General features: G+C 70.4%; 48 protein-coding genes (1 of these 48 running past the window's edge). 35 read left to right on the forward strand and 13 right to left on the reverse strand.

Features of this window, described 5'->3' with window-relative positions; all coding sequences use genetic code 11:
- Positions 1–1425, reverse strand: the 5' portion of a protein-coding gene (locus C3486_RS03200; RefSeq protein WP_103830982.1) for a long-chain fatty acid--CoA ligase. The gene continues 138 nt to the left of window position 1, outside the view; the window shows 1425 of its 1563 coding nt (coding positions 1–1425); the start codon lies at positions 1423–1425; its stop codon lies off the left edge, out of view.
- Between the two features lie 159 nt (positions 1426–1584).
- On the opposite strand from C3486_RS03200, the gene C3486_RS37125 reads away from it, so the two are divergent.
- Positions 1585–1728, forward strand: a complete 144-nt coding sequence (locus C3486_RS37125; protein WP_181138423.1) for a hypothetical protein — start codon at positions 1585–1587, stop codon at positions 1726–1728.
- On the opposite strand, the gene C3486_RS03210 is transcribed toward C3486_RS37125, so the two are convergent.
- From C3486_RS03210 to C3486_RS03230, 5 genes are all read right to left on the reverse strand, one after another.
- Complete coding sequence (locus C3486_RS03210; protein ID WP_103830984.1) at positions 1718–2950, reverse strand: acyl-CoA dehydrogenase family protein; 1233 nt, start codon at positions 2948–2950, stop codon at positions 1718–1720. The genes C3486_RS37125 and C3486_RS03210 overlap by 11 nt on opposite strands.
- A gap of 165 nt (positions 2951–3115) precedes the next feature.
- Positions 3116–4483: an NAD(P)/FAD-dependent oxidoreductase gene (locus tag C3486_RS03215; protein ID WP_103830985.1), complete on the reverse strand. Its 1368-nt coding sequence runs from the start codon at positions 4481–4483 to the stop codon at positions 3116–3118.
- Between the two features lie 7 nt (positions 4484–4490).
- Positions 4491–4871: a hotdog domain-containing protein gene (locus tag C3486_RS03220; protein ID WP_103830986.1), complete on the reverse strand. Its 381-nt coding sequence runs from the start codon at positions 4869–4871 to the stop codon at positions 4491–4493.
- Entirely contained in the window at positions 4868–6529 is a 1662-nt protein-coding gene (locus C3486_RS03225; RefSeq protein WP_103830987.1) for an NAD(P)/FAD-dependent oxidoreductase, read from the reverse strand. Before C3486_RS03225 ends, C3486_RS03220 begins: the two co-directional genes overlap by 4 nt.
- Positions 6530–6646: 117 nt before the next feature.
- Positions 6647–7642: an alpha/beta hydrolase gene (locus C3486_RS03230; RefSeq protein ID WP_103830988.1), complete on the reverse strand. Its 996-nt coding sequence runs from the start codon at positions 7640–7642 to the stop codon at positions 6647–6649.
- A 169-nt stretch (positions 7643–7811) separates the two neighbouring features.
- On the opposite strand from C3486_RS03230, the gene C3486_RS03235 reads away from it, so the two are divergent.
- From C3486_RS03235 to C3486_RS03260, 6 genes are all read left to right on the forward strand, one after another.
- Complete coding sequence (locus C3486_RS03235) at positions 7812–8474, forward strand: hypothetical protein (protein ID WP_103830989.1); 663 nt, start codon at positions 7812–7814, stop codon at positions 8472–8474.
- Positions 8467–9840, forward strand: coding sequence for a glutamine synthetase family protein (locus C3486_RS03240; protein WP_103830990.1), 1374 nt, complete (start codon positions 8467–8469; stop codon positions 9838–9840). The genes C3486_RS03235 and C3486_RS03240 overlap by 8 nt, the downstream gene beginning before the upstream one ends.
- The gene (locus C3486_RS03245) at positions 9837–10646 is read left to right on the forward strand and encodes a gamma-glutamyl-gamma-aminobutyrate hydrolase family protein (RefSeq protein WP_258052562.1); all 810 of its coding nucleotides are present in this window, start codon (positions 9837–9839) and stop codon (positions 10644–10646) included. Before C3486_RS03240 ends, C3486_RS03245 begins: the two co-directional genes overlap by 4 nt.
- Positions 10643–13129 (forward strand): AMP-binding protein, encoded by a 2487-nt coding sequence (locus C3486_RS03250; protein ID WP_103830992.1) that lies wholly within the window; start codon positions 10643–10645, stop codon positions 13127–13129. The genes C3486_RS03245 and C3486_RS03250 overlap by 4 nt, the downstream gene beginning before the upstream one ends.
- Before the next feature lie 69 nt (positions 13130–13198).
- Positions 13199–14296 (forward strand): Zn-dependent alcohol dehydrogenase, encoded by a 1098-nt coding sequence (locus C3486_RS03255; protein ID WP_103830993.1) that lies wholly within the window; start codon positions 13199–13201, stop codon positions 14294–14296.
- A gap of 28 nt (positions 14297–14324) precedes the next feature.
- A complete protein-coding gene (locus C3486_RS03260; RefSeq protein ID WP_103831036.1) occupies positions 14325–15788 on the forward strand; it encodes an aldehyde dehydrogenase in 1464 nt (487 codons plus the stop codon).
- Between the two features lie 102 nt (positions 15789–15890).
- On the opposite strand, the gene C3486_RS03265 is transcribed toward C3486_RS03260, so the two are convergent.
- Complete coding sequence (locus tag C3486_RS03265) at positions 15891–16499, reverse strand: TetR/AcrR family transcriptional regulator (protein ID WP_258052563.1); 609 nt, start codon at positions 16497–16499, stop codon at positions 15891–15893.
- 408 nt (positions 16500–16907) lie between these two features.
- Here C3486_RS03265 and C3486_RS03270 point away from each other — a divergent pair, with 408 nt between their 5' ends.
- The 3 genes from C3486_RS03270 to C3486_RS03280 all read left to right on the forward strand — a co-directional run bounded on the left by C3486_RS03270 (position 16908) and on the right by C3486_RS03280 (position 20588).
- Entirely contained in the window at positions 16908–18377 is a 1470-nt protein-coding gene (locus C3486_RS03270) for an MFS transporter (protein ID WP_103830994.1), read from the forward strand.
- Between the two features lie 128 nt (positions 18378–18505).
- Positions 18506–19198, forward strand: a complete 693-nt coding sequence (locus C3486_RS03275; protein WP_103830995.1) for a transporter — start codon at positions 18506–18508, stop codon at positions 19196–19198.
- Between the two features lie 43 nt (positions 19199–19241).
- Complete coding sequence (locus C3486_RS03280) at positions 19242–20588, forward strand: FAD-binding oxidoreductase (protein WP_103830996.1); 1347 nt, start codon at positions 19242–19244, stop codon at positions 20586–20588.
- A gap of 417 nt (positions 20589–21005) precedes the next feature.
- On the opposite strand, the gene C3486_RS03285 is transcribed toward C3486_RS03280, so the two are convergent.
- A complete protein-coding gene (locus C3486_RS03285) occupies positions 21006–21809 on the reverse strand; it encodes an IclR family transcriptional regulator (RefSeq protein ID WP_103830997.1) in 804 nt (267 codons plus the stop codon).
- A gap of 298 nt (positions 21810–22107) precedes the next feature.
- Here C3486_RS03285 and C3486_RS03290 point away from each other — a divergent pair, with 298 nt between their 5' ends.
- The 7 genes from C3486_RS03290 to C3486_RS03320 all read left to right on the forward strand — a co-directional run bounded on the left by C3486_RS03290 (position 22108) and on the right by C3486_RS03320 (position 30452).
- A complete protein-coding gene (locus C3486_RS03290; protein WP_258052564.1) occupies positions 22108–24486 on the forward strand; it encodes a CoA transferase in 2379 nt (792 codons plus the stop codon).
- Positions 24487–24639: 153 nt separating this feature from the next.
- A complete protein-coding gene (locus C3486_RS03295; protein ID WP_103830999.1) occupies positions 24640–25413 on the forward strand; it encodes an enoyl-CoA hydratase/isomerase family protein in 774 nt (257 codons plus the stop codon).
- A 148-nt stretch (positions 25414–25561) separates the two neighbouring features.
- A complete protein-coding gene (locus C3486_RS03300; RefSeq protein ID WP_219822175.1) occupies positions 25562–26860 on the forward strand; it encodes an MFS transporter in 1299 nt (432 codons plus the stop codon).
- The gene (locus C3486_RS03305) at positions 26857–27609 is read left to right on the forward strand and encodes an SDR family NAD(P)-dependent oxidoreductase (protein WP_103831001.1); all 753 of its coding nucleotides are present in this window, start codon (positions 26857–26859) and stop codon (positions 27607–27609) included. Before C3486_RS03300 ends, C3486_RS03305 begins: the two co-directional genes overlap by 4 nt.
- 130 nt (positions 27610–27739) lie before the next feature.
- On the forward strand, positions 27740–28597 hold the full coding sequence (locus C3486_RS03310) for an alpha/beta fold hydrolase (protein WP_103831002.1): 858 nt from the start codon (positions 27740–27742) through the stop codon (positions 28595–28597).
- A gap of 53 nt (positions 28598–28650) precedes the next feature.
- Positions 28651–29505 carry an alpha/beta fold hydrolase gene (locus tag C3486_RS03315; protein WP_103831003.1) on the forward strand — a complete coding sequence of 285 codons (855 nt, stop codon included), beginning with the start codon at positions 28651–28653 and terminating at the stop codon, positions 29503–29505.
- Positions 29505–30452: a zinc-binding dehydrogenase gene (locus tag C3486_RS03320; protein ID WP_103831004.1), complete on the forward strand. Its 948-nt coding sequence runs from the start codon at positions 29505–29507 to the stop codon at positions 30450–30452. The genes C3486_RS03315 and C3486_RS03320 overlap by 1 nt, the downstream gene beginning before the upstream one ends.
- 152 nt (positions 30453–30604) lie before the next feature.
- On the opposite strand, the gene C3486_RS03325 is transcribed toward C3486_RS03320, so the two are convergent.
- A complete protein-coding gene (locus C3486_RS03325; RefSeq protein ID WP_103831005.1) occupies positions 30605–32110 on the reverse strand; it encodes an AMP-binding protein in 1506 nt (501 codons plus the stop codon).
- 268 nt (positions 32111–32378) lie between these two features.
- Between C3486_RS03325 and C3486_RS03330 the strand changes: the two genes are divergently transcribed.
- From C3486_RS03330 to C3486_RS03360, 8 genes are all read left to right on the forward strand, one after another.
- Positions 32379–33644: a Rieske 2Fe-2S domain-containing protein gene (locus tag C3486_RS03330; RefSeq protein WP_103831006.1), complete on the forward strand. Its 1266-nt coding sequence runs from the start codon at positions 32379–32381 to the stop codon at positions 33642–33644.
- Entirely contained in the window at positions 33641–33763 is a 123-nt protein-coding gene (locus tag C3486_RS37855) for a hypothetical protein (RefSeq protein ID WP_258052565.1), read from the forward strand. Before C3486_RS03330 ends, C3486_RS37855 begins: the two co-directional genes overlap by 4 nt.
- Positions 33760–35106, forward strand: coding sequence for a M20 family metallopeptidase (locus C3486_RS03335; RefSeq protein ID WP_103831007.1), 1347 nt, complete (start codon positions 33760–33762; stop codon positions 35104–35106). The genes C3486_RS37855 and C3486_RS03335 overlap by 4 nt, the downstream gene beginning before the upstream one ends.
- Positions 35103–36053, forward strand: coding sequence for a catechol 1,2-dioxygenase (locus C3486_RS03340; RefSeq protein WP_103831008.1), 951 nt, complete (start codon positions 35103–35105; stop codon positions 36051–36053). Before C3486_RS03335 ends, C3486_RS03340 begins: the two co-directional genes overlap by 4 nt.
- A 132-nt stretch (positions 36054–36185) precedes the next feature.
- The gene (locus C3486_RS03345) at positions 36186–36911 is read left to right on the forward strand and encodes an IclR family transcriptional regulator (protein ID WP_181138424.1); all 726 of its coding nucleotides are present in this window, start codon (positions 36186–36188) and stop codon (positions 36909–36911) included.
- A gap of 169 nt (positions 36912–37080) precedes the next feature.
- Positions 37081–38106 (forward strand): NAD(P)/FAD-dependent oxidoreductase, encoded by a 1026-nt coding sequence (locus tag C3486_RS03350; RefSeq protein WP_103831009.1) that lies wholly within the window; start codon positions 37081–37083, stop codon positions 38104–38106.
- Between the two features lie 3 nt (positions 38107–38109).
- Positions 38110–38439 carry a ferredoxin gene (fdxA, locus tag C3486_RS03355; RefSeq protein WP_103831010.1) on the forward strand — a complete coding sequence of 110 codons (330 nt, stop codon included), beginning with the start codon at positions 38110–38112 and terminating at the stop codon, positions 38437–38439.
- On the forward strand, positions 38436–39239 hold the full coding sequence (locus tag C3486_RS03360; protein ID WP_103831011.1) for an alpha/beta fold hydrolase: 804 nt from the start codon (positions 38436–38438) through the stop codon (positions 39237–39239). The genes fdxA and C3486_RS03360 overlap by 4 nt, the downstream gene beginning before the upstream one ends.
- 57 nt (positions 39240–39296) lie before the next feature.
- On the opposite strand, the gene C3486_RS03365 is transcribed toward C3486_RS03360, so the two are convergent.
- The gene (locus tag C3486_RS03365; protein ID WP_258052566.1) at positions 39297–40382 is read right to left on the reverse strand and encodes an Lrp/AsnC family transcriptional regulator; all 1086 of its coding nucleotides are present in this window, start codon (positions 40380–40382) and stop codon (positions 39297–39299) included.
- An 86-nt stretch (positions 40383–40468) separates the two neighbouring features.
- Between C3486_RS03365 and C3486_RS03370 the strand changes: the two genes are divergently transcribed.
- Complete coding sequence (locus C3486_RS03370; RefSeq protein WP_103831013.1) at positions 40469–41767, forward strand: amidohydrolase family protein; 1299 nt, start codon at positions 40469–40471, stop codon at positions 41765–41767.
- Positions 41764–43347, forward strand: coding sequence for an AbgT family transporter (locus C3486_RS03375; protein WP_103831014.1), 1584 nt, complete (start codon positions 41764–41766; stop codon positions 43345–43347). Before C3486_RS03370 ends, C3486_RS03375 begins: the two co-directional genes overlap by 4 nt.
- A 9-nt stretch (positions 43348–43356) precedes the next feature.
- Here C3486_RS03375 and C3486_RS03380 read toward each other — a convergent pair whose 3' ends face one another.
- The 3 genes from C3486_RS03380 to C3486_RS03390 form a co-directional block, all read right to left on the reverse strand.
- Entirely contained in the window at positions 43357–44961 is a 1605-nt protein-coding gene (locus C3486_RS03380) for a carboxylesterase/lipase family protein (protein ID WP_181138425.1), read from the reverse strand.
- Positions 44962–45693: 732 nt separating this feature from the next.
- Complete coding sequence (locus C3486_RS03385) at positions 45694–46527, reverse strand: MurR/RpiR family transcriptional regulator (RefSeq protein ID WP_103831016.1); 834 nt, start codon at positions 46525–46527, stop codon at positions 45694–45696.
- Positions 46528–46556: 29 nt separating this feature from the next.
- Positions 46557–46862, reverse strand: a complete 306-nt coding sequence (locus C3486_RS03390) for an antibiotic biosynthesis monooxygenase family protein (protein WP_103831017.1) — start codon at positions 46860–46862, stop codon at positions 46557–46559.
- Positions 46863–46978: 116 nt separating this feature from the next.
- Here C3486_RS03390 and C3486_RS03395 point away from each other — a divergent pair, with 116 nt between their 5' ends.
- The 8 genes from C3486_RS03395 (at position 46979) to C3486_RS03430 (ending at position 55786) form a co-directional block, all read left to right on the forward strand.
- On the forward strand, positions 46979–48400 hold the full coding sequence (locus C3486_RS03395; RefSeq protein WP_103831018.1) for an MFS transporter: 1422 nt from the start codon (positions 46979–46981) through the stop codon (positions 48398–48400).
- A complete protein-coding gene (locus tag C3486_RS03400; RefSeq protein ID WP_103831019.1) occupies positions 48397–49632 on the forward strand; it encodes an amidohydrolase family protein in 1236 nt (411 codons plus the stop codon). Before C3486_RS03395 ends, C3486_RS03400 begins: the two co-directional genes overlap by 4 nt.
- A gap of 918 nt (positions 49633–50550) precedes the next feature.
- Positions 50551–50940: a hypothetical protein gene (locus C3486_RS03405; RefSeq protein ID WP_103831020.1), complete on the forward strand. Its 390-nt coding sequence runs from the start codon at positions 50551–50553 to the stop codon at positions 50938–50940.
- Between the two features lie 201 nt (positions 50941–51141).
- Positions 51142–51966 carry a HipA family kinase gene (locus tag C3486_RS03410; protein ID WP_103831021.1) on the forward strand — a complete coding sequence of 275 codons (825 nt, stop codon included), beginning with the start codon at positions 51142–51144 and terminating at the stop codon, positions 51964–51966.
- Positions 51963–52358: a DUF3037 domain-containing protein gene (locus C3486_RS03415; RefSeq protein WP_103831022.1), complete on the forward strand. Its 396-nt coding sequence runs from the start codon at positions 51963–51965 to the stop codon at positions 52356–52358. The genes C3486_RS03410 and C3486_RS03415 overlap by 4 nt, the downstream gene beginning before the upstream one ends.
- Before the next feature lie 540 nt (positions 52359–52898).
- Positions 52899–53660: a 3-oxoacyl-ACP reductase FabG gene (gene fabG / locus C3486_RS03420; RefSeq protein WP_103831023.1), complete on the forward strand. Its 762-nt coding sequence runs from the start codon at positions 52899–52901 to the stop codon at positions 53658–53660.
- Positions 53661–53986: 326 nt separating this feature from the next.
- Complete coding sequence (locus C3486_RS03425) at positions 53987–54739, forward strand: SDR family oxidoreductase (protein ID WP_103831024.1); 753 nt, start codon at positions 53987–53989, stop codon at positions 54737–54739.
- A gap of 369 nt (positions 54740–55108) precedes the next feature.
- Positions 55109–55786 (forward strand): uracil-DNA glycosylase, encoded by a 678-nt coding sequence (locus C3486_RS03430; RefSeq protein ID WP_103831039.1) that lies wholly within the window; start codon positions 55109–55111, stop codon positions 55784–55786.
- Positions 55787–55828: the final 42 nt, after the last annotated feature.

A 55828-nucleotide genomic window follows, 5' to 3' on the forward strand; every position in this document is an offset into this window, starting at 1 on the left:
GGAGGTGAGGGAGGAACCGGGCTGGAGGATGACGAAGGCCTTGACCTCTTCGCCGTGGCTGGCGTGAGGCACCCCGATGACGGCGGCCAGGCTGACGTCCGGGTGCCGCATCAGGACTTCTTCGACCTCGCGCGGATAGACGTTGAAGCCTCCTCTGATGATGAGGTCCTTTGACCGGTCGACGATGTAGTAGAAACCGTCCTCGTCGCGCCGTGCGAGATCGCCGGTGCGGAGCCAGCCATCGCGGATGACCTCGGCGGTGGCCTCCGGCCTGCCGTAGTAGCCCTTCATCACGTTGTGGCCCTTGACCGCGATTTCGCCGACCTGGCCGCTGCCGGTCACCTCGGTCCAGTCGTCGTCGATGAGCTTCAGTTCGACGCCCCAGACGGGAACTCCGATCGATCCCGGGCGCGGGTCGAGATCAGGGTCGCTGAATGTCGCGACGGGAGAAGTCTCCGACAGACCGTATCCCTCGAGCACCGTGATCCCCAGGCGCCGTCTGACCTGGTGTGCGGTCTCCATGGGGAGTGCGGCACCGCCGGAGATGCCGATCCGGAGGTTGCTCGCGATGCGCTTGACGTCGACGTCGTCGGTGAGCGCGTTCAGGAGCCCCCACCACATGGTGGGCACGCCGGCGAAGAACGTGATGGGCTCGCGGCCCATCAGGTCGACGACCTCGCGCGCATCGAAGCGCGGAACGAGGTGGAGAGTGGCGGCCATCGAAAAGCCCGCGTGCAGCTGGACCGTGGCACCGAAGGTGTGGAAGAGCGGAAGGCAGACCAGGTGGCTGTCGGAGGCTGGTGTACTGCGGAACAGCCGGTTGCATGCCAGCACGTTCATCACCGTGTTGGCGTGCGACAGCTCGGCGCCCTTGGCCTGTCCGGTGGTCCCGGAGGTGTAGAGGACGGCCGCCGTGTCCGTGGGCTCGGTCGTTACCGAGTCGAACGTTGTGCCATGGCCGGCCAGGGCGCTGCCGAGCGTCTCGGCGCCGTCGAGGGGGCTGGGAGCGGCGGGGCCATCGGTGATCAGGAAGAAGTGCTCGACCGCCTCGACCTGCTGGAAGCCGGCGAAGCCTTCGGCGCCCATGGGCAACTCGGGGGTGCCTTCGAAGCAGAAGTACGCCCTTACGCCGGCGTCGTCCAGGTGGTAGGCGATCTCGCGGCTTTTCAGCAGCACGTTGAGCGGGACGACAGCTGCGCCGGCCTTGAGGATGCCGTAGTAGACGATCGGGAAGTGCGGCAGGTTCGGACAGCTGAGGGCCACTCTGTCGCCGGGGCGGATCCCGCGCGCCACGAGCAGGTTCGCGACTTGGTTGGCCGCGGCGTTCACCTGGCGGTACGTCAGGCGGGCCGGGCCCAGTACGACAGCTTCGCGGTCGGGGTACTTGCGGGCGGAGTCTTCGAGCAGGATCGACAGGTTCAACATGGTGATTCCTCGTCAGCCTCGCGGCGGGCTTGCTCGCCCGCGGGTGGGATCGTGCGGTCCGCGCTTCATCCCCGGCGCGCACGTGTATGCCGTCATTGCGGGAAACCGGCGAAGACGCCGTACCGGGGTTCCCCTGTGCCGCCGTACGGCCAGAGACCGGTGGCCGCCGAACCCGTCCACGGTTTGTTCGGCAGCCTCGACCGCCGCGGCGAGCGGCGGGCGGCGACGACGGCGATCGCCGGGCCGATGCCGCGGCTGCCGCCCGACATGAGCAAGGTGCGGCCCGCGAGGCTCAGCCGGTGATCTCCTTGCCGAAGATCCCGCGAGCGATGACCCACTTCAGGACCTCGTTCGTGCCCTCGTAGATCTCCCCGATCTTGCTGTCGCGGTAGATCGCCTCGACCGGCCCCGGAGTGGCGTCGGCGCTGAGCTCACGGGCGAAGCCGAGACCACCGAACGCCTGGACCGCGTCGCGCGCCATGTCGACCGCCAGCCGGCTTCCGTACTGCTTCGCCATCGCGGCTTCCGGCTCGGGAAACACCTCGCCGGCATCACGGCGCAGCGCGGCCTTCAGGTAGAGGTTGCGGGCGTTCTCGATCTCCGTGGCGCGGTCGGCCAGGAGGAACTGCCAGTGCTGGTTGGCGGCCAGCTTCCGTCCGAAGGCCTCCCGGGTCGACAGGTGCGCGACAGCGTGGTCGAAGGCGGCCTGCGCCATGCCGACACCGGCGGCGGCGATGCCGATGCGGCCCAGCGTGAGCGTGGCGAGCGCGTGACGGAGTCCGTGTCCCGGCTCGCGGCCGAGCAGAGAGTCGCTTGTCAGCTCGACGTCCTCGAACCACACGTCGGCGGTGAGCTGGCCGCGGTTGCCCATCTTCCGGTCGGGCTCGCCGACTCGCACTCCGGGCAGGGAGGTGTCGACGATGAACATCGAGAGCCGGTCGCCGGTGCGCGCGAGCGTGACGATGAATCCGGCGACCGGTGAGTTGGAGATCCACCGCTTGCGGCCGTTGAGGATCCAGCCGTCACCCTGCTGGACGGCGACGGTCCGCACCGCCTGCGGGCTCAGGTCGGACGATGCCTCGGGCTCGGTGGTCGCGAAGGCACCGACGACCGAGCCGTCCGCGACCCGGGGCAGCCACTGCTGCTGCTGTGCGGGGGTGCCGTGGGTCAGGGCATTGCCGGCCAGGATGCAGTGCACGTCGAACACCGCCGCGATGCTGCTGGAGTAGTAGGCCAGCTCCTCGATGGCGACGGCGGTCGCCGTGACCGGGTGGGCCAAGCCGTCCCCGTTCACCTCGGCGGCGAAGGGCACCCGGAACAGGCCGGCGGAGGCAAGGCCGTCGAAGACGTCCTGCGGGAAGCCGTCGACGCGCTCGTCCCCGTTCGCGATCCGGCGGGCGGCGGGGGCGACGACGTCGGAGGCGATCTTCCGCACTCGGCCGCGGAGCTCCTGGGTCTCCGCGGGGGAGAGGAGGTCGTGGTAGAGCCGGTCCGCCTGACGGGCGGGGGGCTGTGTGGCAGGCATGGTTACCGTCCTTGCATGGGCAGCAGCGAATGGCGGGGCGAAGGTGACGGACGAGTGGCCGCCGGAGCGGGCGGCCGGAGAACGCGGTGAGCGTCGGATCGTCAGCGCACCGGGTCGGATCGTCAGCACACCGGGGTTGGATCATCAGCGCAACGGGGCGGATCGTCAGCGCGCCGGGCGGGACAGGCTCGCCAGAACCTGCTTCGCGGCTCGCTCGCCCGACGAGGCCGCGTCGGCGAGTGAGGGCATGTCGAGCTGGTAGTCGCCGGCCAGATGGACGGGGCCGAGGTGCCGGCGCAGGGTCGGCAGTGAGGCACGTCCGCCCGGCTGCCAGAAGGGCACGACCCGGTGGTGACGTCGGACGATCCCCTCGTCGAGCTTCCCCTCCAGCTCGGGGTAGAGCGAGAGGAGGTCTGCGGTGAACCGAGTGACGATCTCCTCATCGGTGAGCTGGAACAGACTGTCGGCCACCGCACCGCCCGCGAAACACGCCAGCGCGCCGCCCGGCTGACGTGGGCCGGTACCGCGCAGGGCCGCGGCATGGTTGAACATCGCCTGGAACGACAGCTGCGGTGTCGACACGGCCATGTAGTCGTCCCACCGTTGTGGGCCCTCTTCGCGGGTGAAGTAGCCCACCACCACGTACCGGCCGTAGTGAATGTCCTCGAACGCCGCCCGGTACTCAGGTGGGAGACCGGGCATGAGCTTCACCGCCACGTCGCTGGGGACGGCCACGATCGCACGGCGGGCGCGCAGCCGCGCCGGTCCGTTCCCGTCCTCGTAGTCCACGACGACGCCGTCCTCGGTCCACTCCACCGACCGCACCGGCGAGTTCACCCGCAGCCGGTCGCCGAGATCGGCGGCCAGGATGTCGGTGAGGGTCTGGTTTCCGCCCGCCGGGAGGGAGAAGTTCGGAACCTTCGCCGGGTCCGTCAGGAGAATCCCCATCGAGATCGCGAACTGGGTCGCCGCTGTCTCCTCCGGCTCGCAGCCCATCCACTGCCCGGACCAGGACCGGACCATGGCCCGCGCGACGTCGGAGTGAATGCCGCGCAGCACGTCCGACGCGGGGCGGGCGTCGAGTGCCGCCCGGACCCGCTTCGCCAGAGAATTGTCGGGGTTCATCGTCAGGAACGGGACGGCCGCGAGGATGCGGGCGCCGACGGCTGCCAGCCCGACCCGGTCCATGAGGGTCATCCTGGAGCGGAGCATCAGGCCGAACGGATTCGAGGTGTCGACCTGCTTTCCGTTGAGCGCGAGGGCCACCTTCTTGCCCGCCAGTGACCCCATGGGGATCCGGTGGCGTTCGAGGGCGTCGATCAGGGTGCCGGTTCCCTCGGTGAACTGGGTTCCGAGGTTGATCCAGTAGTCGCCCCGGCGAACCGACTCCACGCGGCCCCCGGCCCGGCCGGAGGCTTCGAGCACGACGACGTCCCGGTCCGACAGGGTGGTCGCCGCCATCAGCCCCGCCATGCCGGCACCGACCACGACGATCTCGCACGCCTCTTCACGTACGTCTCTCGATGTGTCCATAGCTGTATCAACTTCCGTTCTCGACTGCGCCGGCAGGGACGACGCCCGTCCCTCGGGCGCGAGTGGCGACGATGGGTTCGGCGAGTACCTCGGCGCGGCCGGTCTCGTCCAACGAGCGGCAGATGATGCGCAGTTCGAACTCGACCGTGCGGCTCCGGTGGCCCTTGGACGCGAGGCGCGCCTCTGCCTCGATGACGTCTCCGCCGCGGACCGGCGCGAGGAATTCCACCGAGGAGTACCCGGCGAAGAGGCTCTCGTGGCCGTCGAGGGTGATCGCCAGGTGTGTTCCGGCGTCACCGAACAGCTTCAGGCTGTATGCACCGTCGACGAGGTTGCCGGCGTAGTGGGCGTCGGAGTGGGCGACGTACCGCTGGTGGACGACCTTCACGCGATCTCCTCGTCGATGCGGCCTATCCCGGGGGCAACGGCCTGGCCGTCGATCCGGACGCCGGGGTAGCCGCGCTTGGCGATCTCGTTGCACATGCGGCGGTACTTGCCGACGCCGCCGACGTAGCCGAGGAAGGTGGCCGGCTTGCCGGACACGTTGGAGCCGCGGTACCAGGAGTCGGTGCTCGCGTAGAGCGTCTGGTTGACCGTGGCCTCGGTGATGCTCACCCAGTCGTCCTGGGCCTCGGCGGTGGGTTCGATGACATCGCTGCCCGCGGCCTTGGCATGGGTGATCAGGTCGGCGATCCAGTCGACCGCCTGCTCGATCGTCACGATGACGTTGCTCGCGAGTGCGGGGCTCTGAGGGCCACCGATCATGAAGAAGTTGGGGAATCCGGCGGTCATGATGCCCAAGTAGGTGCGTACGCCGTCGCTCCATGCGTCCTGGAGCCTGCCTGCCTCCGGCGTCGTGACGTTGAGTGCGAACAGCGGTCCGGTGAAGGCGTCGAAACCGATCGCGAGAACGACGGCGTCGGCCTCGTAGGAGCCGCCCTCGGTGACGATGCTGTCGGAGGTCATGGTCGTGATCGGCTCATCACGCAGCGAAACGAGCGAGACGTTCGGGCGGTTGAACGTCTCATAGTAGTCGGTTCCGAAGCAGCTGCGCTTTGCGCCCAGCGGGTGGAACTGGGGCTCCAGCAGGGACGCGGTCCGCTGATCGTGGACGATCTGACGGATCTTCTGCCGCATGAAGTCCGACGCCGTCTTGTTGGCCTCGAGGTCGGTGAGGAGGTCGGCGAACTCCGCGCCGACGCCGAGGAATCCGCTGCGCTCGTAGGCCCGCTCGTAGCGCTCCTGGCGCTCCTCGTCGGAGACGTCGAAGGCACGGTCGGTCACCGGGCGGTCCGGGATTCCGCCGGGGGAGTGCCGGCACTCCTCGCGGATGGCGGGGTACTTGCTCTTGATCTCGGCGACCGTCTCCGCCGGCAGTGGGGCGTTGCGGGCGGGGAAGACGTAGTTGGGGGTCCGCTGGAACACGGTCAGGTGGTCGGCCACCTCGGCGATGAGCGGGATGCACTGCACGCCCGACGATCCCGTGCCGATGACGGCGACCCGCTTGCCGGCGAGGTCGTCGAGCGAGATGGTCCAGCGGCTCGTCGACACCGTCAGCCCGGTGAAGTTCTCCAGGCCGGGCACGTCGAAGTCCTTCGGCGTCGACAGACCGCCCGAGCCGGCCAGGAGGTAGCGGCCACGGCGGGTGCCGCCGGAGTCGAGGGTCAGCTCCCAGAGGTGCTCCTCCGCAAGCCAATTCGCCGCGACGACCTTGGTGTTGAACGAAAAGTGCCGACGAAGGTCGAAGCGGTCGGCGACGTGGTTGATGTAGCTCAGGATCTCTGCCTGCGGGGCGAAGCGCTCGCTCCAGGTCCACTCCTGCTGGAGCTCCTCGCTGAACGAGTACGAGTAGTAGACGCTTTCGACGTCGCACCGGGCGCCGGGATAGGTGTTCCAGTACCAGGTGCCGCCGACGTCGGGGGCGGTCTCGTACCCGGCGAACGTCCAGCCCTTCTCGGCCGCCTTGTGGGCGGCGTACAGGCCGGAGAACCCGGCGCCGACGCACAGGACGTCGACGACCGGGGCGGTGGAGGAGGTGTCAGTCATGGTCTCTGCCTTCTCGTGGTCCAGGGGAGCTGAGGGACGGCACGGAGGTAGTCAGTTGTCTAGGTCGAGTGACTAAGAAAGTAGCCATGGGCCGTGACCTTCGTCAATGCCCGGCGGTCAGCAGGGAGCCGAGGGCGTGGCGGCGCGAGCGGCGGCGATGTCTCGCAGGTGCCGGGCCACGTCGTCGATCGCCGCGTCGGTCTTGGCGAAGGCGCCGACCTCGGTGAAGAAGCCGTGGAACACGCCCGAGTGGCGTATGGAGGTGGTGGGTACGTCGTCGTCCTGCAGTCGCGCGGCGTACGCCTCGGCGTCGTCACGCAGCGGGTCGACCTCGGCGGTGAGGACCAGGGCCGGCGGCAGTCCGCGCAGGGATGCCGCCTTCATGGGGGCTGCGTACTCATCCACGTCGCCCTGGCGGCCGGGGCCGATGTACTGCTCCCAGAGCCAACGCGCATCGGCCGCGGTCAGCAGGGGTGCGTCGGCGAACCGAGTCCACGATGGCGTGGCGAACCGGTCGTCGACCGCGGGATAGACGAGGACCTGGGACACGGGGAGCGGGCGTCCGTGGTCCCGGAGGTGGAGGCAGAGCGCAGCGGCGAGGTTGCCGCCGGCGGAGTCACCGCCGACGGCGATCATGCCCGGATCGATGCCCCAGTCGGAGCCTGACTCGCGGAGCCGGGCCAGCGTGTCGAGCGAGTCCTCCAGGGCCGCCGGATACGGGTGCTCCGGGGCCAGCCGGTACTCCGGGGAGAGCACTGCCCACCCGGATCGGGCGGCGATGGCGCGGCAGGTCTCGTCCACTCCGTCGAGGGTTCCGAGAACGAATCCGCCGCCGTGCAGATACAGCAGCACCGGCCGCAGGTCCGCGGCCGGCGGGCCGGGCGGGTGGTAGAGACGCGCACGGAGCGGTCCTGAGCGAGCGCGGACGGTCACCTCGTCGACTCGGTCGAGGGGTGTCAGTGGGGGGTCGGACGGCGTGCTCGCCAAGAGCTCGCGCGCCGCCCGGACGCCGAGCTCGCGGACGGGAGTCGTGAGTACGGCTGCGATGGCCTGGGCCGCGAGCCGGGCGTCGGCGTCGAGACGTTCCCAGTGCGGGGGGAGTGGCCTGTTCATGGCACGGCCTTTCCGAACGAGATGGAAACCGGGTGTTGACAGCGTGTGACCCGTACCTCAGCATCATAGTCATCCGTTTCAGTCAACTGACTAAGAAATCTCGGATTCGTTCGAGCCGGTGCGGCGTCACCACGTGACGCGGGGCTCGTGAAGTCGAAAGGACCGAAGGATGACGGAAACCACGACGGCCCTGACGTCGGCGTCTGCGGGTGGCGCAGACGTCGGCGTCAGGATCGAGGACGATGCGAGCCCCGTCGTGCGGTTGATCGCCCGTACGCTGCGCGACGCTGCTCGCGCCGGGCACGCCGTCGACGCCCTGACCAGGTCGGCCGGCACCGTGGCAGTGCGCTCCCACGACACGCCCCAGGCCGCGACGATCACCTTCGGTGACGACGGGATCGACGTGGCCGGCGGGGTGCCGGCCGAGCCCGACGCCGTCATCACGGTCGACCTCAACGCGCGTTTCGCGCCGACGGCGGAGCCCTCCGGTGACGACGGCCTGGCCGGGGACGTCCTGCGGGCGCTCACGCCGCCGCTGCCCGAGTGGCGCGACGCCGCTCAGCGGTTCTGGGACGCGACACGTTCGCTGCCGGGCATTCCCGATGTGCTGATCGCGGTCACCGAAGGGCCCGAGGGGCTGGAGCAGGTCGTGCTCGGCGACGGCCCCACGCAGTACCTGGTCGCCGGCGCTCCCGAGACGCTCGCCGGCGTGTTCTCCGGCGCGGACGACCTCATGGCCGTCCTGTCCTCGGGTGCCCTGGGGATCCAGGGCACCCTTTCCCAGCTGTCGGTGATGACCGGCGCCTCCTGGAAGGTTCGTTACGATGTCTGAGCTCAGCACCGCCGCCACGAGCGCGCCGCTCCGCGACTCCGGCACGCGAACCGTCCGGCTGGAGGCGACGAACCACGAGGGGTGTCTCCTCGGCAAGAACGTCTCGTCCGAGAAGTTCGCCGCGGGGAAGGACGCCGGTTTTGCCTTCGCGGATCTCCTGTTCGGCCTCGACCTCGGCAACGTTCCCGTCTTCGGTTCCGCCTTCCCCGCCTGGCGTGGCCACCTCGACGACGTCTACCTCCGTCCCGACATGTCGACCCTCGTCGAGTGGAGGCCGGGCCTGGACTCGGTGATTGGCGACTACTGGCTCAAGGACGGCACACCCGTGCCGATCTGCCCGCGCAACCTCGTACGCAAGATGACCGAGCGGCTGGCCGGCAACGGATTCACCGCGACCGTCGCGGTCGAGATCGAGGCGACCGTCTTCGAGGAGTCGATCCACGAGGCGCGTGCCCGCGGGTACCGCGACCTGACTCCCTTGGGCGGCAGCGCGGGTACGGCGTACCACCTCGCCAAGTCGAAGGACTGGACCGACTACATGAACGCCGTGGCCGAGCGCCTCGACGAGGTCGGCATCGAGTGGGAGGCCTGGAGCGACGAGGACGCCGCCGGCCAGATCGAGCTCAACCTCGCACCGGGCGACCCGGTCAAGGTCGGCGACGCCTGGGCACGGACCCGCCAGATCATGCGCGAGGTCGCGTACGAGCGCGGGCACACCGTGACCTTCATGGCCAAGCCCACCGCCGGGTACGGCCAGGCATCCCACCTCAACCTCTCCCTGCAGCACGACGGCCACAACGCGTTCTACGCCGAGGACGGACCGTCGGCCACGATGCTGCACGCCATCGGCGGGCTGCTGGCGACGATGGAGGGCAACACCTCGATCGTGCTGCCGCAGATCACGTCGTACCGGCGGCTGGTCGACCTCAGCGGGCCACCGGTCACGGTCAGTTGGGGCATCAGCAACAAGACCACCGCGGTACGCGCCGTCTGCGGACACCCCGAGTACTCCCGCCTGGAGTACCGCCTCCCGGGCGCGGACGCCAACCTCTATCTCGCCCTCGCGGGCGTGCTGGCCGGCGTCATCGCCGGGATCGAGCGGAAGATCGACCCGCCCGAGCAGGTCACCGACATGGCGTGGTGCCTGCCGCCGGGCCTGGGTGTCGAGCGGATCCCGGACACCATCACGAAGGCCGCGGCGGCCCTGGACGCCGATCCGATCCTGCGCGAGCTCCTCGGCGACGAGTTCGTCGACTGCTGGATCGCGTCGCGCAAGTGGGAATGGATGCAGTTCCACACCGCCGGCGGCGACCCGTTCGCCGAGCTCTCGGAGTGGGAGTCGGTCCGCTACTTCGAGCTGCCGTGAGCACGCGTGAGGAGGCCGCGACGGTGCGGCCGCTGATCGGCATCACCGGGCGGCGGTACCGGCTGGAACTGCTCAAGGGGTCCGACGAGCGGTACGGCGACCGTTGCACCGACAGCTACATGTCGGACTTCGCCAGCCGCATCGCGCAGGCGGGCGGACTCCCGGTGCACCTGTCGTACGACACCGACGCGACGGACGTCTGCCAGTGGCTGTCCGGTGTGGTGATCACCGGCGGACAGGACGTCCATCCGGCGTGCTGGGGCGGCGACACGGCAGTGGCCCGCGACATCGATCCACGGACGGACCCGATGGCCCACGACGTGGCCCGGGACGAGTACGAGATCGAGCTCGTCCGGGCCGCGCTGGAGCGGGGGACACCCGTACTGGGCGTGTGCCGTGGCATGCAGGTGCTCAACGTCGCCCTCGGCGGCACGCTCATCGCCGACCTTCCGCCCGGCCCCGTGAGCCACCTGTCGGCAGCGGCCGCACCGACCGACGGCACCGCTGACCACCTCGTGACCTTCGCGCAGGGCTCGCTCGCCGCCGGCCTGTTCGGCGAGCACGCGCTGACCAACTCCTGGCACCACCAGGCAGTCGACCGCTGCGGCGCCGGACTGGTCGTGACCGGGCGGACGAGTGACGGCGTGGTCGAGTCGGTGGAGCTCCCAGGGGCACCGGTGCTCGGAGTCCAGTGGCACCCGGAGTGGATGAAGAGCGCGGACCCGGCGCTGACGTGGATCGTGCGGGCCGCGGCGGAGCTGCTCACGGCCCACCGCGATGAAGAGAGGCAGGGGAGCTTGCGATGACCGAGAACGTGGCAGCCGGGCAAACCGGTCGCACCCGCTCGCGCCCCCTGCCGGTAGTGCGGCCCGAACAGATGGGCGCCGACCCCGCCACCCCGACCCTGACCGAGCTGCTGTCGCAGCGCGCACAGGATGCACCGGAACGGGAGTTCCTGCGCTTCGGCGAGTGGTCGTGGAGCTTCGCCGAGATCGACGCATGGAGTTCCCGGCTGGCACACCGGCTGATCGAGCTCGACGGAGTACAGCCGGGCGACCGTGTTGCGATCATGCTGCCGAACGTCGTGCACTGGCCGGTCGGCTGGCTCGCCGTCCTGAAGGCCGGCGCGGTCGCCGTTCCGGTCAACTGCTCCTACCAGCGGGGCGACCTCGCCTTCGTCCTCCGGGACTCGGGCGCACGCGTCGCGTTCACCGACTCCGAGCGGTCCGGGCTGATCGCCGATGTCCTGGCGACCGAGGGCGGGCTCGCCGGCTTCCGTGTCATCGACGTCGCCGACGACGGGTCCGAGCCCTTCCCGGACACGGCACCGGCGGTGCAGATCGAGGCCGGGACGCTGGCGAACCTGCAGTACACCTCCGGCACGACCGGTTTCCCCAAGGCGTGCATGCTCACCCACGACTACTGGGTCAGGCTGGGCTGGATCTGTGCGGCGGCGACCGGACTCGGTACCGAGGACGTGCTCCTGACGGCACAGCCGTTCTCCTACATGGATCCGCAGTGGAACACGGCGCTCGCACTCACGGTCGGTGCCCCGTTGGTCGTGTTGCCGCGGTTCTCCGCTTCGACCTTCATGGCGGACGTCCGCCGGCACCGCGCCACCTTCTTCTACGTCCTCGGGTCGATGCCCACGCTGTTGTTCAAGCAGCCGCCGGCGCCCGAGGACCGGGACAACGACGTACGCCAGGTGTTCTGTTCGGGCATTCCCGTCGGTCTGCACGCGCAGCTGGAGGAGCGCTGGGGCGCGCCGTGGCGGGAGATCTACGGGATGACCGAGTCCGGGGTCGATCTGTTCAGCCCGTTCGACGACGCCGGTGCCGTCGGGAGCGGGAGCCTGGGGCGGCCGGTGCCGACCAAGCAGGTCCGCGTCGTCGACTCCGCCGGTGCCGAGGTGCCGGCCGGCGAACCCGGCGAGCTGGTCATCTCGGGCAAGCCCATGATGAACGGCTACTGGAACCGCCCGGAGGACACGGCCAGGGTCCTGCGCAGTGGGGGTCCCCCCGGCAATGAGGGCGTAGCCGACGGGGGAGGGGGTCCTCCCGGCAATGAGGGCGTAGCCGCCGGGGGACGCTGGCTCCACACCGGTGACGTCGTCGTACGCCGGCCCGACCATGGCATCCAGCTGGTCGGGAGGATCAAGGACATGGTGCGCCGCGGCGGCGAGAACGTCGCGAGCGTCGAGGTCGAGGCCGCCCTGGAGCGCGACGATGCGGTGGTCGCGGCCGCGGTCGTCGCCGAACCCGACGAGACCCTCGGTGAGGAGGTCAAGGCATTCGTCCAGCCGGCGGCCGGCGTGCCGTGGAATCGCGCGACGGCCGAGGAGATCGTGGAGCGGGCCGGCAAGGAACTCGCTCGCTTCAAGGTGCCGCGCTACGTCGAGTTCGTCGCCGGCTTCCCCCGGACGCCGTCCGAACGCATCGCCAAGGCGGCGCTCAAGGTACGCGCGGCGGACGAGCCCGGCGTGACCTACGACCTGGGCGCACGGCGGAGCAGGACGGCGGCACCCCACGCATCCGGCGGCGGATTCCTCGACGCCGACGTCGTGCGCGACGTTGCCGTGCTGACGCTCCGGCGGCCCGAAAAGCTCAACGCCATGGACGTGACCACCCGGCTACGGCTGGCCGCGCTCATCCGTGAGTTCGGGACCGGCGAGCGCGTGCGCGGGATCGTGCTCACCGGCGAGGGGCGGGCCTTCTCCGCGGGAGAGGACCTCCAGAGCGCGCCGTCCACGGACGCCGAGTTCCGTGCGGCGTTCGCGAGCTTCCACGACATCACCCGGGCCATTCTGGAGACACGGGTACCCGTGGTCGCGGCGGTCAACGGACTCGCGGTCGGGGGAGCCTCGGAGATCACGCTGTGCTGTGACGCCCGCATCGGAACCCGGGCGACGGAGTACTACCAGCCGGAGAACGGCCGGGGCATCACGATCTCGAACGCGTCCAGCGTGCTGCTGCGGCGCCTCATCGGGAGCCACGCGATGCGCATGGTGCTCGGATCGCCCCGGGTCCGGGCCGACGAGGCGCTGCGGATCGGGCTCCTGGACGAGATCGTCGAGCCCGACGCCCTGATCGGCCGGGCCATCGACACCGTCATCGAGTGGACGCCCGAGGGGAACACCACGGCCCTTCACCTCGCTCTCCTGCGCCCTCAGGCGGAGGAGGTGGAAGCGGCCTTCGCCCGTGAGGACCGCGCCGCGATGACGGCGTGGGAGAGCGGCGTCCTCAGCGCGGGGATCAAGGGCTTCTGGTCCGCCAGGGGCACCGATGCGTGAACCCCGCCCCGGGCTCGCCGGCACCTGCAACAGACCCATGCGACAGGAAACGACAGAGGGGACGTCGACATGATCGACACCCAGGCCGCGGTCCTCACCGCGGTCAATGAGCCGCTCGAACTGACCGACATCCGGGTGGACGACCCGGAGCCGCACGAGGTGCGGGTCGCGGTCACGAACGTGGGACTGTGCCACAGCGACCTGCACTACATGACCGGCACGGTGCCGACCGGCCTGCCGGTCGTGGTCGGGCACGAGGTGGCGGGCGTGGTAGAGGCGGTCGGGGCGCAGGTGTCCGGCCTGCGCCCCGGGGACCGCGTGGTCGGCGCACTGACCCCCTCCTGTGGCCGCTGCGTCAACTGCGAGGCGGGACGGTCGACCCAGTGCCGGCGCATCGAGGAGGTACGCCGCCGCCCGCGGCCCGCGTTCCGGACCGTGGACGGCCGGCCGATCGAGCGGCTCGGCGACATCGGGGCGTTCTCCCGGCACGTCCTCATGCGGGAGAACGCGCTGGTAAGGCTCCCCGACGAGGTGCCGCTGCACGTCGGGTGCCTCCTGGCCTGCTGCGTGATCACCGGCGTGGGCGCCGTCTTCCGCGGCGCCCGGGTACGGCCGGGCAGCACGGTGGCGGTCATCGGCTGCGGCGGCGTCGGATCGGCCGTCATCCAGGGGGCCAGGCTCGCCGGAGCGTCGGCGATCGTCGCGATCGACCTGGACGACGCACGGCTCAAGGCCGCGCGCGGCTACGGCGCCACCCATGTCATCAACGGCGGAGAAGGTGACGTCGTCGCCGAACTCCACCGCCAGTTGCGCGACGGAGTGGACTACTCCTTCGAGGCGGTCGGCTCGGCCCGTACCGCGGCGACGGCCGTGGCCCTCCTGCGCCCGACGGGCACCGCGTGTCTGGTCGGGATCGCGCCCGCAGGTACCGAGCTCAGCATCCCGGCAGCGGACTTCTTCTTCGAGGAGAAGCGGCTCATCGGCTCCTACATGGGCTCGGGACAGGCGCGCCAGGACGTCCTTCAGCTCGCGCGCCTGTACCAGCAAGGACGCCTGCTGCTCGACGAGATGGTGACGCGGGTCATCCCCTTCGAGGAGATCAACGAGGGCTTCGAGGCGATGACGTCCGGTGACGTGACCCGCATCGTCGTCGATCTCCAGTCCTGACCGACGAGTGAATGCAGAGGTGAGCTCCATGGCGAGCAACGAGATCACGATCCCCCGGCCGGTGAACTACATCGCCGACGAGTGGAGCGAGTGCCCGACGGTCGAGGACGCCTGGAACGTCGACCCCAACACGCGCGAGCCCCTTCACCCCCTTGTCACGACGGCACCCGACGATCTCGACCGGGCGCTGCGGCACGCGGAGCGCGGGTACGACATCGGCCACTGGGATGCGGACGCCCGGCGTGCGCGCGCCGACATGCTCGAACGCGTCGCCGGGAACCTCGAGGCCCGTGCCGAGGACATCGCACGGACGGACTCGCTGACCAGCGGTACACCCATCAGCGTCACCCGCAAGGTCGCGGCCTTCCTGCCCGCGAGGATCCGGGCGTCGGCGTCGGACCTGGTGAACATCCCGCGCGTCACCGCGCTGGCGGCCGGCGGCCGCGACGTCCGCCTCCACAAGGTGCCGTGGGGGCCGGCCGCGATCCTCACACCGTGGAACGGCCCGAGCTTCATTCCCGCCGCCAAGACGGCCAGCGCGATCGCGGCCGGCTGCCCCGTCATCCTCAAGCCCTCGGAGCACGCGCCCGGCAGCGCGCAGATCATCGTCGAGTGCTTCGTCGAGGCGGGCCTGCCCAGCGGCGCGCTGCAGCTGGTGCACGGCGGCGGTGACGTCGGCGCCAGGCTGACCGCCGACTCGCGCATCAAGGTCGTCTCGTTCACCGGCGGGCCGGGTGCGGGGCGTGCCATCGCGCGGGCCGGCGCGGAGGACTTCAGGGTCCTGCAGCTGGAGCTCGGCGGCAACAATCCGGTGCTCGTGCTGGACGATGCCGACCTCGATGTCACCGCCGACGGCATCCTCGACGGCATGACCAAACTCAACGGTCAGTGGTGTGAGGGGCCCGGCAAGATCCTCGCGCACCGCAGCCTGGTCGGCCCGCTCCTCGAGGCGCTGACCGAGCGGATCTCCAAGCTCGTCGTCGGTCACTCACTCGACGAGGACGTCGAGGTCGGCCCGATCTCCAACGCACCGCACTTCCAGACCCTGCAGAGCAGGATCGAGGGGCTGCGTGACCTCGGGGCGAGCATCCACCGGCCCGCCGAGCTGCCCGAGCTCGACGGCTTCTTCATGTCGCCGACGATCGCCGCGGGCGCCGACCCCGATCGGGCCACCGCCGAGCTGTTCGGACCGGTCGTCTCCCTGCACGCCGTGGACTCCACCGAGCAGGCGTTGCGTTGTGCCAACGCCCATCCCTCGGGCCTCGACGCGTACGTGTTCGGGGCCGACACCGACCGCGCGATCGACGTCGGCTCCCGTGTCATGTCCGGTGAGGTGCGCGTCAACGGCGCCAAGCTCGCCGACCTCGGTGCGGATTCGGCTCAGAGCTTCTGGGGCCCGGCCGGCATCGGCGGCCACGGGCCGGCGGAGTCGGTACGCGTCTTCTGCGGTGACCGGGTCGTCGGCGTCGACTCGCCCGACCTGCCGTTGTGACCACACCTCACATGGTGTGGGGGAGGCCCGGCGCCGGGCCTCCCGCCGGGCACGCCCACGACGACGGGCGGCAGCCCGGTCGCAGCGGCGTTCAGCAGCCCCTCACAGTGCCGCGGGGGTGGATCCGAGCCGAGCCGTGAGCCAGTTCTCCAGTACGGAGACGGCGACTTCCATCTGCTCCGTCGCGGCGTCCCGATCCCCGTACGTCATCCAGTTCAGGGCGAAACCGTCGGCCAAGGCGGCGATGACGTAGGCGATCTGGTCGATGGTTTCCGCGTCGACCGGGTGCTCCGAGGTGGCGCCGCGAAGCGCGGTGCGCGCCGTCTCCAGGGCCTGGTCGTACACCGCGATACCGCGGTCTCCGTGCTGACGCCGTGCCCAGTTGATGAGTTCCAGCGTTGCCGCGGCGAAGTTGGCCGACTCCAGGTAGCACCCCATGACACCGCGCAGGAGCTGGCGAGCCGTGCCCACGAGGTCGGCGTGCGGATCGCTGTCCTTGAGTACCTCGCGGAACTTGCCGGCTACGTAGTCGTAGACATCGGAGAAGAGGTCCTCCTTGGAGTCATAGCAGTAGTGCAGCATCGCCAGGTTCGCCTGAGCCTGCTCGGCAATCCGCCGAGTCGTCGCGCCTTCGATGCCGTAGACCGCAATGACTTCCACGGCGGCGTTGATGAAGTCGCTACGCCGCTGGGCTACGGAGATCCGTGGCACGAAATCCTCCCGGTGCGACGCGTCCGTGCAGTTGGACGCTTGATTAAGTCAGCACCCAGCTTAGCAGTTGCGCCTGTCATCGACGGCCGCCGCGGCCGGGTGGCGAATTTTTATTAGTCGCACGTCTTGAACAGCTGACTAACTTCGCCCTAGCGTATGAGGCGGATCACAAGGCGGCCCGGCGCCTCTCCCCGCCCCGCGCCACCGAACACGTCGCAATCGACAGGTGATCCGGTCGCTCCCGGACGAGATCCAGCGAGCACTCGACCGGCCCTCGGAGCACTACGCCGGCCGGGGCGAGGCCGGCGAACGCATACCCGCCCCATGGACCCGCTCAGTCGCGAGGACTGCACCACCCCCCCACGCCGGGCTCTCGGGCCATGTCCGATTCAGGAACCGGAGAGAACCATGACAGAGACCCACCCACCCGCCGGACTCGCCGGCAGGACACCTTCTGGCCCTGCGCCGAACAAGGGGCTGCTCATCGGTACGGGCGCGCTGCTGGTCGTCCTGACCAACGCCGTCATCTTCATCCTGCCGCCGCTCCTGCCGGTCATCCAGGCGCAGTACGGCCTCGCCACAGTGGCCGGGACGACGTGGCTCTACACGGCACTGACCCTCGGCGGGGGAGCGGGTTTCCTCCTGTTGCCGCGCCTCGCCGATCTGTACGGCGATCGGAACGCCTCCGTGGCGGCGGCCGCATTCCTCACGGTCGGCGCACTCATCCCGGCCGTCGGTGACTCCTATCCGACCCTCCTGGCCGGCTGCATTCTGATGGGATTCGGCGGCGCGGCGCAGCTGCTCCCGCTCGGCTTCCTGCGCCGCAATCTCGGCGAGGACGGCATCAGGGTGGGCGTCGCGGTCCTGGTCATCGCCACCGGTGTCGGCATCGTCGTGGGCATGATCGGCGGCGGCTTCATCGTCGAGAACCTGTCACTGCGGAGCTTCTTCCTCATCCTCGCTGCAGTGTGCGTGGTCACGACCGTCGCGTCGTACGCCACGATCCCCTGCGCACCGCCGGCCGAGCGCACCGGCCGCATCGGAGTACTGGGCACAGCGTGGATGATCGCTTGGGTCGCGACCGTTCTCCTGACCCTGACGCAGGGCCTGGTGTGGGGCAGCGCGGCACTCATTCCGTTGGTCATCGGCATCGTCGGTGGCATCGCGTGGGTGCGCGTCGAGCGCAGATCCTCCTCGGCGGTGTTCGACGTCGCGATGATGAAGGCTCCTCTGGTCACCGCTTCGTGCTTGTGCATCGCGTTGTTCGCAGCGCTGAACTCGGCCTTCATGCTCCTGCTCAGCACGTACGCACAGACCAGTCCGGCGGCTCTCCGGCCGGCGGACGCCTACGGCCTCGGGCTCAGCGCTCTGGAGACCGGCTTGCTCATGGCGCCCTTCGCGGCGGCGTTCTTGATCCGTGGCGCCGTACTCGACCGTGCCTTGTTCAACGGTCGCGGTGTGCCCGTCTTCGTCATCGGAGCGCTTGTCAGCGCAGCGGGGCTGGCCTGGCTCGCCGTGGCGCACGACCAGCAGTGGCACTACCTCGTAGGCGCTGCCGTCATGGGGCTCGGCTGCCGGATCGGCTACGCGGCCGGCTTCACCCTGGTGCAGATGGCGGTGCCCGAGGAGAAGGCCGGAATGGCAGCCGGTGCCGCCGGCACGTTCATGGCCGTGGGTTTCGCCTTCGGCACGGCACTGGTCAGCGGCGATCTCAGCGCCTCCCTGGTTCCGGTGCCCGGGACCGGCCTCGAGGTCGCCGCAAAGGGCCTCTACGGCATCGGCTACTGGCTGTCGGGAGCGCTCGCCCTGCTCGTCGTCGTGACCGTGCTGATCTCGCGCGCCCGGTCCGGTCGGCGGGCCGCGGCCGCTACGTCCTGAATCAGCTCCCGCACTCCGACGGCAGCCACGTCCGAAGCGACTCGGCGACCACCGCACAGCCTGGCCTTCTGATCACAGCCTGGCCTTCTGATCGGCAACGAAGGCCCGATGCAAAGGAACCGCACACCATGAAAGAACTGCTCTTCATGCTGGCCGATCTCTGGATGATCTTCGCCGGCTTCTGGTACGGCTGGAAGTTCATCCGTCGGTACAACAACTACCTGCTCGGCCTGGAGTGGATCATCGTCGCCACGTCCGGCTCGAACTTCCTCCTCTGGTCCCTCCTCGGCGGCGACCCGGACAGCTTCCTGTACTCCATCGCCTACTTCTTCGACGCCTTCTCGCGATCGGTGGGCATCACCCTGATTCTCGTCATGGGCCTGATGCGCGTCACGCACCGGTACAAGCCGACGCTGGCGGTCGACATCGGCGTCTTCGCGCTGGCCATCGTCGCCGGGCTGTACCTGCAGCAGTTCCGCGGCCATGAGCTGCACGTCGGCCCGGCAACGTACTACGTCGTCGTCAACGCGCTCACGACCCTGTTCCTCGCCTACTTCTCATGGCGGCTCTGGAAGATCCGCGCCAAGGGCCTGGCCATCGGCGCCGCGCTCGCCACCGCTGCGGGGACCGCCATCGCGCTCATCTACGACTTCTTCCCGATCCCTGACGACGAGTACCGCACCACCCACTACATCCTCGCCCTCACCACATGGGGATTCCAGCTCTTCGTGTACTTCGTCTCGTACCGCGCCCTGCACAACCACAACGTGGCGACGGGCGCAGAGCCGGCTCCGAACGAACGAAGCGTTGCCCGGGCCTGAGCAACACACCAAGGACCAGAGCACGTTCGGGAGAGGCGATCAGATGAAGACCAACAACGTGGAATACACCACCTTCAGCGGCTGGGTCGATCCGCCCGCAGACATCGTGCCGGCCCTGACCGACGACCTCACCTGTGACGTCGCGGTGGTCGGCGGCGGCCTCGGAGGCATGTCCACGGCGCTGCGACTGGCCGAACGCGGCCAGGACGTGGTGCTGCTGGAGGCCGAGTTCTGCGGACACGGCGCCAGCTCCCGCAACGCAGGGCAAGTGGCGGGTGCACCGGGCGGAGACCTCCAGCTCCTCAATCTGTTCTTCCGCACGAAGATGCCCGGCATGATCCGCCTTGCCGAGCACGCCGCGCACCATGTGGAAGACCTCATCAGGACGCACGGCATCGACTGCGACTACGAACAGACGGGCAACGTCTTCGCGGCGGTGTCGCGTGGACAGCTGGGCCGAGTGCGCCGAGTGGCCAAGATCCTGCAGCGCGCCGGCGGCCACGTGGAACTGGGCACGAGCGAAGAGCTCGGCATCCCTCGCGGGTTCCTCGGCGGGATGCGCGAGGTGGTCGGGGGAATCATGAATCCCGGCAGGTTCACCTCGGGTGTGCGCCGCGCACTGCTCAGCTCGTCCGCGCGAACCTTCGAGCAGACGAAGGTCACCGACATCACCCGCGACCGCGGTCAGGTCCGTCTCACCACTCCTCACGGGGAGGTGCGGGCGAACAAAGCGGTCCTGGCGACGAACGCGTACGCGGGAGAGTGGGACATCACCCCGCCGCGGCTCTCCGTACCCATCTGGGTCACCGAGGTGGAGACCGAGCCCATCGACCCTGCCCGATTGGCGGCACTGGGGTGGACGAGCCGGTCGGGACTCGTCACCCAGCACAACATCATGGAGAACTACCACCTGACGCCGCGCAACACCATCGTGTTCGGCGTCCGGCGGCTCGAGCGCGGCACGACGTACCCACTCCCGCAGAAGAAACCGGACCCAAGGCTCGTCGAAGAACTCGCACAAGCCTTCGCGACACGCTTTCCGTCTCTGCCGGACGTCGCCATCGACCGGGCGTGGGGAGGCTGGATCGCGATCACCTCGTCCTGGCTTCCGCTCGCCGGACAGATCGACGACGACGTCTTCTACTCGATCGCCTGCAACGGCCACGGCCTGGCTCAAGCGCCCTATGTCGGGTCCCTCATCGCCGACCTGATCGTCGACGGCGAACGGCACGAGGACCTGGCGGCATTGTGGATGAAGAAGCCGGCGTTCCCGCGCCCGATGATGATGGGCCCGCTGGGGCTGCGCACCATCTGGGCGGTCGACCGCTTCAATGATCTGGTCAACGGAAGCCGACGCAACGCCCGGCGGGGCTCGGCGCCCGCGGCCTGACGACTCCCGGCAACGAGAACCCGGGAACCTGAAGACTCCCGGCAACGAGAACCCGGGAAACCTGAAGACTCCCGGCAACAGGGGCAACAGGAAGGAGAAACGGAAAGGCGTCCCACAGGTGCCGGCCGGTGCCGTAGCCGGTCTCCGGGGCCATCGACGGATGGTCCGCTCGGTGGCGACCTGGTGGTTGCCGTTGACCGTTACGGCGACGACGGACGACGGCCCGCCCGGCCTCCATGCCTCGACGAGGTAGTCGGGGCGCGGACGCGCGCCGAGAGTCGGTCGCGCTACCTCGCGCATCGGCGGCAGCCTGCCGCTGACCTGCACCGGAGGGGCAAAGCGCTACTGGCCTTCTCGCCGGCCGAACTGGTCGAGGAGGTGCTCGCGGGCCCCTTGCCCCAGTCTGATAAGTCCGGACTATCCCTCAGTGTCGCAGTGCAGCGGCCGCGTCGCGTGATCAAGTCTTCGGGCAATGTCTGCGGCTGCCGACCACAACTCCGGCAGCAGGCTGCCCGTCCGCATGCGCGCCGTGGTGGCGGTGGCCGACACCGCGGCGTGTACGGTGCCGTCCATGCCCGTCACGGGGACGGCGAGGCTGCTGTGGCCGGACAGAACCTCGTCGTGTTCGAGCGCGTAACCGCGGTCGGCGACGGCTGCCAGCTGCTGCTCCAGCTTCTCCACTGTGGCGACGCTGCGCGGGGTCAGCGACGGCAGTCCGGTACGGGGCAGACGCTTCACGGCCTCCGGTCCGCCGGGGTGCAGGGCGAGGAGGACCTTGCCCGTGGCCGTGCACGATGCGGGCAGCCGGCCGCCCACCTGTGAGTGCGTGTGGATGTTCGCTGCACCTGCGATCTTCTCCAGGAAGAACACGTGGGTGCCGTCGAGCACGGCGAGGTGAAGGGTGGCCCGGGTACGCGCGAACAGGTCGGTCAAGAGCGGGCGTGCCACCGTGCGCAGCATCGCCGAAGCCGGCACCCGTTGGCCCAGTGAGAAGAGCTGCATGCCGAGCTGGTAGCTGTCGCCCTGCCGCTCCAGCAGGCCCCACTGCACCAGCTCCTGCGCGAGCCGGTGCGCGGAAGCCTTGGGTATGCCGGAGCGCTTGCTCAGCTCCGTCAGCGTGAGCTGAGGGGTACCGGACTCGAAGGCTTCGAGCAGTAGCTGCGCTTTGCCCAGGACCGAGTTCGGACGTGTGATGTCGTCCTCGTCGATGTGTGCTGGCACCGGTTCGCTCCTCGCTCGAGTGAAGCCGCAGCACAGCCGCTACGGAACGCTGAGCGATGTGCTTACGGCACTGTTAGTTCAACATCACGGTGTGGGATATGAACAGCCCTGCGGAGAAGGCTGGTGAAGGTGTCACCGCTGCCGCAGAGACGGCAGGGGACGTGCCACCGATGACGGGGCGGCGACCGGCACCGGAATTCCAGGCGGCACCACCGTTCCGTTCACCGGAACAACCCGCTGGCCGCGGCCACCCCACCCCGTGAAGGTGAGCCCTCCGTCCCACACCGGAGGAGGGCACGTGAGAGCACGGCAGCCGATGCCGCTTCGCGTACTGGATCTCACCGACGAGCTGGCGTTCCAAGGGGCCCGGCTACTGGTGGGCCTGGGCGCGGACGTTTTGAGGACCGACCCGGGAGGAGAGCTCGACCCGGCCTCCCGGGCTCACTGGCACGCGGGGAAGCGCTGGACGCGGGTGCGCGACCAGGCGCACCTCGACGAGCTGGCCGAGGCCGCCGACATCGTGCTGGAGAGTGGGGCGGCTGCCGAGCTTCGCGGCGTCCGCGCGGACGGCAGCTCCCGCTGGCCGCACGCCGTGCACGTCGTCGTGACACCGTTCGGGCTCACCGGCCCGCGCCGCGACTGGCGGGGCGGCGACCTCGTCCTCGCGTCCGCCGGCGGGATGGCCTGGCTCGGCGGGCAGCCCGGCGGCCAACCGGAACCGCCGCCGCGGCAGCAGGCCCTCCAAGCGGCGGGTGCCCACGCGGCACTGGGAGCGCTGCTCGGCGCGGTGTCGGGTACGCCCCAGCTCGTCGACATCTCCGCGCAGGAGGCGGTCGCCGCCACTCTGGAAACCGGTGCCATCGGGTGGATACACGCCGGACGCTTCCCGGTCCGCAGCGGAGGCGTGTACGAGCACGTCGCACACCGGATCTTCCGCGCGGCCGACGGCTACGTCGCGGGCGGCTACTCGGGCAGTACACGCATGTGGACCGACCTGCTCGCATGGATGGCGGAGAGCGGCGAGGCGGAGGACCTCACCGACGAGCGCTACGCCGATGCGGCCTTGCGCTGGCGTGCACGCTCCCACGTGGATGCGGTGGTGGAGCGCTTCGCCGCTCGTCGCACCGTCGCCGGACTCGCCGAGCAGGGGAGGGCGCGGGCCCTGCCGTGGGCCGAGGTCGTGCCGCCCGCCCGGCTGCCCGCCAATCCGCAGCTGCGGGACCGCGACTTCTTCGTCCGCATCACCGGCGACGGCCTGCCCGAAGAGGGCGTCGAGGACGTCGGCTTCCCGTGGGCCGCCCGGCCGCGGCCGCTCGCGCTGGAGACGATCCGCGAGGTGCCGAGTGACGCGCCCTGGCAGCACGAGCGGTCGCGCGGCCTGCCCGGGAAGCAGCCGCGTGGCCTGGCCGGCGAGGGGCGGCCGCACGGGCCGGCGGGCGATGCGCGTGTCATGGCGCTCAGTGGCGTCCGTGTCCTCGATCTGTCCTGGGTGCTGGCCGGCCCGTACGTCACGAAGCTGCTCGGCGAACACGGTGCCGACATCATCAAGATCGAATCCAAGCACCGGCAGGACCCCACCCGCTTCGCGCCCTCCATGCACCTGCGGCCCGGGTCCGATCCCGACGACAGCGGCTACTTCCTCAACTTCAACCGCAACAAGCGCAGTGTCGCGCTCAACCTGCGCACCGAGGACGGGCAGCGGCTGCTGCGCGAGCTGGTCCCGCACTGTGACGTCGTCGTGGAGAACTTCAGTCCGGGCGTGCTCGCCCGCTGGGGCATGGACTACGAGTCGCTGCGCGCGCTCAATCCGAACGTGATCCTCGTGTCCATGGCCGGGCTAGGGCATACGGGCCCCTGGCGCAAGGCGGTGACCTTCGCCGACACGCTCGCCGCCATGTCGGGCCTGTCCAGCGAGACCGCGCCCCCGGGCGGCGCCCCACAAGGCCTGACCTTCGGACTCGGCGACATGGTGGCCGCCAACGCCGCGGCCCTCGGCGCCCTCGACCTGCTCGCCCAAGGGCGCGGCGGGCACGTCGACCTCTCCCAGCTCGAAGCGATGGCCGCGACGATGGGCCCCGCCGTGCTGGAACCCGTCCTGACACCGGACCTCGAAGACCCGCGTACCGCTCAGCACCCCAACCGCTCGGCGTACGCCGTCCCGCACGGCGTGTACCCGGCCGCCGGCGAGGACCGCTGGATCGCGATCGCCGTCGACGACGACGCCCAGTGGCGGTCGCTCACCAAGCTCGTCGACCTGCCCGGTGACAGTGACCGTGAGGGTGGTGGCGGTGGCGGTGGCGGTGGCGTGGACGTCCGCCGTGCCCATGAGGACGCCATCGATGCCGCCCTCACCGCCTGGACCCGTGGTCAGGACGCGGGCGAGCTCGCCGCGCAGCTGCAGGCCGCGGGGGTCCCCGCCGCAGTCGTGGCCACCGGCCGGGACCTGGTGGAAGAGGACGAGCACCTTGCGGCCCGCGACTTCTACCCGCAGCTGGAACACCCCCGTACGGGCCGCGTCCGCCACGAGGGCATCGTCGCCCGCTGCTCCGTGACGCCCGGCGCGCTCACCTCCCCGGCGCCCCTGCTCGGCCAGCACACCCAGGACGTACTGGGCGGGCTGCTGGGGCTCTCCGACGAGGACCTCGCGGCGCTGCGGGCCGCGGGCGTCCTCGAATGACACGCGCGGCCCGAAAGCCCGTAGCTCGAAAGCTCGCAGCCCGCCCCCGCCACCCGAAGCACCACCACGCACGACCACGCACACCCACACCTCCCCCTCCGCAGCGCCCTCACCGGGCGCTCAGGACGAAGGAACGAAGGAAGAGGAGACGGTATGACCGCTTCCGTGCTCGACGTCACCCGCGACGGAGCCGTCGCCACGATCCGGATCGACCGCCCCAAGGCCAACGCCGTCGACCCGGCCATGATCGAGGAGTTCCTCGGCGTTCTGCCGCCGCTGGTGGATGACCCGTCCGTACGCTGCCTCGTGATCACCGGCACCGGCCGCTTCTTCGTCGCCGGTGCCGACATCGCCGTGATGCGCGACCTGTCGGACGGCAACCAGGCGAAGATGCGCCGCTGGATCGACGTCCAGCGCCTTCTCGAACGCGCCCCGAAGCCCGTGGTCGCGGCCATGAACGGACATGCGCTCGGCGGGGGAGCGGAACTCTCCCTCGCATGTGACCTGCGCATTCTCTCCGCCGACGCCTCCTTCGGCTTCCCCGAGATCGCGCTGGGCCTGTTCCCCGGGGCCGGCGGCAGTCAGCGGCTGCCCCGCCTCGTCGGGCCGCACCTGGCGAAGCGGCTCATGATCGAGGGCGAGCGTCTGGACGCCGCCCGCGCGAGGGAGTTGGGCTTGGTGGACGTGGTCGCCGAAGCGGCCGACTTCCCCGCGGTCGTCGCCGAGCGGGCCCGGCGCCTCGCCGCGCAGCCCACTGCAGCCATCGGCCTGCTCAAGCGAGTCGTCGACGACGGGTGCGTACTGCCCATCGAGGAGGCGCTGCGCCAGGAGGAGAAGGGGGTCGGCGAACTGACCCGCACCGCTGACGCCGCCGAGGGCCTGCAGGCCTTCCTGGACAAGCGCTCGCCGGTCTTCACGGGCCGCTGACGGCACCGCCCCGCAAGCCGGTGAGGTACGAACCGCCCGGCCTTTCCGTGCAGTGAGGTACGGGCCGCCGGGGCCTCTCCGCCTCCCCTCTCGGGCGCGCGGCCGCCGTGCGCCGGCCTTTCCCTGCTCTCCCCCTCAAGGAGGGACCGTGACCCAACAGGTCGCCTCGCAAGCCCCCACTCCGCCCGCCACCCGGTCATCCATGCGCCGCATCGTGGCCGCTTCGCTCGCCGGCAACACGTTGGAGTGGTACGACTTCTTCCTCTACACGACCGCTGCCGCGATGGTGCTGGGCGATGTCTTCTTCCCGGCCCACGGCAGCCCGCTCCTCGGCACCATCGCCGCCCTGGCCACACACGCCGTCGGGTTCGCCGCGCGGCCGCTCGGCGGCATCCTCTTCGGACACATCGGCGACCGCAGGGGCCGGCGTACCGCACTCATGGCGACGCTGTCGCTCATGGGCGTGGCCACTTTCTGCATGGGGCTGCTGCCCTCCTACGACACGGCCGGCATCGCCTCGCCCATCCTCCTCGTCCTGCTGCGCGTGCTGCAGGGCGTGGCAGCCGGCGGCGAGTGGGGTGGCGGGACGCTGATACTGAGCGAGAACGCGCCGCCCCACCGGCGTGGTTTCTTCTCCTCCTTCAGCTCCTCCGGCCTCGGCCTCGGTTACGTCCTGGCCGCCCTGGCGCTGATCGGCGCCGAACAGCTCGCCGGCGACGCCTTCGCCACCTGGGGATGGCGGCTGCCCTTCCTGGCCAGTGCGGTCATCTTCGTGGTGGGCCTCTACATCCGCCGCCACGTGGCCGAGACGGCGAGTTTTGAAGAGACCAGCCAGGAGGAAGGCGTGGTGCGCGCTCCCCTCATCGAGGTGCTGCGCACCAACCCGCGTGGCGTCCTGACCGCGGTGGGCCTGCGCTTCGCGGAGAACGGCGCCGGCTACATCTTCCTCTCCTTCTCCCTGGTCTACGGCCGTCATGTCGGCGTCTCCACCGACGTGCTGCTGTGGGGCGTGGTCGTCGCGATGGCCGTCGACTCGGGGCTGATGGTGTTCTTCGGGCACCTCTCCGACCGGCTCGGCCGCCGACCCGTCTACCTCGGTGGCGCCGTCGCCATGGTGTTGTGGACCGTGCCGTTCTTCCTCCTCATGAACACGGCCTCGGCGCCCGCCGTATGGCTGGCGCTGATCGGCGGACACATCACCATCGCCGCCATGACCGGCGTCCAGCCGGCCTACTTCTCCGAGCTGTTCAGCACCGAGACCCGCTACTCCGGCATGGCCATCGGACACGAGCTGGCCTCGGCGGTCGCGGGCGGGCTCTCCCCGGTGGTCGCTGCCGTCCTGCTCGACTCCTACGGCAGCTTCTGGCCCGTCGCAGCGCTGACGATCGGGCTCGCCCTGGTCACCGTCGTCACCCTCGTGGTGGCCCGGGAGACGAGGCCCGCATGACCGGGCTGTTCGCACTGCGCGGCCGGACCGCACTGGTCACCGGCGGTACTTCCGGGATAGGGCTCGCCGCCGTGCGGGCGCTCCACGAAGCCGGGGCCAGGGTCGCGCTCACCTCGCGCGACTCGGACCGTGCCCGTGAGGCCGCCGCCGGCGTCGGTCCGGACGTGCTCGGGCTGGCCTGTGATGTCACCGAAGAGGATCAAGTACGCGTAGCCGTACGGCGCGTGCACGACGAACTCGGCGGTCCCGGCATCCTGGTGACCAGCGCCGGGACCCTCGCCCGCGGCAGCGTCGCAGAGCTGCCCACCGACACACTGCGGGCCTGCATGGACGCCAACTTCTACGGCACGTGGTACGCCGCCCGCGAGGCGAGCCGGCACATGACGGCCGCGGGACACGGACGCATCGTCACCATCGGCTCCGTGCTGGGCGCCGTCGGCGCGCCCGGGCGTGCCGGGTACGCGGCGTCCAAGGGAGCGGTCGTCCAGTTCACCAAGTCGCTGGCCCTCGAACTCGCCGGCACCGGTGTCACGGCCAACTGCCTCCTGCCCGGGCCCGTACTGACCGAGATGAACGAGGCCTCGCGCGACGACCCCGTCGCCCTCGAGATGATCGGCCACCAGGTCCCGCTCGGCCGCTGGGGCGAGCCGCAGGACCTCGCCGCCGCCCTGCTGCTGCTCGCGGGCGACCACAGCGGCTTCCTCACCGGGGCCGCCCTGCCGGTCGACGGCGGCTACCTCGCCCACTGAACGCGGCTACCGCTGCGCCCACTGAAAACACCGTCGCACGGCCGCGGTTCGCTCAGTGGAACCCTTCCCTTGGGCGCACCGGGCCGCGCTGGTGGACTCGGCACCGCACAGCGATCACGGAAGGAACGCGATGATCCCGTCACCCCCCGAAAGCCGCTACGCCGACGGCGGCGGAGTGCGCTATCACTACCACGACCTCGGTTCGGGCCCGGACACCGTCTTCCTGCACGGAGGCGGCCCCGGCTGCACGGCGTGGAGCGACTTCGGCCCCGTCGCCCCGCTCTTCGCCACCGACCGGCGCTGCCTGCTGGTCGACATCCACCAGTACGGCAAGTCCGAGAAGTCCCGCATCACCGGGCCCATGTGGGACCACCACGCGGCCAAGACCGTCGCCCTGCTCGACACCCTGGGCGTCGAGCGGGCCGACTTCGTCTGCAACTCCTGGGGCGGCACCATCGCCCTCAACCTCGCCGCGAAGTATCCCGACCGGGTCCGCTCCCTCGTCGTCACCGGCAGCATGCCGGTCTTCTACGGGCCGCTCGCCCCGCTCCCCGAGAACGGCCACCGCGGTCGTACAGCCCGCGACCTCTACTACGGCGGCGAGGGTCCCACCCGGGAGAAGATGCGCCGGCTGATCACGAGCCTGGAGTGGTACGACGGAGCGAAGCTGCCCGACGAAACCCTCGACATGCGTTACGAGCAGAGCCTGGACGAAGGTGAGCGCTCCCTCGCCGCCATGTCCGACTCACCGCGCGGCGACTGGCAGGACCTCACCGAAGAGCTGGCGCGTATCCAGGCGCCCACCCTCTTCATCTGGGGCATGCACGACGCCTTCCTCACCCCGGACTACCCGCTCATGCTCGCCCGCATGGTGCCGAACGGGAACCTGCACGTGATGGACCACGTCTCGCACCACCTCCAGGAGGAGCGCCCCGAGGCGTACCACTCGGTGGTCACCGGTTTCCTCGACTCTCTCGGGAAGTCCTGACCACTCTCCCCTTCTCACCCGACATCCGCATCGAACGCATCGGAGTACCTCCCGTGACCCTCTGGACCGATCTGAGCCCGCTCCCCTTCCGTATCGAGTACGTGGACGCCAAGGGCGTGCCGACCCGCGCCCTGCGCGCCGGCGACCCGGCCGCCGAGGCCGTCGTCTTCCTGCACGGCACCAGCGGCCACCTCGAAGCCTTCTCGCGCAACATCGCCGCCCACGCCGCGTACGACCTGCACGCCATCGACATGCTCGGCCACGGTTACACCGGCAAGCCCGACCGCCGGTACGAGATCGCCGACTACGTCGACCATCTCCTCGCCTACCTGGATGCCGTCGGCGTCGAGCGGGCCCACATCGTGGGCGAGTCCCTCGGCGGCTGGGTCGGTGCGCGCGCCGCCATCGAGCACCCCGAGCGCGTCCTCAGCCTCCAACTCCTCTGCGCCGGCGGCACCGTGGCCAACCCCGAGGTGATGGACCGCATCCGCACGAGCACCAAGAAGGCCGTGCACAGCGACGACATCGACCTCACCCGGCAGCGGCTGCGCCTGCTCATGGCGGACGACGCCGACGCCACCGAGGAACTGGTCGAGATCCGGCACGCGATCTACCACACGCCGGAGTTCGTGGCGAACGTCGACAACCTCCTGTCGCTGCAGGACATGGAGCGGCGGCAGCGCAACATCCTCAGCCCCGAGGACCTGGCCCGTATCACCTGTCCGACGCTCATCGTGTGGGGACGCAAGAACCCGTTCGGTGAGGTCCCCGAGGCCAACCGCATGCACGAGAACATCCCAGGCTCCGAGCTGGTGCTCTTCGACGACTGTGGCCACTGGCCGCAGCACGAGCAGGCCGGGCAGTACAACCCGATCAGCCTCGCCTTCCTCGCCAAGGCGGCCGCCTGATGCGGGCAGCGCGGATCCGCGCCTGGGGCGCCGCGCCGGTCGTGGACGAGGTGCCCGAGCCGGTCCGCGAGCAGGGCCGGGTGCTGGTCGAGGTGCAGGCGGGCGCGGTCGCCCACCTCGATGCTTCCGTCGCCGGCGGGGACTTTCGCCTCAAGCCGGAACTCCCGTACATCGGCGGGGTGGAGGGCGCGGGCGTCGTCCTGGAGGCGGACGCGGACAGTGGCCTCACGCCCGGCACGCAGGTGGTGCTGCGCGGCGGCGGCCTCGGCCTACTGCGGGACGGCACCTGGACCGAGCGGACAAGTGTGTCGCCCAAGGCCTGCATGCCGCTGGAGGTCGCGCTGCCGCCCGAGACCGCTGCGAGCTTCTTCGTGCCCGCCACCACGGCGTACGTCGTCCTGCACGACGTGGCCCGGCTGCGCGAGGGGGAGCGGGTCGTGGTGGTCGGTGCGTCCGGAGCGGTGGGTTCCATGGTCGCCCAGCAGGCCCGTGCCGCGGGCGCTGACGTCGTGGGCGTCGTCGGGCGGAAGGACCAGCTCGGCGATGTGCCCGACGGGGTCGAGGCACTGGTCCTGGACGAGGCGGAACACCTCGCGGAGCGGCGCTCGGCCGACCTCCTCGTGGACACCCTCGGCGGCGCCGGTCTCATCGGCCGCAGCCGCTGGGTGCGCCAGGGGGGACGCGCGGCCGTCATCGGGTACGTCACGGGGACCGCGGTCGAGCTCGACCTGCCCTCCTGGCTCCTGGACGACGTGGCCCTGCTGCCGGTCAACATGATCCGGCAAGAGAAGCGGGCCCGCGAAGTGTGCGGTGAACTCGTCCGCCGGCTCGCCGACGGCACGCTCGGCGTCGCCGTCGAGAAGTTCGCGCTGGAGGACACCGCGAAGGCACTCGACGCCCTCCGGAACGGCCGCGTGCGTGGGCGGGCGGTCGTCCTGCCGCGGTGAGGCGTGCGCTGGATGCGCGGAGAAGGGCCGGGAGCGGCATACGCTTCCGGCCCTTCGCGTCTCTCCGTGGCAGGTGCCCGCGGTCAGGTCCGTGGCAGGTGCCCGCGGTCAGGTTCGTGTTCCGCCGCAGGTGCCCGCGGCTCATCGAAGCGTCACTGGCTGCCGGCGGCCTCCCGGTCCCAGGTGGCGGCCGTGACCCCACGCTCGCGCAGTGCCGCCTTGCGGACCTTGCCGGTCTCGGTGAGCGGCAGCGCCGGCATCGCCTCGATGTAGCGGGGTACGGCGAAAGCGGGCAGCTCGCCTGCGCAGTGGCGGGCCAGCTCGGCAGGCTCGACGGTGTCGCCGGAGCGGGCCACGACCACCACCATCACCTCGTCCTCGGCGAGGTCGGAGGGGACGGGGAACGCGGCGGCCGCGGCCACCGCCGGGTGGCTGCACACCACCGACTCGACCTCGCCGGAGGCGACGTTCTCACCGCGTCGCCGGATCACGTCCTTGATGCGGTCGACGAAGCGGAACCAGCCGTCGGGGTCGCGGACCACGCGGTCACCGGTCCGCCGCCAGGAGTGCGGGGCCGGCCGGGGTTCCCCCGTGTAACCGGTGGAGAAGGCGTGCAACTGGTCGGTAGAGACGATGAGTTCGCCCGGAGTGCCGTCCGGAACGGGGGTCAGCGTCTCGTCCACCACCTCGGCGCGGAAGCCGGGACGTACGGTGCCGATCATGCCCGGGCGGTACTCATCGGGAGTGGAGCCGATGACGAGGTTGGTCTCGGTCGAGCCGAAGCCGTCGACGAGCGTCACACCGAACCGGTCGCGGAACGGCTCCCACAGCGGCGCCGGTGTTGCGGGGGAAAGCCCACGCCGAACTCGGTGTGCGCGATCCCGTGGGCCGGGCGGCTGGGCGAGCAGCATGGGCACCATCGCGCCGAGGAGGTGGACCACGGTGGCCCCGCAGCCGGCGGCCCGTGACCAGTACCGCGAGGCCGAGAAGCGCCCGTCGACCGTGCAGCTCGCGCCGACCGTCATGGCCTGTGCCAGGGTGTTCAGCGCGTTGGTGTGGAACAGCGGCAGGCAGGTGTAGAGCGAGTCGTCGGAGGACAGGCCCAGCGCGTCGGACACGTTCCTGCCCCACCACACGAACTGCGCCTGCGGGCAGCGCACGCCGCGTGCCGTGCCGGTGGTGCCCGAGGTGAAGAGCACGGCCGCGGTGTCCTCCGGGCGTACCGGTGCCGGGGCGACGGCCTCGCCGCGGTCGGGTGCGGGGGCGTCACTCCCGCCGGCCACCCACACGCGCCCCCGGTACCCCGCCGCGGCAGCACGCGCCGCGAGGTCCGGCTCGACGTACAGAAAGTGCGGGGCGGCCTCATCGAAAACATGCCGCAGCGATCGGCCGCGCAGTGCGGTGTTCAGCGGCACGACGACCGCCCCCAGCCACGCGCATCCGAGCACCAGGTCCACCAGCTCGATCCGGTTCGACAGCAGGGCCGCAACCCGGTCCCCGCGCCGGCAGCCGTGTGCGGCCAGGGAGCCCGCCATGGCTGCCGCGGCCTCCAGGGTCTCCGCGTACGTGCGCACCATACCGCCCATGCGGAGGAAGACCCGGTCTCCGAATCTCCCGGCAGCGGTCTCCAGCAGTCCGGGCACGGTCAAGTGATCCATCACAGCCTCCCGGAGCCACACGCCGCACGTACTGGCCCGGCCCCGTCGTCGGTCGTCACACGGTCGTCACGCGCGCATGCTCGCTGCCCACCGAGGGCCGGTCCAGGTGGGTGTTCCGCTCAGCGGTCCGCGGGTGGCTCGGCCTGGCGCTCCGCTCAGCGGTCCGGATGTCCGCGTTCTGTTCAGCGGAACAGGACCGTTGGCGGCGGCCGTCCCGCGCCGGATGCTCTAGCGCCATGGACCGAGAGCGACAGGAGGGCCCGGGACGATGACCACGGGTGACAACACTGCCACCGCACAGGACACCGGCCGCCGTGGGCGCGGCAAGAGCGCGGCGCAGGGCCGCCAGGACTGGACGTCCTGGCCCCACTACGACGCGGCCGGCGCGGGGTTCCGCGGCTACTGGTACCCGGTGACCTGGTCGAGCCACATCACCGGCGATCCGCAGCCGTTCACCATAGCCGGCGAGAAGATCACACTGATCCGTGACGGCGGCACCGCCTACGCACTGCACAACCGCTGCCCGCATCGCGGGGTGCCGCTGTCCGAGGGCAATCAGCAGTTCCCCGGCACGGTCAGCTGTCCCTACCACGGCTGGACCTTCGACCTGCCCACCGGCAAGCTCAGCGCCGTCATCACCGACGGACCCGGCTGCCGCCTCACCGGCAAGCTCGGTGTGCGCACCTATCCGGTCGAGGAGCGCCTCGGCATGGTGTGGGTCTACATCCCGGTGGCGGACGAAGAGCCGCGCCCGATCGACGAGCAGCTCCCCGAAGAACTGGTCGGCAACGCCTTCGTCATGGGCGGACGCATCGAGCCGCGCGGCGGCAACTGGCGGTTCGCCTGCGAGAACGGCTTCGACGAGGGCCATGCCAAATACCTGCACCGCACCGCGCTGTGGCGGCTGTTCAAACCGATGCCGACGTGGAACATCACCAAGGTCGTACCGCGCGGCCGCTGGATCTACCGCGTCCAGCAGGAAGTCCACTGGGATGCGGACTTCCCCGGCGTCGGCCACTGGACGAACAAGCGGTGGTGGAAGATGCAGCCGCCGAAGGAAACCTTCAACATCGGCAACACCGGCGCCCCCAAGCAGGTCAATCCGGTCATCGAGGACCAGGACTTCCCCGGCTTCGCCTCCCTCTCCATGCCCGGCGTGCTGCGCATCGCCTACCCCAAGTTCATCCACTACGAGTTCTACGTCCCCGTCGACGAGGACAACCACCGCTACGTCGGTGTGATGGTCAACTTCACTGAGGGCTGGCAGACGCTCGGCTTCTACGCCAAGTACCTGGGGGCGATCCGCTGGCTCTTCCACGGCCAGTTCTCCGGCCAGGACGCCTGGATGGTCGACGTCACCGATGCCCCGCCGGAGAAGCTCTACCGCCCCGACATCTCGCTGACCGCCTGGCGGAACCTCAGCGAGGAGGAGTACGGCAAGAAACTCGCCGGCCTCGGCACGGCCACCACCGAGCCGGCCGCCGCCACCGGTACCACCGAGCCGGCCACGACCACCGACGGAAAGAAGGCATGACGATGGGCCGCACCCTGCTCACCCTGCTCGCTGGCGCAGCGCTCGCGGTGGGGCTCCCGCTCGCGAAGAAGCGCTTCGAGCGCACCACCATGACCCAGGTCCACCGGATCAACCAGTGAGCGCCACCGGACTCGCCGGGCTCGACGAGCAACGACGCGGATGGACCGAGGCCGCCTGGCAGCACATCACCGGCGACCGCCTGCGCGAGCTGATCACCGGCCTCGTCGACATCCCCAGCCCGACCGGCGACGAAGGGCAGCTGGCCCGGCACATCGCCACCACACTCGCGGACGCAGGCATCACGGGTGCCACCGTCCAGCCGCTCGACGACCGCCAGGCCAACGCGTACGGCCGGCTGCGCGGCGACGGCACCGGTCCCGACCTCATGCTGTACGCGCCCATCGACACGCTGACGGTGGGGGAGGAGAGCGAGGACCTCCCGTGGATCGGGCCTGAGCTGCGCGAGGACATGCGCCCCGCGGCCCGGAGCGTCGGAGACCTGGTGACCGGTCTGGGCGCATCCAACCCGAAGGGGCACGCCGCGTGCGTGATGATGGCCGCCGAGGCGGTCGCCCGCGCCGGCATCCCGCTCACCGGCGACCTGGTCGCGGCGTTCGGCGCGGGCGGCATGCCCACCAACGCCCGGCCGGCCGGAACCCGGCTCAACACTGGGCAAGGCGCGGGGTGTTCCTTCCTGCTGGAGCAAGGCGTGTGGACGGACTACGCGGTCATCGCCAAACCCGGCTGGACGGTCTCCTGGGACGAGGTCGGCCTGGTCTGGTTCGAGGTGACGGTGCGCGGCACGCACACCTACGTCGGCTCGCGCCACCGCCTTCCTTACGACAACGCCATCGCCCGTGCCGGGGACGTGGCCCGCCACCTGGAGGAGTGGTTCGCCGAGTACGCCGAGCGCCACACGCACGGCACGGTCGCCCCGCAGGGCATCGTCTCCTCCATCCGCGGCGGCTGGCCGCGGATGGCAGCCGTCACGCCGGCCGCCTGCACCCTCCGCGTCGACCTGCGCATCGCCCCCGACACCACACCGATGCAGGCCAAACGGGAATTCACCGCGGCCCTCGACGCACTGGGCGAGAAGCTGCCGGGCTTGGACGCCACCGCGGAGATGATCCTGGCCATTCCCGGCACACGTACCGACCCCGACAGCTGGATACACCGCAGTGCCACAGCAGCATGGGAGGCACTGGAGGGACGCGCGCACGAGGTCGTACGCGGCAACAGCGGTGCCACCGACGCCAACATCCTCCGCGGACGCGGCATCCCCACCGTCCGGGTCGGCATGCCCAAGGTCGGCGAGGCGGAGGCGCCCTTCCCCATCGACTTCGCCCGCGGGATGAACACCGTCTCCGTCCCGGCCATGGAGAAGCTGACCCGCCACCTGGTCCGCACCGCCATCGACACCGTCACGCGCACACACGCGGAAATGGAGGGCCCCGCAGCATGACAGAGATCGTCCTCGGGGTGGGTGCCTCGCACAGCACCCTCATGAACACGCACTGGGACCAGACCCTCCACAAGGACCGTGCCGAGCGTTTCCGCGACGCATTGCACCAGGCGCGCGACGCGCTGGCCGAGGCCCGCCCCGACACCGTGGTCCTGGTCGGCTCCAACCACTTCCGGGGCTTCTGGCTCGACCTGATACCGAGCTTCACGATCGGCGTCGGCGAATGCCTTGCCAGCGGTGAGTCGGGGACGCCCAAGGGGCCACAGCCCGTGGACGTGCCACTGGCCCGGCACCTCGCCGACACACTCGTCGACAGCGGGCGCTTCGACGTCGCCTTCTCGGCACGCCTGCAGATCGACCACGGGCAGACGCACGCCATCCAGTACCTGCTCGACGGGCTCGGCGCCGAGATCGTGCCGCTCGTCGTCAACGTCTTCGCACCACCGCTGCCCACCCTCGACCGCTGCGAGCAGCTCGGCCGGGCCCTCCGCGAGGCGGTCCTCGCCTTCCCCGGCGACCGGCGCGTGGCGGTCGTCGGCTCCGGCGGACTGTCGCACCGGCTGCCGTGGCCGGACTGGCGCGCACCGGACGGCGAGGACGAGGAGTTCATGGTCGGCGCCTGGCTCAACGGCCGGAACAACTGGCAGGACTACGACCAGCGCCGCCGCGAGATCATCCGCGCCGCCGAGGCCGCCCTCACCCCCGCCTTCGACGAGGACTTCCTCGCCCTCCTGGAGCGGGGCGAGGCCCACCGCCTCACGGCGTACACCTCCGAAGAGCTGGAGGAGGCCGCGGGCAACGGCGCACAGGAGCTGCGCACCTGGCTCATCATGGCGTCCCTGCTCGACCACGTCCCCGGCCGGCGCCTCGCCTACGAGCCCATGCCCGAGTGGCTCACCGGCATGGGCGTGGCCGTCCTCGACCCGGCAGACACCGCACGGGCGTGAGGCCCGGACCGCCGAACCGACCGGGAGGTTGTCACCATGACCGTCACCACGACCGCCGGCACAACTCGGTATCCCGGTCAGGGCATGCCCCACGACCTGGGTGCCCCCAGGGACCGGGGCGCGCCTGACACGATGAATTCGGTACTCGGCAAGGTCCGGCCCATCCTGGAAGCCTTCACGGAGCAGGACAGCAGTCTTCCCCTCGCCGAACTCGTCCGCCGTACCGGCATCGCCAAGGCGACCGTGCACCGGCTCGCCCAGGAGCTCGTCGACTGGGGGCTGCTGGAGCGGGACGGCAACGACTACCGGCTCGGCCTGCGCCTGTTCGAGATGGGCCAGCGGGTGCACCGGCAGCGCATCCTGCGCGAGGTCGCCCAGCCGTACATGGAAGACCTGCTGCTCGTCACCCACGAGACGATCCACTTCGCGATCCACGACGCCCTGGACGTCGTGTATCTCGACAAGATCTTCCCGCACCGCGGGCTGAACGAGGAGTCCCGGGTCGCGGGCCGCCTCCCGCTGCACTGCACCGCCACCGGCAAGGCGATCCTCGCCTTCTCGCCCGACTCGCTGTTCCTCCAGGTCGTCCGGCACGGCCTCAGACCGGTCACGCGCCACACCGTTGTCTCCCCCGGCCGGCTGCGCGCTCAGCTGGACAGGATCAGAGCCGACGGCATCGTGCTGGAAAGCGAGGAGATCCGCCTCGGTTACGCGAGCCTGGCCGTGCCCGTCTTCGGGCGCGACAGCTCGCTCGTGGGCGCGCTGTCCATCACCGCGCCCACGTACCGCATGGACGCCGTCAAACACGCCACCGCACTGCGCACCGCAGCGCTCGGCATCGGCCGGTCGCTGCGGTGACCCACCACCACTGCTCGCGCCCACCGCACGCATGAGCACACGCATGAGGGAGCCCTCCGCCCGGAGGGCTCCCTCATGCGTGCAGCCCCGGAGGACTCGCCCGTGCGGCGTCCTGCTGGGCGGAACGAAACCGTTGGGCGGGACGGGCACCGTCCCTACGCTCCCGACCATGAGCGTTCCCACCGACGCGCCGACGAGCGCGGACGCCGCCACACCCACCCTCGATACCGACATCCTGATCATCGGCGCGGGCCCGGCCGGCCTGTACGGCGCCTATTACGCGGGCTTCCGCGGCCTCAGCGTGACGGTCATGGACGTCCTGCCGCAGTGCGGCGGCCAGATCAGTGCGATGTACCCCGAGAAGCCCATCTTCGACATCGCCGGCTACCAGGCCGTGCGCGGCCGCGACCTGGTCGACAGCCTGGTCGCCCAGGCCGAACCGTACGGCCCCCGTTACCTCCTCGGCCACCGCGCCACCGAACTCACTCACGGCCCCGACGGCCTGCCCGTGGTACGCAGCGACCGAGGGACGGTGGTGCGCGCGGGCGCCGTCGTCATCACCGGCGGAGTCGGCACCTTCACCCCGCGCACTCTGCCCGCCGGCGAGGAATTCCTGGGCCGCGGCCAGGTCTACTTCGTGCCCGATCCCAGCGACCACGCCGATCAGGACGTGGTCATCGTCGGTGGCGGTGACAGCGCCTTCGACTGGGCCGACACGCTCGCCCCCCTCGCCCGCTCCGTACGGCTCGTCCACCGCACCGCACGCTTCCGCGCGCACGCGGCGACCGTGGAGAAGGTGCGCAACCTCGGCGTCGAGATCATCACCGACTCCGAGGTGAGCGCCCTGCACGGCAACGAGCGCCTGGAGCGCGTGGAGATCCGCCACCGCACCACCGGCGAGACACGGACGCTGCCCGCCGACACCGTCGTCGCCGCTCTCGGCTTCCTCGCCGACCTCGGACCGATCAAGGACTGGGGCCTCACCCTCAACGCCCGCAAGATCGCCGTCGACACGCGCATGGCGACCAACCTGCCGCGAGTGTTCGCCGCCGGCGACATCACCGACTACCCGGGCAAGGTCCGCCTCATCGCCGTCGGCTTCGGCGAAGCCGCCACCGCCGTCAACAACGCGGCCACCGTCATCGATCCCGAGGCCGCCCTCTTCCCCGGCCACTCCACCGACAAGGAGAACTGACCCATGGCGTACGTCATCGGCGCGGCCTGTGTCGACACCCAGGACCGCTCCTGCATCGAGGAGTGCCCGGTCGACTGCATCTACGAGGGCGACCGGAAGCTCTACATCAACCCGACCGAGTGCATCGACTGCGGCGCGTGCGAAGTCGCCTGTCCCGTCGAGGCCATCACCGTCGACCGCAAGGCCGACGCCGTCTTCCGCGACGACAGCCGACGCTTCTTCGACGAGGTACTGCCCGGCCGCAGCGAACCGCTGGGGACCCCGGGCGGCTCCAGTGCGGTCGGCCCGCTGGGTGTGGACACTCCGTTCGTCGCGGGCTGGAGCGGCGCGTGACGGGCACGGTCCCCGCCCTCCGCAAGGGCTACGCCGACAGCCCCTTCGGCCAGCTCCACTACGCGGAGTGCGGCACCGGCGAACCCGTGCTGCTCTTCCACCAGACCCCGCGCTCCTGGACGGAGTACCTCCGCGTCCTCCCGCTCGTGGGCGCCGAGTTCCACGCGATCGCCATGGACACTCTCGGGTTCGGCGCCTCCGCGAAGCCCGAGGGGCCGCATTCCATCGAGCGGTATGCGGACGCCGCCGAGGCCCTGATACAGGCACTGGAACTGGATCGGTACCACCTCGTGGGCCACCACACCGGCGGCCTCGTCGCCCTGGAACTCGCCGCCCGCCACCGCACCCGGACAGCCAGCCTCCTCCTCTCCGCGACGCCCTACGTCGACGAGGAGAAACGCCGGGGCGGCGGCCATGCGGTGGACCACGTCATACCGCGCCCGGACGGTTCACACCTCCTCGACTTGTGGAACCACCGACGCGAGTTCTACCGACCGGGCGAGGAGGCCGCCCTCAACCGTTACGTCATCGACGCACTGACCGTGCTCGACCACGTGACCGAGGGACACGCCGCGGTCCGCCGCTATGCGATGGCGGAACGGCTTCCCCTCGTCACCGCCCGCACTCTGGCAGTCTGCGCCCCGGGCGACCACTTCGCGCTCCCGTCACTGACGAAGCTGGCCGCGGCCCTCGCCTGCGAGACCCGCCTGCTCTCCGGCGGTCACACCCCGGTTCCGGAGCAGCTTCCCGAGGAATTCGCCCGGACCGTCGTGGAGTGGGCGGCGGCCGGCCGCGGCTGACGCGGCCACGACGGGCGGTGACGGGGGCCGTTCCGGCGGTGCTCACGACACCGGCTCTCACGGCACCGGCTCCGGCGCGGCGACCACCGGAACGATGCCCACGCAGCACCCACCGCGGTCCAGCAGGTGTCCCATGTGCTTGACCGTCCGCAGCACGACCGAGCGGTCGTCGATGGTCAGACGCGGGAGCTGGCGCGTCAGGTGTGTTTCGAAGGCGTGGACGTCGGTGAGCGCGCGCAGCCAGACGTCGACCACGAGGTTGTGCGGCCCGGCGGTGATGGCACACGAGCGGACCTCACGCACGCCGACCAGGGTGCGGCTCACCACATCGAGGTGACGGCTGGGCACCGAGGCGAAGTACACGGCGGACAGCGGCCACCCCGACAGCGGCCGTGCCACGTCACAACGCAGGCTGACGCGGTCGGGGACAAGCGCTTGGAGCCGCCGGCGCACCGTCGTCTGCGCGGCACCGGCGGTCGCCGCCAGCTCGCGTACGGACATGCGGCCGTCGATGCTGAGGAGTTCGACGAGCCGTGCGTCCAGCGCGTCGCCGTCGTCCGCCGCGCCTCCCGTGACAGCAAGGCGCGGCGCGGCGGCCTCCAGTCGCGCACACTGCTCGTCGTCCAGACTCCGCAGCCGCCAGCGGCTGCCCTCGGTGGGCACCCCGGTGAAGACGTGGGTGCGGGTGGCCCGTACTCCGGCCGTGCCCCGGAAAAGCCGGGCGGTGAGGTCTTCGAGCTGGTCGAGGCCGCGGGCCTGTACGGACAGCACCAGGTCACGCCCGCCGGCGGTGATCTTGATGTTGACGACGGCGGGTTGCCGGGCGAGGGCGTCGGCGACGTGCTGCGCGGCGCCGGGTTCGGTGTCGACCTCGACGACGCCGCTCACCACGAGGCGGGGGTCGGTCAGCCGCGGGTAGGCGGTCACCCACGCCAGCCCCGCGTCCCGCAGCCGCTGCCAGCGCCGGGCCGCCGTAACGGAATTGATACCGAGGACTTCACCGACGAGCGTCCATGGGGCCCGGGGGTGGATCTGCAGCGCCTGCACGATCCCCCGGTCGAGTTCGTCCAGACCGGACGCGGCGAATTCCTGCGCACCTTGGGCCGGCGTATTCCTGCGCGGCCCAGGCGACGTGCGGCTCAAAGCTGCACCAGGACACCGGCGTGATTCCCGCATTCCACACTCCCACTCACCCGTTCCTGACCACCCAAGGAGTGAACCCGCACACCATGTCCGATGTCACCAGGCAGGAAGCCACCACCGACACAGCCGCCTCCGGCACCGCCCTGCAGATACGCAACGCCCGGCTCATCGACGGCACAGGGGCGGCGCCGGTGGCGGACGCCGTCATCACCGCCGGCACTGACGGCCTCATCACCTATGCCGGCCCGGCCGCCACGGCCCCCGCCACAGCCCCTGGGACGCGGTGCATCGACGCCGGCGGCCGCACGGTACTGCCCGGCTTCTTCGACTGCCACGTCCACCTCTCCTACGCCCACGGGGCCCACCCCGGCCGCCGGGGCGAACTCGACCCCGTGCTGGTCACCCTGGACACGGCCACGCGCCTGCGGCAGACCCTGGATGCGGGCATCACCAGCGCCCGGGATCTGGCCGGGCTCTCGGCCGGTTACCGCACCGCCGTCGACACCGGCCGAATCGAGGGGCCCCGGCTGCACACGGCCGTACGCGTCATCAGCCACACGGGAGGCCACGCCGATGTGCGGCTGCCCGACGGCACCGACCTGAGCGCGGGAATGTCCGAACTCGCCGACAGCGTCGACGAGTGCCGCCTGGCGGTGCGCCGGGTACTGCGCGAGGGCGCCGACGTCGTCAAGATCTGCGCCACCGGCGGCATGGGCAGCCCGTACGACCAGCCCGACGACGAGGGCCTGCTGGAGGAGGAGATCCGGGCCGTCGTCGACGAGGCACACCGCCACGGTGACAAGCCCGTCGCCGCACACGCCCAGGGCACCGCCGGCATCCTCAACGCCGTCCGGGGCGGGGTCACCAGCATCGAGCACGGCTACGGCATCAACGACCAGGCCGTCGAAATGGCCGGCGAGCGCGGCATGTTCCTCGTTCCCACCCTCTCCACCGTGTACGCCGGCATCAACAAGGACACGATGGCGGACTACCACTACCAGAAGAAGGTCCGCTGGTCGGGCATCACCAAGGAGAACATCGCCCGCGCCATTGAGCAGGGGGCCCGGATCGCGCTGGGCACGGACGCCGCCGTCGGCCCCCACGGCGTGAACCTGATGGAGCTGTCCTACCTCGTCGACCTCGGCATGGCCCCCATGGACGCCATCGTGGCCGGGACCCGCACCTCCGCCGAGCTCCTGGGCGTGCACGACCGGCTGGGCACGCTGACCGCGGGACGCATCGCCGACCTCATCCTCTGCGACGGCGACCCGCTGACGGACATCGGTGTGCTCGGCGACCCGGCCAACGTCGTGCTGGTCGTTCAGCACGGCGCCGTCCGCAAGGACTTGCTGCCCCAGGAGGCGTACAGGGGAGCGCGGCCATGACGGCGGCGGACGCACCAGACATCTCCGCCCAGGGGCAGGGCCCCCGCCTCCCCGGGCAGGGCGCACGGCTCGACCGCCTTCTGTCGTGGATCGAACGGGTCGGCAACGCCGTACCCCACCCTGTGGCACTGTTCACAGCCCTCTTCCTCACCCTGGGCCTGGTGTCCACCGGCCTCTCGCTCGCCGGAGTCGTCGTCGCCATTCCCGGCACGGACGACACCAAGGCGGTCAACGGTCTCCTCACCGGCGAGGGAGTGCGCTGGTTCGTGGAGCATTTGGTCCCCAACTTCATGACGTTCCCGCCGGTCGGCGCCGTACTGATACTCATCATGGTGGTGGGCCTCGGCGAACGGACCGGGCTGCTGGAGGCCGTGCTGCGCGCCACGCTCGCCCGGGTGCCGCGCGCCGCGCTGCCGTACGCCGTGGCCCTCATCGCGGCACAGGCGCACATGATGAGCGACGTGGCCGCCGTCGTGCTCCCGCCCCTGGCAGCGCTGGTGTTCAAGAGCGCGGGCCGGCACCCGGCGGCGGGGCTCATCGGTGGCTTCGCCTGCGTCACCGCGGGGTACGCCGCCGGCTTCACCATCGGCTCGCTCGACGCCCTGTACGCCGGGATCACACAACAGGCCGCCGCGTTGCTCCCGTCCGCCGACGGAGCCGCGACCCACCTCCTGGTGAACTACTTCTTCACCGGCACGAGCAGCCTCGTCCTCGCACTCCTCGGCGGCCTCCTGATCAGCCGCGTCCTGGAACCACGGCTCCCCGCGTACCACCCCGACGGGGACGGAGCGACCGCTGACGAGGAACCGGCACAGCTCACACCGGTGCAGCGCAAGGCCCTGCTGGCCACAGGAGCCGTCGTCGCGGGGTACGCGGCGGCAGTGCTGGGCCTGTGGCTGCCGCCCGGGGCACCGCTGCGCGGAGCGGGCGGCGCCCTCGTCCCCTCGCCGTTCCTCTCCGGCATCGTCCCGGTCCTGTTCGGCGCCTTCCTCCTCGCCGGACTCACCTACGGGTTCACGGCACGGAAACTCAGCGGGACCGAGGACGTGGCCGCCGCCGTCACGGAGTCGGTACGGGGCATGGCCGGCTACCTCGTCATGATGTTCGTCGCCGCGCAGGTGATCGCCCTGTTCACCTGGTCGAACGTCGGCGTGCTCATCGCGGTGAAGGCAGCGGCCCTGTTCGACGCACTCGGCATGACCGGCTTCGGCGCGATCGTGGTGTTCGTCCTGCTGACCTGCTGCCTCAACTTCTTCATCATCTCCGGATCCGCCCTGTGGTCGCTGATCGCCCCGGTCTTCATCCCCGCCTTCATGTTGCTGGGCATGAGCCCGGCCCTCAGCCAGGCCGCATTCCGCATCGGCGACTCCACCACCGGCGCGCTCACCCCGATGAACCCGTACCTCTTCCTGGTTCTCGCGCTACTGCAGCAATACGAGCCGGAGGCACGCCTGGGCACCCTCATCGCCCGGCTGGCCGTCTTCGTCGTACCGTTCCTGGCGGTATGGCTGGCCGTCCTCGCCCTCTTCTACGGCTTCGACCTCCCCCTCGGGCCGGGGGCCGGAATCCGGCTGGACTGAGGGTGGGCCTCAGGAGGCGGGAACGGGAACGCCTGCCTGCTCCGCGAGGCGGTCCGGATTGGTGGTGAGCCAGTCGTAACGGAGGGAGTTCCAGAAGGAGCACTGGTGCCGGGTCGCGTACACCTCCGTTCCGAGAGCCCGGCTGTCACCACCGGGCAGCAGCGACATGTACGTGCCACTGCTGTACGGCGGCCAGGCAGCCAACCCTGGGGTAGCCGGGTTCGCGTTCCTCACGAACGAGCCCCAGTGGCGCACCATCGCCCTGGACAGCTCCTGCTGCCCCGGAGAAAGCAGCTTCGAGGTCGCCAGGGGCCACAGGTAACCGAGTTCGCTGGCGTGCGGGGCACCGGAGTCGAAGCCGGCCGGAGCCTCGCCCCGGACGGGCGGGTGCGGGTCGTCGAACTCATAGAAATAGGTCCGCGGTTGCCGATCCGCGAACCGGGACGTGAGTTCCTGATACTGGCACCCGCCCAGCCCGAGGAAGACGCTGCTGTCTCCCCACAGAGCACTGAGTGCATACGTCCCGGCGTACGGACCGCCGTAGGCGCTGTAGGGGTAGTGCGCGAGTACGGCGTCAGCCTGTGCGCCGAACTCCAGCCGAACCGCCCGCTGGTACTGCTCCTTCGTCGCGTGCGCGAACGGCAGCCCCCATTGACGGACCTCGTCGCGCGTGCTGCCGATGAGGAGGGGAACACTGGCGAACCGGCCGGTCCGTACGGCGACACTCGGCGCGAGCGGCAGTTCGGGCACTCCCGAAACGGGCAGGGGACCGGTCAAGACACCACCGACGAAGTCCCGTCCGGCGTTCAGCAGTTCGCCGGCCGGCTTGGCCCGCAGACAGCCCACGTCGGCCGACGGGCCGGAACACCCGGCGGCTGCTGCGTACTTCTTCCCCCTGGCGACGGCCTGGGCAACCGTGTGGCTCGGGCACCCGCCGCTCTGAATGATCGCGCCGGCGAAGAGGCCCTGAGCCGGGGGCGACGCCATGAGGGCGCAGACGGAATGCCCACCGGCCGACTCGCCCGCAATGGTCACGCGGCTCGCGTCCCCGCCCAAGCCACCGATGTTGCGTTGCGTCCAGCGGAGCGCCGCTTCCTGGTCGAGCAGACCGTAATTGCCCGCACCCTGACGGCTCAGCCCGGGCAGGCCGAGGAAACCGAACACGCCCAACCGGTAGTTGACCGTGACGACCACGACGTTGTTGGCCTTCGCGAACTGCGAGCCGTCGTAGACGTCTCCTGATCCGCTGGAGAAGCCGCCGCCGTGAATCCAGAACAGCACCGGCAGCGGACGGTCCGTGCGCTGTGCGGGCGTGTAGACGTTCAGGTACAGGCAGTCCTCACTCATGGCAGTGCCGTCGCCGCTGGCCGGCTGCAGGCACCGCGGTGCGAAGGCGGTCGCCGGCCGCACGCCCGCCCAGCGAGCGGCGGGCGCGGGCGGCTGCCAACGTCTGGAGCCGACCGGCGGCGCGGCATACGGAATGCCGAGGAACCGCTCGACACCGTCCGCCGCGGCCCCCTTGACCGGGCCTTTGTCGGTGGAGACCGTCAAGGAACGAGGGGCAGCGGCCGCGGGCACGGCCGACACGATGCTCAGCAGGGTGAGCAGGCTCACCCATGCAGCCAATACAGCAAGTCCTCGTCGAACGGCGGATCGCACTGAACCTCCCAAGAGGCAGGACCGATGAGGAAGGTCATGCTCGGTAGCGAGAAGCAGGTGTGCAACGCCATCGTTCCGCTCAACGGTCCTGTGCCTCAGGTGCGTCAGGTATGCGGACGAGTCGATGCACCCGCCCGCAGCGGTGTGCGTGTCAGCCCGACTCACCCCGCCCGGCAGGTCGCCCGGCTATCGGCCTCCTGCTTCGGCGGTGATGATCAGCGAGGTATCGCTGTAAGCGGCGGCCCGTCGCGACTCCGAACGCGAACAGCCGGATAACCTGGGCGAACGCTTACAGAAGTCATTGCGACTCGATATGTGACGCCCCTCAGGGAGGGCGGATCACTTCCCGGGATCGTCGAGGGCGACGACCTGGGTACATATGTCATGTACTTCCCCAGCGTACGCCGCTGACCTACGGTTCTGGCCGCTCGTAGGCCGATGACGTGCGGCGATGCTCCTTACTGGAGCTTTCAGTGTCGTACGAGTTTGTGCGACCGGAACTCCGTTCGTCGGCCGAGGCGCGGGGAGGTGGCGTCACCCCTCCCACCGCGCGGTGGAAAGGTTGACCGTCGTGTGAGAAGCGCCGGATCGGGGCGCCGGCCTTCGGGGCGTGCGGCCATAGCCGCATGGGGCGCCGGCGGTGGTGCCGAGTCGATTGTGCGCGCTGTCTGAGCCGTTTTGGCTGGGCTACGGCTGGTCGTCCATGAGGTCGAGGTCGTTCCATGCCTGCTGGACCTGGCCGGACGCGCGGCCGGTTTCGGTGTCGGCGAGTTCGCCGAGGATCGCCTGGGTGACAGCGACCATGGCAGTGAGGGAGACGGTGCCCCTCACGCCCTCGATGGGCGTGACGATCAAGTGGTCGGCGTCCTCGGCGAGGGGGGAGGAGCGCAGGTCCGTGAGGACGCTTACCGTGGCGCCGCGTTCGCGGCCCATACGGGTGAGGCCGCGCAGGGCGCGGGTGAGGCGCCAGACGTTGAAGGCGAGCAGGCAGTCGCCCTCCTGCAGCCGGGTGATCTGCACGGCCTGGGTGGTGGCGGAGCCGAGGGCGAGCTGGATGTCGTAGCCCATGATGGTGCCGAGGTGGCCGAGGATGTGGGCGGGCCCGGCCCCGCTGCCGGAGCTGACGATCACGGTGCGGCGTGCGGTTCTGATGGCCTGGGCGGTGGCGCGGATCGCCTGGAGGTTTTCCTCGGTGGCCAGTGCGGTGACGTTGGCCGCGTCCTGGTGGAGCACCCGGGCGGCGGCCTCGGCCGGCCGGGCCGGGCCGGGATTGTCCGAGGTCACGGAGCTGAGGTAGTGGGCGCGCAGCTCTTGCCGGAGGTCTGTCCAGCCTTCGAAGCCGAGCTGCTGTGCGGTGCGGACGACGGTGGAGACGTTGACGCCGGCCCGCTCGGCGACCTCGCGGGCCGAGGAGTATGTGGCGAACTGCGGTGCCCGGACGAGGACGTGGACCACGCGCTCGGCCTGCGAGCCGAGCTTGCCGTGCCCCTCTCGTCCGGCAAGCCATGCCTCGATCGACACGTCGTCCTCCTCGTCGGCCCTGCTGTTGGTCAGGTGGCCGGGACGTACCCGTGCTCGGCCTGGAATTCCCGGGTGTGCGCGCTGTCCGCGGAGCCGAAGAAGGGCGTCATGCCCCGGCTGAACTCCAGGCGCTCGGGGGAATTCTGCCAGGCCGCGTACGCGGCGGGGTCGGCCCACAGGGCGGTGACGACAACGGTGCCCGGATCGTCGTCGGGGACCAGGACCTGGGAGGAGAGGGCTCCGGACGCTTCGAGGATGCCTGCCGCGCGGTAGTAGGCGATCAGATCATCCACGCGGCCCGGGGCGGGCCGCAGCGTCAGCATCGTGAACTTCATGCAACAAGCATTGCAGGTGACGTGTTGCGCATCAAGTGTTGTTTTGGCGCCGTGGTGGCTCTAGCGTTGCGTGCCATCTCCTCCCCCCACCTCCCCTCGCCCTCAGTGGAGGCACTGTGACGACCCCCGAGACCGGCTGCTCGACGACCGCCGCCGGCCAGGCACTGCTGGTCAGACTCGACCGCCTGGAACCCGGCCGCCCGCACCGCCGCCTGATGTTCCAGGGCGGCCTGGGCTACACCTTCGACTCCTTCGACGGCGCCCTCATGGGGTACGCGCTCTCCGCCGTCATCGTGATCTGGGGCATCACCGCAGGCACCGCCGGCTGGCTGCTGTCCTCGATCTTCTTCGGCTACCTCGTCGGCGCCCTGGGCGCGGGACTGCTCGCCGACCGATTCGGGCGGCGCCGCCTGATGATGTGCGCCCTGCTGGTCTTCTGCGTGTTCAGCCTGCTGATGGCCACGTCCTCCGGAACGGCCGAGCTGTTCCTGTGGCGGGCCCTGTCCGGCGTCGGCATCGGCGCGGAAACGACGCTGATCGCCCCGTACATCTCCGAGTTCCTGCCCGCACGGCACCGCGGGCGCTTCGTCGCCCGCACCGTCGGCTTCCTCGCCCTCGGATATGTCCTCGCCGGTATCGCCGCGCCGCTCGTGATCTCCCCGCACCCCGAGACGGGCTGGCGCATCGCCGCCGTTCTCGCGGCCGCGCCGGTCCTCCTGCTGCTGTGGTGGCGTAAAAACCTGCCGGAGTCCCCGCGCTACCTGATCGCACGGGGACGGATCGACGAAGCCGCGCACGTGGTCGAGAAGTTCGAGCGAGAATCGGCTGTCGCTGGGCACCAGGCGGCGCCGGCCGACGAGGACACCCCCACGTCAGGTGCTGCCGCCCGCCCCGCCGCGCCTCGCGAGCGCAACATCCTTGGCCAGCTGGCCGCCCTGTGGCAGGGAAGAACGGCCCGCACCACCCTTGTCCTGTGGGTGCTGTGGTTCATCCTCACCGGCGTCAACTACGGCTTCACCAGCTGGATGCCCGCCATGCTGGTGGCCGCCAAGGGCTTCACGATCACCAAGTCGTTCGTCTTCGCGCTCGTCACCGCCCTGGCCCAGATCCCCGGCTACTACGTGGCGAGCGCCCTCATCGAACGCATGGAACGCAAGTGGCTCATCGCCGCCTACGCCACCGGCGCCACCCTGGCCGCTCTCGGCGTGGCCCTGGCGGAGGGACAGGCGGCACTGCTGGTCAGTTCCGCTTTCCTCGCCGCCTTCACCAACGGCTCGGCCGCCGTCTACTACGCCTACACCGCCGAGCTCTACCCGACCGCCATCCGCACCACCGGCATGGGCGCGGCCTCCGCCGTCGGCCGGATCGGCGCGATCGCCGCCCCCATCACCATCGGCTACCTGTACCAGAGCGTCGGCTTCACCAACGTCTTCCTGGCCCTGGTCGGCGCTCTCGCCGTCGCCGTGGCCGTGATCGTCGCGTTCGGCGAGAAGACCGCCGGACGCAGCCTGGAACAGCTGGAAGGAACCACCGCATGACCGCCCCCACCGACGGCCGCCTGCTCATCACCGGCGCCCATCTCCTCCATCCCGAGCAAGGGGAACTCACCGACACCTCGTGGCTCGAGGTCGCCGACGGGCGCATCGCCGCCATCGGCACCGGCCGCGCCCCGGCCGCCGGCGACGGGGTGCGCGTGCTCGACGTGGCCGGGGCCACCGTCCTGCCCGGCCTCATCGATGCCCACGTCCACATCCTGATCACCAGCCTCGACCCCGTCGAACGCGCCTCCCACACACCCGGCTACGCGACGGTCCGCGCCCTCAAGGAGGCCGGGCGCATGCTGCGCCGCGGCTTCACCACCGTGCGGGACGTGGGCGGTGCCGATCACGGCATGGCCCGGGCCCTGGCCGAGGGGCTGATGCCCGGGCCCCGGCTCGTCCATGGCGGCAAGGCGCTCTCCCAGACCGGCGGGCACGGCGACATGCGCCCGCTCTCCGACGACAGCACACCGTGCTGCGGGCACGAGCCCGGCTTCTCCCGGATCGCCGACGGCGTGGACGCCGTGCGCACCGCCGCCCGCGACGAGTTCCGCAAGGGCGCCCGGCACCTGAAGATGCTGCTCTCCGGCGGCGTCGCCTCCCCGCACGACGAGGTCTCCGCCGTCCAGTACAGCGACGAAGAAGTCCGGGCGGCCGTCACCGAGGCCGACAACCACAACAGCTACGTCACCGTGCACGCCTACCACCCCCGCGGCGTCAACCGCGCCCTGCGCGCCGGCGTCCGCTGCGTCGAGCACGGCAACCTCCTGGACGACGAGACGATCCAACTCCTGCTGGACAACGACGCCTTCCTCGTCCCCACGCTCATCACCTACGAGAAGCTGGCCGAGGCCGGCCGACAGCACGGCCTGGGCGAAGCCTCGTTCCGGAAGATCGACGACGTGCGGGAAGCCGGGCTCGGCGCCCTGGAGAAGGCCCACAAGGCAGGCGTGAACCTCGTCTACGGCTCCGACCTCCTCGGCCCCATGCACAGCCACCAACTCGACGAGTTCACCCTGCGCGCCCAGGTGCAGCCCAACGCCGACCTCATCCGCTCGGCCACCACGACCGCCGCCCGCCTGTTGCGCATGGAAGGCCAGATCGGCACGCTCGCCGCCGGCGCCCACGCCGACCTGCTCGTCGTCGACGGCAACCCACTGGAGGACATCTCCGTCCTGACCAAGCCGCGGGAGTGCCTGGAGCACGTCATCAAGGGAGGCACAGTGCTCTGACCTTGACGCACCCTCCCTTGCACGGCTGAAACGAGGGCGCGCCGTCAGCGCAGTGTGAGGGGCTTGCCGTCGATGGTCACGCCGTATCTCATACAACCGATGCCGGTCAGGCGACGTGGTGGCACACCCACCTGTCCGGCGTCGGCCCCATCAACCCACCATGCGGGTGACGGCGTTGCCGCGCGGCCTGCGTGGCCGGACTACTCGCGGCGAGGAACGGGCAAGGCCCCGTGCGGCCCAACGTCCCGCGCCGTCCCAGCGCTCGGCTGTGGCCTTCGCTACGGCAACGTCGCTCGGCCCGTCACACGGTCGATCGCGACGTTGATCACGGTAACGATTTCTAGTGAGGACTGCGGCTGAAATGGGCATGGCGGGGCATCTGAAATGCCAGCGCATGGATGTAGGTCAACGATCAAGTATCCCGTTCATGCATTTTGTGCGGGTGGGGTGTGCGTCGCGGTGTGGCTGAGGCGTCGATATCAAGCCCTGATCTCGTGTACGGATCACATGTCGTCCGCATGCGGCGCCCGACGTCCCGCTGGAGTGTCCAGTGGGGCGTCATCCCGCTTGTTCGCAGTAGTGATCATGAGGCGCCTCCTGGGGGTTCGGGCGGAGTCCATGACCCCGTTCAAGCCGCTGTAGAGCGGTGCGTTCCGACGTATCCCTGACGACCGCCTCTGCCGTGCACGCGCGGTGGCAAGTTGGAGGGGGATGGCTCGTCTGGCTCCCGAGAGGAGCTGCTCGGCCGGTAGAAAGGGACTCGAATGCGATCGGGCAGGAGTGGTCGCGATCTCGCTGGCGGCATGGCCCATCTTCGGGGTGCGGCCTCGCGCTGGTGGAGGAGTCGCCGACGGCAGGTACCGCCGACCGTTGGCCTCCTAACCCTTGGCCTTGCCGAATGCTGCTTCCGGCGCGTCCATGAGCGCCGACCACGGAGCAGGGAAGATCGCGCAGGACGTGCTGCTGCTGGGCGCGGTCTACTTCCTCATGTGCTTCTACCGGTACTCCGCAGATGAACAGTCCGGCGGACGCCGGGCACGCAGGGAAGCGGCCGTCGTGGTGATGGTCGCCGCGCTGCTGATCGCCGACGCGGCGACCGCCCCGCGCGACGTCTTCGCCGGCTCCTACAGCACGGCTGACCTGACCATCCCCCAGGTCGCGTTCTTCCACGGCCTGGCAGGGGCGTATCTCATGTATGCCCTGGCGGTGGCGGGGAGGTGGACCCGGCGCTGTGCACGCCAGTCGAGCCGAGTCGCGTGCAGCGGCATGCGCCCGCCGAGCCGCGACGGGGAGTGGGCCTGTTGGTGACAGGACCGTCCTCAGCGTGAGGATCGTGGAGCACTCGATGATGTTCGCGGGGAGGGGCGGGCCCCGGAGGTCGAAGAGTTCGTCGATTTCCTGGCGCAGCTGGCTGTTTCGGCCCGGCAGGATCCACGGTAGGTCCATGAGGTCCTCGATGCCGCGGTCCGTCGTGATTCTTGCGGTCAGGCGGGCGGATAGCCTGGGCAAATGCTTACAGAAGTCATTGCGACGCGTTATGTGACTCCCTTGAGGGAGGGCGGGTCGTTGCCGGGGATCGTCGAGGGCGACGACCTGGGTACTTACGTCATGAAGTTCACCGGGGCCGGGCAGGGGCGGAAGACTCTGGTTGCCGAGGTGGTGTGCGGTCAGCTGGGGCGGCGGCTGGGGCTTCGGGTGCCGGAGCTGGTGCGGATGCAGCTGGACCCCGTGATCGGGCTGAGCGAGCCCGACCAGGAGGTGCAGGAGCTGCTCAAGGCCAGTGGCGGGCTGAACCTCGGGATGGACTACCTGCCCGGTTCGCTGGGGTTCGATCCGCTCGCCTTCGAGGTGAGCGCGCGCGAGGCCGGCCGGGTGGTGTGGTTCGACGCGCTGATCAACAACGTCGACCGGTCCTGGCGGAACCCGAACCTGCTGGTGTGGCACGGGGAGCTGTGGCTGATCGACCACGGCGCGACGATGATCTGGCACCACAACTGGCCTGGCGCTGAGAAGGCGGCCCTGAAGCCGTACGACGCGTCCGACCACGTGCTGGCCACGTTCGGGCCGGACGTGGCGGCCGCGGCGGAGGAGTTCGTGCCGAAGGTGACCGAGGAACTGCTGACCGAGGTCGTGGCGGACGTGCCGGACGAGTGGCTGGTGGACGAGCCGGGCTTTGAATCCGCCGATGAGGTGCGCCAGGCGTACGTACGGACGCTGCTCGCCCGGGCCGGCGCCATCAGCGACAACATCAAGATCGGGGAGCGTACGGAGGACAAGCCTTCGCAGGCGCCGGAATGGCTGGCCGGGAAGTTGCCGCGGAGGGCAGTGAAGTGAGCGGACTGCACAACGGACGGGACGTCTTCGAGTACGCGCTGCTGCGGGTCGTGCCCCGCGTCGAGCGCGGCGAGATGATCAATGCGGGTGTGGTGGTCTACTGCCACGCGCGGCGCTTCGTGGAGGCGCGTACGCATCTGGACGAGGAGCGGCTGCGGGCGCTGGACCCGACGGTGGACGTGGCGGGCGTACGGGCCGCGCTGAGCGCCGTCGAGGGGATCTGCCACGGCGGCGAGCGGGCCGGCCAGGCGGCGGGCGAGGACGTGGGGCGGCGCTTCCGGTGGCTGATCGCGCCGCGCAGCACGATCGTGCAGCCGGGGCCGGTGCACACCGGCCTGACGGCCGACCCGACGAAGGAAGCGGAGCGACTGCTGGAGCTGCTGGTGAGGTGAGGGGCGGGGGCCGGGGGCGGGCCTTGCGGGTGTCGTCGGCTGCCGCGGGAGGGGGGAAGTAGGAGGGGCGGTGGGGGCTTGATGTGCGCGGCGCGTGAGGGGGGCGGCCGGGGCCTGGCGGGTGGCGGGCTGGGCGCCGGCTCCCGGCTCGGGTGCTTTTCGGGCTGAGGGGGCGGCCGGGGCCTGGCGGCTGGAGGGCTGGGGGCCGGCTTCCGGCTCGGGTGCTTTCCGGGGTGAGGGGGGCGAGGGGTGGCGCGGGACGCCTGGTCCCTGTTGGCGGGTGCGGTGGCTTCCGTGGCTGGTCCGTGCCTCCACCGCGCAGGGCGCGCGGCTCTGGTGGGCGGGTGCGGTGGCTTCCCGGTGGGGGCTTCGGGCCCGTCCGTTTTGTTTGATGTCGCAGGTGAGGTGTGCAACGGGTGGCTGTGGGGCGTTGACAGCGGGTGGCCTGGCTTCTAGCGTCAGCTCTGCTGAAGCGACTAAGCGGTTGCTCACCTGCCTTCCGGGAGCGGTGAGCCGCTTTCGAGGTGAGGAGAACCCCGCATGTCCACCACCGAGCAGCGCGTAGCCATCGTGACCGGCGCCGCCCGCGGCATCGGCGCCGCCACCGCCGTGCGCCTCGCGGCCGAGGGCCGTGCCGTCGCCGTACTCGACCTGGACGAGGCCGCCTGCAAGGACACCGTCGAGAAGATCACCGCGGCCGGCGGCAAGGCCATCGCGGTGGGCTGTGACGTGTCGGACTCGGCGCAGGTGGAGGCCGCCGTCGCGCGCGTCGCCGACGAGCTGGGCGCGCCGACCGTCCTCGTCAACAACGCGGGTGTGCTCCGCGACAACCTGCTGTTCAAGATGAGCGACAGCGACTGGGACACGGTCATGAACGTGCACCTGCGCGGCGCGTTCTTGATGTCCCGCGCCTGCCAGAAGCACATGGTGGACGCCAAGTTCGGCCGGATCGTGAACCTCTCCTCCAGCTCCGCGCTCGGCAACCGCGGCCAGGTCAACTACTCGGCCGCCAAGGCCGGTCTGCAGGGCTTCACCAAGACCCTCGCCAAGGAGCTCGGCAAGTTCGGCATCACCGCCAACGCCGTCGCGCCCGGCTTCATCGTCACCGACATGACCGCGGCCACCGCCGAGCGGGTCGGCATGGGCTTCGAGGAGTTCCAGGCCGCGGCCGCCTCCCAGATCCCTGTCCAGCGGGTCGGCAAGCCCGAGGACATCGCCAACGCCATCGCCTTCTTCACGGGTGAGCAGGCCGGCTTCGTCTCCGGCCAGGTCATGTACGTCGCCGGCGGTCCGCTCAACTGACGCCCGCGCGCCGCACGTCACCGCGACGCGAGGGCATGTGGTCGACGATGTCGCGTTGCCGGCCGACGCCGCGTGTGCGGCCGATGTCGCGTGAGTGGCCGACGCCGCGTGGGAGGTCGGCCGCCAGTGCGAGTGGCCGGGCAGTACGAGCCGTCGGCCGGTACGAGTGGTCGGCCAGGGCGCGCGGTCGGCCACAGTGCGAGTCGTCGACGGGGCACGTGGCCGGCCGGTGTGAGTGGTCGGAGCAGTACGTGGCGTGCCGGTCGCTCGCGGGACGTGGGTAGCTGACGGGACACGGTCAATCGACGCCAGGAGATCCAGAGAACATGACTGAGCAGGACAACGCCAAGGTCGCCCTCATCACGGGTGCCAGCCGCGGCATCGGGTACGGCGTCGCCGAGGCCGTGCTCGCGCGCGGCCACCGCGCCGTAATTACCGGCCGCAACGAGGACGCGCTCAAGGAGGCCGTCGAGAAGCTCGGTGCCGACCGGGTGATCGGCGTGGCCGGCAAGGCGCACGACGAGGCCCACCAGGCGGCCGCCGTCGAGCGGGCCATGGAGGCCTTCGGGCGGGTCGACTACCTCGTGAACAACGCCGGTACGAACCCGGTCTTCGGGCCGATCGCCGAGCTGGACCTCGCGGTCGCCCGCAAGGTGTATGAGACCAACGTCGTCTCCGCGCTCGGCTTCGCCCAGCAGACCTGGAAGGCGTGGCAGAAGGACAACGGCGGCGCGATCGTCAACATCGCCTCCATCGCGGGCATCTCCGCCTCGCCCTTCATCGGCGCGTACGGCATGAGCAAGGCCGCGATGATCAACCTCACGCAGCAGCTCGCGCACGAGTTCGCGCCCGTGGTGCGGGTCAACTCCATCTCGCCCGCGGTCGTGAAGACCAAGTTCGCGGCCGCGCTGTACGAGGACCGCGAGGCGGAGGCGGCGGCGCAGTACCCGATGGCGCGGCTGGGCGTACCGCAGGACATCGGCGGCGCCGCGGCGTTCCTGCTGTCGGACGACGCGGGCTGGATCACCGGCCAGAACCTCGTCATCGACGGCGGGCGCTTCCTGAACGCGGGGGTCTGAAGCGAGCGGAACCGAACGGGGGAGTGAGCCGCCGGGTGGCAAGCGGCGGCGTCTGAAATGCCGGGGGTGACGGCCCCGGACCCGTACGCTCCGCCGGGTGCGGAGTTCTGCCGGCGGTGGCGGTGGTCCTGAGGGCCGCCGCCATCGGCCGTTCCGGCGGCGGCACAGGGGGACCGACCGGGCACGCAGGGGGGCGGGCCCGTCAGGGACGTGGCGGTGGCGCCCAGGCATCGTGCGCGAGGGCCGGGCGCGCGGTGGACGGCCCCCGCGAGTTGTCCACAGGGCGGTGCCCCGGAGGCGGGCGTTGTCAGTGGTCGCCGGTAGGTTCTGTCGGGAAAGACGCGGAACCAACCGGAGGTCGTTGACGTGATGCCCGACATGCTGCCCGAATCCTGGCGCGGCGTACTCGGCGAGGAGCTGACCAAGCCCTATTTCCAGGAGCTCACGGCCTTCGTGGAAGAGGAGCGCGCCCGGGGGCCTGTCTACCCGCCGCGCGAGGAGGTCTTCGCCGCGCTGGACGCCACGCCGTACGACCAGGTGAAGGTCATGATCCTCGGCCAGGATCCGTACCACGGCGCCGGGCAGGGGCACGGCCTGTGCTTCTCGGTGCGCCCCGGCGTCAAGATCCCGCCGTCGCTGCGCAACATCTTCAAGGAGATGCACGACGAGCTCGGCACGCCGGTGCCCGACAACGGCTATCTGATGCCGTGGGCGCAGCAGGGGGTGCTGCTGCTGAACGCCGTGCTGACCGTGCGGGCCGGCGAGGCCAACTCCCACAAGGGCAAGGGCTGGGAGAAGTTCACCGACGCGGTGATCAGGGCGGTGGCGAGCCGGCCCGACCCGGTGGTGTTCGTGCTCTGGGGCAACTACGCCAAGAAGAAGCTGCCGCTGATCGACGGGCAGCGGCACGTGGTCGTGCAGGGGGCGCACCCCTCGCCGCTCTCCGCGAAGAAGTTCTTCGGCTCGCGTCCCTTCACGCAGATAAACGACGCGGTCGCCGCCCAGGGCCACACCCCCATCGACTGGCGCCTCCCGAACCTCGGCTGAGGCGTTCGAGGGGGAGCGAGGGGAGTGAGGGGAGCGAGGGGG

The sequence above is a fragment of the Streptomyces sp. Ru73 genome, assembly GCF_002920575.1.
Classification (GTDB): Bacteria; Actinomycetota; Actinomycetes; order Streptomycetales; family Streptomycetaceae; genus Streptomyces.

What these genes read in the sequence shown, in the direction of transcription:
- C3486_RS03210 (WP_103830984.1), bottom strand. Translation starts at nt 2,950, where the DNA reads ATGCCTGCCACACAGCCCCCCGCCCGTCAGGCGGACCGGCTCTACCAC.
- C3486_RS03215 (WP_103830985.1), bottom strand. Translation starts at nt 4,483, where the DNA reads ATGGACACATCGAGAGACGTACGTGAAGAGGCGTGCGAGATCGTCGTG.
- C3486_RS03225 (WP_103830987.1), bottom strand. Translation starts at nt 6,529, where the DNA reads ATGACTGACACCTCCTCCACCGCCCCGGTCGTCGACGTCCTGTGCGTC.
- C3486_RS03230 (WP_103830988.1), bottom strand. Translation starts at nt 7,642, where the DNA reads ATGAACAGGCCACTCCCCCCGCACTGGGAACGTCTCGACGCCGACGCC.
- C3486_RS03235 (WP_103830989.1), top strand. Translation starts at nt 7,812, where the DNA reads ATGACGGAAACCACGACGGCCCTGACGTCGGCGTCTGCGGGTGGCGCA.
- C3486_RS03240 (WP_103830990.1), top strand. Translation starts at nt 8,467, where the DNA reads ATGTCTGAGCTCAGCACCGCCGCCACGAGCGCGCCGCTCCGCGACTCC.
- C3486_RS03250 (WP_103830992.1), top strand. Translation starts at nt 10,643, where the DNA reads ATGACCGAGAACGTGGCAGCCGGGCAAACCGGTCGCACCCGCTCGCGC.
- C3486_RS03255 (WP_103830993.1), top strand. Translation starts at nt 13,199, where the DNA reads ATGATCGACACCCAGGCCGCGGTCCTCACCGCGGTCAATGAGCCGCTC.
- C3486_RS03260 (WP_103831036.1), top strand. Translation starts at nt 14,325, where the DNA reads ATGGCGAGCAACGAGATCACGATCCCCCGGCCGGTGAACTACATCGCC.
- C3486_RS03270 (WP_103830994.1), top strand. Translation starts at nt 16,908, where the DNA reads ATGACAGAGACCCACCCACCCGCCGGACTCGCCGGCAGGACACCTTCT.
- C3486_RS03275 (WP_103830995.1), top strand. Translation starts at nt 18,506, where the DNA reads ATGAAAGAACTGCTCTTCATGCTGGCCGATCTCTGGATGATCTTCGCC.
- C3486_RS03280 (WP_103830996.1), top strand. Translation starts at nt 19,242, where the DNA reads ATGAAGACCAACAACGTGGAATACACCACCTTCAGCGGCTGGGTCGAT.
- C3486_RS03295 (WP_103830999.1), top strand. Translation starts at nt 24,640, where the DNA reads ATGACCGCTTCCGTGCTCGACGTCACCCGCGACGGAGCCGTCGCCACG.
- C3486_RS03305 (WP_103831001.1), top strand. Translation starts at nt 26,857, where the DNA reads ATGACCGGGCTGTTCGCACTGCGCGGCCGGACCGCACTGGTCACCGGC.
- C3486_RS03310 (WP_103831002.1), top strand. Translation starts at nt 27,740, where the DNA reads ATGATCCCGTCACCCCCCGAAAGCCGCTACGCCGACGGCGGCGGAGTG.
- C3486_RS03320 (WP_103831004.1), top strand. Translation starts at nt 29,505, where the DNA reads ATGCGGGCAGCGCGGATCCGCGCCTGGGGCGCCGCGCCGGTCGTGGAC.
- C3486_RS03325 (WP_103831005.1), bottom strand. Translation starts at nt 32,110, where the DNA reads ATGGATCACTTGACCGTGCCCGGACTGCTGGAGACCGCTGCCGGGAGA.
- C3486_RS03330 (WP_103831006.1), top strand. Translation starts at nt 32,379, where the DNA reads ATGACCACGGGTGACAACACTGCCACCGCACAGGACACCGGCCGCCGT.
- C3486_RS37855 (WP_258052565.1), top strand. Translation starts at nt 33,641, where the DNA reads ATGACGATGGGCCGCACCCTGCTCACCCTGCTCGCTGGCGCAGCGCTC.
- C3486_RS03340 (WP_103831008.1), top strand. Translation starts at nt 35,103, where the DNA reads ATGACAGAGATCGTCCTCGGGGTGGGTGCCTCGCACAGCACCCTCATG.
- C3486_RS03345 (WP_181138424.1), top strand. Translation starts at nt 36,186, where the DNA reads ATGAATTCGGTACTCGGCAAGGTCCGGCCCATCCTGGAAGCCTTCACG.
- C3486_RS03350 (WP_103831009.1), top strand. Translation starts at nt 37,081, where the DNA reads ATGAGCGTTCCCACCGACGCGCCGACGAGCGCGGACGCCGCCACACCC.
- fdxA (WP_103831010.1), top strand. Translation starts at nt 38,110, where the DNA reads ATGGCGTACGTCATCGGCGCGGCCTGTGTCGACACCCAGGACCGCTCC.
- C3486_RS03370 (WP_103831013.1), top strand. Translation starts at nt 40,469, where the DNA reads ATGTCCGATGTCACCAGGCAGGAAGCCACCACCGACACAGCCGCCTCC.
- C3486_RS03375 (WP_103831014.1), top strand. Translation starts at nt 41,764, where the DNA reads ATGACGGCGGCGGACGCACCAGACATCTCCGCCCAGGGGCAGGGCCCC.
- C3486_RS03390 (WP_103831017.1), bottom strand. Translation starts at nt 46,862, where the DNA reads ATGAAGTTCACGATGCTGACGCTGCGGCCCGCCCCGGGCCGCGTGGAT.
- C3486_RS03400 (WP_103831019.1), top strand. Translation starts at nt 48,397, where the DNA reads ATGACCGCCCCCACCGACGGCCGCCTGCTCATCACCGGCGCCCATCTC.
- C3486_RS03405 (WP_103831020.1), top strand. Translation starts at nt 50,551, where the DNA reads ATGAGCGCCGACCACGGAGCAGGGAAGATCGCGCAGGACGTGCTGCTG.
- C3486_RS03410 (WP_103831021.1), top strand. Translation starts at nt 51,142, where the DNA reads ATGCTTACAGAAGTCATTGCGACGCGTTATGTGACTCCCTTGAGGGAG.
- fabG (WP_103831023.1), top strand. Translation starts at nt 52,899, where the DNA reads ATGTCCACCACCGAGCAGCGCGTAGCCATCGTGACCGGCGCCGCCCGC.
- C3486_RS03425 (WP_103831024.1), top strand. Translation starts at nt 53,987, where the DNA reads ATGACTGAGCAGGACAACGCCAAGGTCGCCCTCATCACGGGTGCCAGC.
- C3486_RS03430 (WP_103831039.1), top strand. Translation starts at nt 55,109, where the DNA reads ATGCCCGACATGCTGCCCGAATCCTGGCGCGGCGTACTCGGCGAGGAG.